Raw genomic sequence first — 48,299 nt, forward strand, 5'->3', positions numbered from 1 at the left:
GGGGGCGGGCGAGGAGTGGTTCCCCGAGGGCGAGCAGGCGGGCGAGCGGCCCGAGCGGGCCGACCTGGCGATCATCGCGGTGCCGCCGGCGCACGTCGCCACCGAGCTGCTCGCGCTGCAGCGGATCGGCGCAGCCCGCTTCTACACCGACGTCGCGAGCGTGAAGGCCGAGCCCATCCACCGGGCCGCGCAGCTCGGCTGTGACCTGACGTCCTACGTCGCCTCCCACCCGCTGGCCGGGCGTGAGAAGTCCGGGCCGGGGGCCGCGCGCGAAGACCTGTTCCTCGGCCGGCCGTGGGCGCTGTGCCCCACCGACGAGTCCGACCCGGAGGCCAGGGCGGCCGTCCTGCGGATGATCGAGCTGTGCGGGGCCAACCCGGTCGAGGTGACCGCGGTCGACCACGACCGCGCCGTCGCCGTGGTCTCCCACGCGCCGCACGTCGCGGCCTCCGCCGTCGCCGCCCGCCTCGCCGACGCGACCGACGTGGCGCTCGGGCTGGCCGGTCAGGGCGTACGCGACGTCACGCGCATCGCGGGCAGCGACCCCGGCCTGTGGCTGGGCATCCTGCAGGGCAACGCCTCCCCGGTCGCCGAGGTCCTGGAGGCCGTGGCCAGCGACCTGGCCGACGCGGCGAACGCGCTGCGCGCCCTGGCCGAGGGCGACGGCACCGCCACCGACGAGATCACCCAGTTGCTCAAGCGCGGCGTCGCCGGTCACGACCGCATCCCCGGCAAGCACGGCGGCCCGGCGCCCGCGTACGCCGTGGTGCAGGTCTTCGTCGGCGACCGTCCCGGGCAGCTGGCCCGCCTGTTCCAGGTGTGCGACGAGGTCGGCGTCAACGTCGAGGACGTCCGGCTGGAGCACGCCCCCGGTCTGCCCTTGGGCATCGCCGAGGTGTCGGTCGAGCCCGACGCCGCCGTCACGCTCACGAAGGCGCTGCACGAGCGGGGCTGGCAGGTTCCCTGACGCTCGGGCACGACGGCGGGCGGAGCCGGTGGCCCCGCCCGCCGCGTTCCCGTGACGTCAGCGTTTCGTGACCGCTTCGCTGACGGCGTTCGGGCCGTCGTACTCGCGGTCGGGCATGGCCTCCAGGGCTTGGACGATGTCGTTGCTCGCGTTGTGGTCGCGGGCTGCCTGGACGAGGTCTTCCTTGCTCGCCGGGTAGTCGACGCCGCCGAGGTGTTTCTGCAGGTCTATGGGATTCGGTGCAGTGCTCATGCCTCCCTCGCTGCCCACGTCAGCAGGAGCGTAACGACCTGCGGGTTCGCGCCCGGCCCGCTCCAGGACGCGCCGGGCCCGTTCCACGGCGTCCGGAAGGACGCGGCGCCGCGCCAGCGCCCTGTGCAGCCGCGGCACGGCCGTGCGCAGGCCCTCCCAGCCCGCCGGGCCCTGACGCAGCGCGTCGAGCGCGCGGCGCGCCACGACCGGCCACGGGCGGCGCAGCACGGCCGTGAGCACGGCGTTGCGCGCGGCCAGCACCTGGCGGCCGCGCGGGTCCCGAGGGGGCGAGGGGTGGTGGTGGGCGACGACGTCGTCCACGTACGCCAGCCCCCAGCCGCCGGCGGCCAGGTCGACGGCGAGACGCTCCTCCTCGCCGAAAAAGAAGATCACGTCGTCGAAGCCGCCGGCCTCCAGGAACGCGTCCCTGCGCACCACCGCGCCGCACGCCAGGAACCCCAGCACGCCGGGCCCCGGCAGGCCGGGCCGCACGCCGAGCGGTGAGTCGCGCATCTGTGCCGAGACCGCGTCCAGTCGCTGCTCCGGGCCCACCAGGACGCGCGCGCCGAGCAGCGCCAGCCGGGGGTGGGCGTCGAGCAGGTCCGCGGCCCGGTCCAGCGCGCCATCGGCCCACCAGGAGTCGTCGTCGGCGAAGGCGACGTAGGGCGTCCGCGCCATCGAGACGCCGATGTTGCGGGCGGGCGCGCCCAGGTTCTCGCCCGCCTCCACGACCTCGATGCCGGGGAAGTGGCGGCGGACGAACGCGGGAGTGCCGTCCGTCGAGCCGTTGTCGACGAGGATCGCCGGGCGTGGGTGCCGGGGCAGGGTGCGGGCGAGCGTCCGCCGCCTGTCCCTGGTGGCGACCACGACGGTGACCCGGGGCTCATTTTTCACGGTCTGCCCCTTACCGCGCGGGGGCCCCTTAGTCCTCAGGTGTGCGTTGACGGCCTGCCGGGGACCGGTGTAGAAGAGTGGGTAACAGTGTTTCCGGATAGAAACGGCGTTACCGCATGAGTGTGTCCGCGTACCGGCAAGCCCGCCTCGAAGGGCAGGACGTCGTCAGGACGGCCGTCCTCGACGCCGCCAAGCGACTGCTCGTCGAGGACGGTCCCGCGGCGCTCACCGTGCGTTCCATCGCCGCCGCGGCGGGCTGCTCGACGAAGGTCATCTACACGCTCTTCGGCGGGAAGGAAGGGCTCGGCGAGGCCCTCTGGACGGAGGGGTTCGCCCGGTTCGAGCGGCGGCTGCGCGGCATTCCGCAGCACGACGACCCCCTCGTCGTGCTGCGCGCCGGGATCGAGGCCTACCGTGACTACGCGCTGGCCGAGCCCGAGTTCTACCGGGTCATGTTCATGGGGGCGCTGCCCGCGTACCGGCCGGGGCCGCAGGCGGCGCGGGCGGCCAAGCGGACGTTCGACATCCTGGTGGACGGGGTGCGGGCCGGTATGGAGGCGGGGGTCCTGCGAGGGCCCGGCGCCGGAGAGATCGCCGACGTGCTGTGGATGGGGATCCACGGCGCGGTAAGTCTGGAAATTTCCTGTTATTTCGAGGGCGACGTGGCCGCGCAGCGTTACCGGCTGCTCTGCTCGTCGCTGCTCGCGCCGTTCCTGACCACCGACGAGAGGACGACGTCATGACCGGCTCCACCCCGTACCGAGGGGGCTTCGCCCCGGTGGCCGATGAGGTCACCGCCTTCGACCTCGCGGTCACCGGCCGCGTCCCGGCCGAGCTCAACGGCCGCTACCTGCGCATCGGCCCCAACCCGCTGAGCCTCGACGATCCGTCCGCGGGTCACCTGTTCCTCGGCGAGGGCATGGTGCACGGGGTGCGGCTGCGCGACGGCCGCGCCGAGTGGTACCGCAACCGCTGGATCCGCAACGCCGCCGTCGCCCGGCGGCTCGGCGAAGAGCCCCGACCAGGGCCCGTGCACGCGGGCATGGACTTCGCGGCCAACACGCACGTCATCGGGCACGCCGGGCGCACGTTCGCGACCGTCGAGGCGGGTGCGCTGCCGTACGAGCTGGGGTACGAGCTCGACACCGTCGGCTCGTGCGACTTCGGCGGCGGCCTGCCGGGCGGGTTCGCCGCGCACACCCACACCGATCCCGCCACCGGGGAGCTGCACGCGCTGGCGTACTTCTTCGGGTGGGACCACCACCAGCACATCGTGATCGACCCCAAGGGCACGGTGACGCAGGTGCGCGACATCCCCGTCGCGGACAAGCCGATGGCGCACGACTTCGCCCTCACCGAGCGGTACGTCGTGATCTACGACCTGCCGGTCACGTTCAGCATGGCCCACGCCGAGAAGGGGGTGTCGCTCCCGTACGCGTGGAACGACGACCACCCGCCGCGGCTCGGCCTCCTGTCGCGGGTGACCGGGCAGGTGCGGTGGGTGGAGGCGCCGTCGTGCTGGGTCTTCCACACCCTCAACGCCTACGACGACGGCGACGAGGTGGTCGTGGACGTCGTCAGCTACCCCAAGCGGTTCGTGGACGCCCGCCTCGATCTCGGCGGCCTGCCCACGCTCGACCGGTGGCGGGTGCACCCGGCGACCGGCAGGCTCCGGTCCACGCGCCTCGACGACCGGCCGCAGGAGTTCCCGCGCATGGACGAGCGCCGCACCGGACGCCCGTACCGTTACGGCTACACCGCGATCACCCGTGACCTCACCGACATCGTGTTCCCCGGCGGCGCAGAACTGGAGGACCTGCCCGACGGCGCCTTCGACAACACCCTGGTCAAGCACGACCTGGAGCGCGGAGCCCAGGAGCAGCGGCGGTTCGGGCGCGGCGCGTACGTGGGAGAGCCGGTGTTCGTCCCCTCGGGCGAGGCCGAGGACGACGGCTACGTGCTCGCGTACGTCAACGACCCGGCCAGGGGCGCGGCCGACCTGGTGATCCTGTCCGCCCGCGACTTCACCGGCGAGCCCGTCGCCGTCGTGCACCTGCCCGCCCGCGTGCCGCTCGGTTTCCACGGCAGCTGGATCGCCGACTGAGCCGGACACGGTAGCCTCTTCGCGTCGGACAAAACGTGAAGAGGGAGAGGCCGTGACCGGTCTGGTCGTCGCCATGGACGGCCCTTCGGGGTCGGGTAAGTCGAGCGTGTCGCGCGGAGTCGCCCGAGCGCTGGGCCTGCGTTACCTCGACACCGGGGCGATGTACCGCGCGATGACCTGGTGGATGCTGCGTGAGGGCGTCGACCTCGGCGACCCCGCGGCCGTCGCCGCCAGGTGCCCCGCGCCGGTGATCGTCTCCGGCACCGACCCCGACGGCCCCACGATCCACGTCGACGGCGTCGACGTGGCCGAACCGATCAGAGGGGCCGACGTCACCGGAGCCGTCTCCGTCGTCGCCGCCGTGCCCGAGGTGCGGGCCCGGCTCGTCGACCTGCAGCGCGAGGTCATCGGCGAGGGCGGCATCGTGGTCGAGGGCCGTGACATCGGCACGGTCGTCTGCCCCGAGGCTCCCGTCAAGGTCTACCTGACGGCCAGCCCCGAGGCCCGCGCCCGCCGGCGCAGCGCCGAGGTGGCCGGTTCGACGGTGGAGGCGCAGCAGGAGGCCATGGCCAAGCGCGACACGCTCGACTCGACACGCAAGACCGACCCCTTGTCGATGGCGGCAGGCGCCGTCGAACTCGACACCACCGAGCTGACTCTCGACGAGGTCGTCACGGCGGTGCTGAGGCTGGTCGCCGAGCGCGGCGGACACACGTCCGCGGGCGTCGGCGACCCGATACACGAGCGCACCTGACCCGATCGGGTGCGGGACTCACATTAAGGACGAAGAACTGTGTCTACGGGGGACTGGGTCGAGGCCGACCTCGACGATTTCGAGATCACCGAGCACGGCGACCAGACGCCGCTGCCCGTCGTCGCCATTGTGGGGCGGCCCAACGTCGGCAAGTCCACGCTGGTCAACCGCATCATCGGCCGCCGTGAAGCGGTCGTGGAGGACGTCCCTGGCGTCACCCGCGACCGCGTCACCTACGAGGCCAACTGGCGCGGCCGCCGCTTCACGGTGGTCGACACCGGCGGCTGGGACCCCGACGCCACCGGGATGAACCTGCGCATCGCCGAGCAGGCCCAGGTCGCCGTCGAACTGGCCGACGTCATCGTGTTCGTCGTCGACGCCACCGTGGGCGCGACCGACGCCGACGAGATCGTGGGCTCGGTGCTGCGGCAGTCGGGCAAGCCCGTCATCCTGGCCGCCAACAAGGTCGACAACCAGCAGCTCGAACTCGAGGCCGCCGGGCTGTGGGGGCTCGGGCTGGGGGAGCCGTACCCGGTGTCGGCGCTGCACGGCCGGTCGAGCGGCGACCTGCTCGACGTGGTGCTCCAGGCGCTGCCCGAGACGCCCGCGGTCACCTTCGAGACCGAACGCGGGCCCTCCCGCGTCGCGCTGCTGGGCAAGCCCAACGTCGGCAAGTCCTCCCTGCTCAACAAGCTGGCGGGGGAAGAGCGCGTGCTGGTCGACCCGATGGCCGGCACCACCCGCGACCCCGTCGACGAGCTCGTCGAGCTGGGCGGGCGCACCTGGCGCTTCGTCGACACGGCCGGCATCCGGCGGCGCGACCGCGAGCTCCAGGGCGCCGACTTCTACGCCGCCATGCGGACGCGCGCCGCGCTGGAGCGCACCGAGGTGGCGGTCGTGCTGATCGACGCCAGCGAGCCGCTCACCGAGCAGGACCTCCGCATCATCGGCCTGGTGATCGAGTCGGGCCGGGCCATGGTGGTGGCCTTCAACAAGTGGGACCTCGTCGACGAGGACCGCCGCTACTACCTGGAGAAGGAGATCGACCGGCAGCTCGTCCGCACCCCGTGGGCGCTGCGCGTCAACATCTCCGCCAAGACCGGCAGGCACGTCGACCGGCTGGTCCCGGCACTGGAGAAGGCGCTCGACTCCTGGTCCACCCGGGTGCCGACGTCCCGGCTCAACGCGTTCCTCACCGAGCTGGTGCAGCAGACGCCGCCGCCGGTGCGGGGCGGCAAGCAACCGAAGATCCTCTTCGCCACGCAGGCGTCCGTCGAGCCGCCGAAGTTCGTGCTGTTCACCTCCGGCTGGCTGGAGGACACGTACCGGCGCTTCATCGAGCGGCGCATCCGTGAGGAGTTCGGCTTCGCGGGCTCGCCGATCGAGGTCACGATGAAGATCCGCGAGAAGCGCCAGAAGAAGGACAAGTAAAGCGCGTTGCCGCCGGTCCCATGTGCTCGTAGGATCGGCGGCAACGCGTTGACGGAGACGAGTAACCAGCGGACCGCGCAGGTCCAGAGAGCCGCCGGAAGCTGTGAAGGCGGCCCCGCGCCCCGCTGGTGAAGACACTCCCGAGTGCGGGGAGGCAATGCCCCGCCGGCCTGACCCCCGTCACAGGGTCGATCAAGGCCGCTTCCACGAGGCGGCGAAAGTGCGGTGGCACCGGGAGCTCCCTTCTCCCCCGCACTCCCAAGGGGTCATGCACTTCCGTGAGGAGCTGTAATGATCTCTCGTGTCATGTCGGCGGAGCTCGCTGAGCACGCCGGACAACGAGTGACGATCGCCGGTTGGGTCCATCGCCGCCGGCGGCTGAAATCCGTGTCCTTCCTCGTCGTCAGAGACCGTACCGGGCTGGCCCAGACCGTCACGGCCGCCGGTGACCTGCCTCCGGAGGAGAGCGTCGTCGCGGTCACCGGCACGGTGACCGCGGGCCCGCAGGCGCCCGGGGGCTTCGAACTGGTCTCACCCGAGATCGAGGTGCTGGCGGAGCCGTGCGCGCCGCCGCCGTTCGACCTCTACCGGCCCGTCGTCGGGGCCGGGCTGCCGACGATTCTCGACCACGCGCCGGTCGCGCTGCGCCATCCGCTCCTGCGGGCGCCCCTGGAGATCTCCGCCGCGAGCGTGGCGGGTTTCCGTGAGACGCTCGACCGGCTCGGGTTCACCGAGATCCACACGCCGAAGATCGTCGGCTCGGCGACCGAGTCCGGCGCGAACGTCTTCGGCATCGACTACTTCGGCAGGCCCGCGTACCTGGCGCAGTCACCGCAGTTCTACAAGCAGGCCATGGTGGGGGTGTTCGAGCGGGTGTACGAGGTCGGCCCGGTGTTCCGCGCCGAGCCGCACGACACCGTACGCCACCTGGCCCAGTACACGAGCCTCGACGCCGAGCTGGGCTTCGTACGCGACCATCGCGACGTGATGGCGGTGCTGCGGGAGGCCGTGGCCGGCATGCTGGAGTCGGTACGCCACCGCGCCCCCGAGGCCCTCACCCTGCTCGGCGTCACACTGCCGGACGCGCCCGCCGAGATCCCGGCCGTGCACTTCACCGAGGCGCAGCGGATGACGTCGTCCGACGAGCCCGACCTGTCGCCCGAGCAGGAGCGGTGGCTGTCGGAGTGGGCGCTGCGGGAGCACGGCTCGGAGTTCCTCTTCGTCACCGGCTATCCGATGTCCAAGCGGCCTTTCTACACCCATCCCGACCCGGACCTTCCGGGGTACTCCAACGGCTTCGACCTGCTGTTCCGCGGGCTGGAGCTGGTGACGGGCGGGCAACGCCTGCACCGCCACGACGACTACGTGCGCGCCCTGGCCGACCGGGGTGAGGGCACGGAGGCGTACGAGGGGTATCTGCAGGCGTTCCGGTACGGGATGCCGCCGCACGGCGGGTTCGCGCTCGGTCTGGAACGGTGGACGGCACGGCTGACGGGCGCCACCAACATCCGCCAGACCACCGCCTTCCCCCGCGACCTCCACCGCCTCACCCCGTAGGCCCGGGGGGCGCGGCGCGTCCCGTCTCTCATCGTGGGTCGGTGTCGCGCCGCTCTCGCCTGGCACGCTCGCGTTCGCGCGCGTGCCAGGCGGGTTCGGGCTGTGCCTTCTCTCGTCGGCACGCCGGAGGTCAGCGCCCGGTCAGCTCGCGGCGGACGCGCTGCTCGCGGCGCGGCACGAGCAGCGCGACCGCCGCGCCCACCACACAGACCACGGACGTGACGAGGAACATCTCGGTGTACTCGGTGTGCAGCGCCGCCCGCACCTGCGCGGTGTAGTCGGCGAGCCGCCGCTGGAAGGTGTCCGGGTCGACGCCGAACGGCAGCGGCGTGTCGAGGTCGGCCGTCAGCGACTGGAACCGGTGGAAGCCCCACGCGGACACGGCGGCGATGCCGATCAGCATGCCCATCATCCGGGCCACCACGACGGCCGCCGAGGCCACGCCGTGCTGCGCGGCCGTGCTCGCCCGCAGCACGGCGGCGGAGACCGGCGCGATCACCAGGCCGAGCCCGAGCCCGGCGACGATCAGGTCACGGTCGAGGGTCGTGCCCGCGCCGGCCAGATCGAGCGGCCAGCGGCTCATCAGCGTGTAACCGGCCGCCGCCACGACCATGCCCGCCACGGCCACGTACCGGTCGCCCAGCCGGCGGGCCAGCACGCCGCCCAGCAGTGCGCTCACCGTCAGAGCGGCGAGGAAACGCGCGAGGAACAGCGCCGCGTCGAGCTCGTCCAGGCCGAGCAGGGTCTGGGCGGTGAGCGGGACGAACACCATGGTGACGAGCAGCGCCGCGCCGGTCAGGAAGCTCACGGCGAGGGTGGCGAGCAGCGGGATCTTGGGAAGGCCGGTGAGGTCGAGGAGCCGTACCGGGGAGCGGATCTCCCACCGGACGAACCCACCCGCCGCCACCAGGCCCGCCGCGATGAGCGGCATCCCCCATGGCGGCAGAACCGCGTGCGCCGGGTCGGGGTTGTACAACCCGACCACCAGCAACCCGAGCGCCACCGCCAACAACACCCCACCCACCACATCAACCCGCCGCGGCCCGCCCCGCACCTCGTCGCCGGGACGCCGATCGGCAGCACGGACCTCTCCGGACGTGCGGGTGTCTTCCGCGGTGGGAGTGGGGACGTTCTCCGCTCCTGCCACGGCCTCTGTGGGGATCGCGGTGGGGACGGTGTTCTTCAGCGTGGGGCCGCCCTCTGTGGTGGCCGCGGCATCTGCTGGAACTGTTGTGGAGGTGGCCGCTTTCGTGGGGAGGGCGGGGCTGGTCGGGGTGGTGGGACGCGGGTCGCCCTCAGATGGTCGGGGGGTGGGGCGGAGGCGGGGTGGTGGGGGGAGGGTGAGGTGGATGGCGACGGCGGTCAGGGCGGTCAGGGGGAGGTTGATCCAGAAGATGGTGTGCCAGCCGCCGAGCTCCACCCCTGCCACCACCGTGCTCGGTGTCAGCGCCAGCAGGCCGCCGTACAGGGGGCCGAGGGCGCTGCCGAGTTCCTGGGCCGCGCCCACCGCGCCGAGCGCCACCGGGCGGTCCGTCTCGTCCCACAGGTCGCCGATGAGCGCCATCGTGATCGGCAGCAGCGCGCCTCCGGCGACCCCCTGCACGGTACGCCCGGCCACCACCATCAGCTCACCGGCGGCCAGCGCCGTCAGCACCGAGCCGAGCGCGAACACCGCCAGGCAGGCGTGGATGAGCGGACGCCGGCCGTACCGGTCGGACAGCTGGCCGAGCAGCGGCATCGCGGCGACGTACCCGAGCAGGAAACCCGTGACGATCGGGGTGGCCCGCTCGAGGCGGTTGAGCGGGATGCCGACGTCGGCGGCGACGGCGGCGAGGACGGTCACCACCACGTACGCGTCGAGCGCGGCGAGCAGCACCACGGCGCCGCCCGCGGCGAGCACGACGCGGCGGGCGCGCCTCATCCGGCGGCGGGCGGCGTGATCGTGATCGGCGCGTCGTAGTCGCTGAAGGACACCGTCACCGTGCCGCCCTGCAGCGGGACGCCGGCCTTGCTGAGCCGGCTGGTGGCCCGGTCGATCCAGACCGTGCCGGTGACGCCCTGCGTGACGCCGGGGACGATCTGGCCGAGCACCTGGCCGGAGAAGGTGGCGGCGACCCGGTAGGCGTCACCGTCGACGGCCTCGACCTTCGGATCGGTGGCCGAGGCGAGCAGCTGCGCGATGCCCTTGGTCGGCTTGAGGATCACCGAGGGGTCGTAGAGCTGCGCGAGCTGCTCACGGGTCATCTTCTGGTAGCCGCCGGTCGGGCCCTTGAAGTGGACGGTGTCGCCGACCAGGGTGAAGGAGACCTCCTGCAGCGTGCCCAGCACGTCGAGGGTGATGGTGCCGTCGGCGTCGCCCGCGGCGGTGAGCCTGCCGTCGGCCGTACGGACGGGAACGTTCGGCTTGCCTTCGGTCGTGATCGAGAAACCGGCGGTCTTGACGGTCTTCATGGCCTCGGCGGCCTTGGTCATCAGCTCAGGCCCCGAGGGCAGCTCAGCCCCGGCGCCGCCGCCGGACGAGCACGCCGCCGTCAGCGCGAGAACTGCCACGATCATGAGCTTTCTGAGCATGAGCGGATCGTAGCGACCACCACCGACCGTCCGCGCGGCGTGGACGATATCGGTTGGGTGTCAGCGCAGCTTCTTCAGGTGGTCGACGATCGGCGCGTACCAGGTCTCGATGGCGGCGAGCTGCTCGTCGGTCAGCCGGTCGACGAAGTGCTCGCGGACGCTGAGCACGTGGGACGGCGCCACCCGCTGGATCGTCTCCCAGCCCTCGTCGGTCAGCACCGCGAAGGTGCCGCGCCGGTCGTCGCGGCAGTCCTCGCGCCGCACCAGCCCCTTGGCCTCCATCCGGGAGATCTGGTGGGACAGGCGGCTGCGCGACTGGATGGTGGCGTCGGCCAGGTCGCTCATCCGCATGCGGCGATCGGGGCTCTCTGACAGGTTGACGAGGATTTCGTAGTCGTTCAGCGACAGAGAGTATTCCTGCAGCTCGCGGTCGAGCCGATGGAGCAGCAGTTTGTTCAGCGCCAGATGCGTACGCCAGGCACGCTGCTCGGCGGGAGATAGCCAGTGAGGCGCGCTCATGATCCCCAATCTAGCGCACGTAGAGTGATGCGCTATGGAGGGCAAGTCGGGAGAAAGCCTGGCCACCGTGCTCGTGGCCGGTGCGGCGAACCTCGTCATCGCCCTCGCCAAACTCTTCGCGGGCCTCGTCAGCGGCTCGGCGGCGATGCTGTCGGAGGCGGCCCACTCGGCCGCCGACACGGTGACCGAGCTCCTCCTGCTCGTGGCGGTACGCCGCGCGGCCCGGCCCGCCGACCGCCGCCACCCGTTCGGCCACGGCAAGGCGGGGTTCGTCTGGGCGCTGCTGGCGGCGTTCGCGACCTTGGTCGGCGGTGCGGGGTTCTCGATCACGCACGGCCTGCACGAGATGAGCCACGGCGAGGAGCTGGGCAACCTCACGCCGTCGTACGTCGTGCTGGCCGTCGCCTTCGTCATGGAGGGCCTGTCGTTCGTCAAGGGGTTCACGCAGCTGCGCCGGCAGGCCGCGCGCCACGGGATCCACCCGGTGCGCCTGGTGCGGCGCACGTCCGACACGGCGCTCAAGGCGGTGCTGTTCGAGGACGCCGCCGCCCTCGCCGGGCTGCTGATCGCGGCCGCCGGACTGGTCGCCGCGCAGCTCACCGGCTCGGCCGTCTGGGACGGCGTCGCGTCGGTCGGGATCGGCGTCCTCCTGCTCGTCGTCGCGCTCACGCTCATCCAGACGAACCTGTCGCTGCTCGTCGGCCAGGCCGCGCCGCGCCGGGTGGAGGACGGCATCCGGGTCGTGCTGGCGGACCAGCCCGAGGTGGTGGAGGTCGTGGAACTGCTGACGATGATCATCGGCCCGGGCGACGTCCTGGTCGCCGCGAAGATCGACTTCAGGGACGAGGCCAGCGCGGCCGGGGTGGAGATCGCCTGCGACGAGCTCGACCGGCGGCTGCGGGAGCGCTTCCCCGGGATCTCGCAGGTCTTCCTCGACCCGACCCCGACCCGCCACCGCGGCGCGCCCAGATGAGGCTCACCACGACAGGGGGATGACGGCCCTTCGCGCGGGGACGTCGGTGACGACCGCCACCCTGATGTCCGGGCCGGCGCTCCACTCCAGCAGGTGACGGCCGGTGAGGTCGTCGCCGCCGGAGCCGAGCGTGCCGAGCGTCAGCTCGCCCCGCTTGATCAGCGCCTCTTTCCGGGTGAAGCGCCTGATGAGCTCGTCGTTCCCGGTCACCGCCGCCCGCTCGCGCGGGGTGAGCACGCTGTCGGCCAGATCGGCGTGCAACGGCCCCGCCGGGACGCGCTCGGCGTCGATGCCGACCTTGCCGGGCCCGGCCGCCGCGCACACGTAGCCGCGGGTGTGGCTGAGGCTGACCCCGAGCTCGGGAGCCTCCTCGATGTACGGCCTGCCGTGGCCGTGACCGTGCAGGTCGCAGTACTGCCGCAGCGTCAGCTTCTCCGGCTCGACGCCGAGGACGGCCGCCGCGCAGAGCCGTACGAGGAGGTGGGCGGCCACGAAGCTGTCGCGGTCGGCCTCGAACATGAAGCGCGCGCCGCGGTCGCGCTCCACCTCGGTGAGCCAGTCGTCAGGGGCGGGCACCTCGTCGGGACGCCCGCCCATCGCCAGGGCGGCTATCGTCGTCCTCCCGTCGCTCGCGGTCGCGGAGGCCGGCGCGCGGCCTCCGCCGGCACCCTGATCCCAGGACCGGCGGCGGGCCGTCACAGCAGCGCCGACATCCACGACTCGATCTCGTCCGGGTGACGGGGAAGCGCGGACGACATCAGCCGGGCGCCGTCGGAGGTGATCGCCAGGTCGTCCTCGATACGGATGCCGATGCCGCGCAGTTCCTCTGGCAGCGTCAGGTCGTCGGGCTGGAAGTACAGGCCCGGTTCGACGGTGAGCACCTGACCCTCCTCCAGCACGCCGTCGAGGTAGACCTCCGCGCGGGCCCTGGCGCAGTCGTGCACGTCCAGGCCGAGCATGTGGCCGCTGCTGCACAGCGTGTAGCGGCGGTACAGGCCCGACTCCATCAGCGCGTCCGTCGACTCCTTGAACAATCCCCACTCGCGCAGGCCGTCGCAGATGACGCGCATGGCCGCCAGGTGGAACTCGCGGAAGCGGGCGCCCGGCCGCAGCGTGGCGATCGCCGCCTGCTGCGCCTCGTACACGAGCTCGTACGCCTGCCGCTGCACGCCGCTGAAGCGTCCCGACATCGGGATCGTGCGGGTGATGTCGGCCGTGTAGAGGGTGTCGGTCTCGACGCCCGCGTCGACGAGCAGCAGGTCGTCGGGGTTGAGGGCGCCGTCGTTGCGGATCCAGTGCAGCACGCAGGCGTGCGAGCCGGAGGCGACGATGCTGTCGTAGCCCGTCGCGTTGCCCTCCAGCCGCGCCCGCAGCCCGAACACGCCCTCCAGGTAGCGCTCGCCGCGCGCGTGGCCGAACGCCCGGGGCAGCGCGCCGACGATGTCCTCGAAGCCGCGCGCGGTCGAGTCGACGGCCTTCTGCAGCTCGCCGACCTCCCACTCGTCCTTGATCAGCCGCATCTCCGCCAGGTACGACGTGAGCTCGGCGTCGCCGTCGCCCGGCCGCACCCGCGCGTCGACCGAGGCGTCCACGCCGCGCAGCACCCGGGCGGGCCCCCTCAGGTCGAGGTCGCGGATGTGGGCGCACTCGATCTGGTACAGCTCCGCGGCCTCGGCCAGGTCGGGGCGCGGTCCGACCCAGAACTCGCCGTAGCGGCGGTCGCGGTAGAACTCCTGGCCCTCCGCGCGGGCCGCGGGCGGCCGCAGGTACAGGACCGCCTCGCCGGAGGGCTCGACCACCAGCACGTCGTCGGGCTCGCTCGCCCCCGTCAGGTAGGAGTACGCGCTGTGCGGACGGAACACGTAGTCGGCGTCGTTGCTGCGCACCTTCAGCGTGCCGGAAGGGATGACCAGCCGCTCGCCGGGGAAGCGCTGCGCGAGGGCGGCACGGCGCTTGGCCGCCCACGGCGCGATCGGCCGCGCGCTCACCTCCGTCGCGCGCGAACCGGCCCAGCCCGTACGCATGAACACGGCGAGCTCGTCGGTGATGGGCAGGTCGTGGCTTCCGGTGTTGAGCTGCTCGGTCATGTGGCCGTTCCCTGGGGTGACATAGCTGTTTCTTACGGACGTTCTTTTCGGGACGAAGCCTACGGGACGCGCGCACGGCCCCTCAGCGGGTGTTTGCCCGTCTGCTCGGTTGGAACACTAAGGGGACTGAGGGCAAGAAGAAGGTGATGCGCATGCTCATCGGGACCATACTTCGCGCCAAGGGCAGTGACGTGACGACCGTCACGCCTGAGGCGACCGTACGGGAGTTGCTCGACAAGCTCGCCTCGCGCAACATCGGTGCCGTCGTGGTGTCGTCCGACGGGGTCACCATCCGTGGCATCGTCTCGGAGCGCGACGTCGTCCGCCGGCTGTGCGACCGCGGCGCGGCGCTGCTGGACGCACCGGTGTCGGAGATCATGACCACCGAGGTGCACACCGTCGAGCCGGGGGAGAACGTCGACTCCCTGCGGCAGACCATGACCACGCAGCGGTTCCGGCACATGCCGGTGGTCGAGGACGGCCGGCTGGTCGGCATCGTGAGCATCGGCGACGTGGTGAAGAGCACGATCGAGGAGCTGGAGACCGAGAAGGCGTCCTTGGTCGACTACCTGCACCGTTGACAGCACCGTTGACAGAGGTGGGACGCTTGGTCCCGTGATGTACGGGCCGACGCCTCACCAGTACCCGCCGGTGCCCGAGTACCCCAGGGCGACGAGCAGTCCGCCGATCATCCTGCTGGTGTCGGGGCTCGCGGCGTTACTCGGCTTCCTGCTGGGGCTGTTCGTCGGATTCGGCGCCGGAGCGGCGCCGGCCGATCCCGCGCCCCGCGTCACCGTGACGATCGAGGAGACGCCTCCCGCCCAACCGGACTCGGGCTCCGGCGCGCCCACCCAGAACCCGCTGCCTCAGGACACCGCGCCGCAGAACACGCTGCCCCAGGAAACCGCGCCGGGCGTCCCGACGCCGGGCCAGACCCCTTCCGGGACGTCGCCCGGCGGGACCGACCTCGGCGGCCTGATCAACCCGGCGTCCCTGCGCACGTACGTGGTGGGCCGGGACCTGCAGCCGGGTACGTACCACACGGCCGGACCCGAGTCCGGCTTCAGCATGTGCTTCTGGGCCAGGTTGCGCGGCGCCGGCGGCGGCGTGCTCGCCACCGGCATGCCGACGGGCCCGACCGGCGTGACCATCCAGGCCACGGACGGCGCCTTCCAGACGGGCGGCTGCAAGGAGTGGACCAGAACCTGACGGCCCCCGAGGGGTGTTGGCACGGCAGGGGCGGCCGTAGGAGGATGCGCACAGCCAACCGAGGAGGAAGAGATGTCGGTGTTGCAGAGCTTCGTGGCCAGCGTCCGCAGCGGGGCCATCGAGGTGATCGATCTGACCGCCCCGCTCACGTCGGAGACGCCGATCCTCCAGTTGCCCGAGCCGTTCGGCAACACGATCCCCTTCCGCCTCGAGGAGATCAGCCGCTACGACGACCGCGGACCGGCCTGGTACTGGAATGACATCCACACCGGAGAGCATTCCGGGACTCATTTCGACGCCCCCGTCCACTGGATCACCGGCCGCGACGGCGAGGACGTCGCGCAGGTGCCGCCGCGCAGCCTCATCGCGCCCGCCGTCGTGCTCGACTGCTCCGAGGAGGCCGCCAAGGACCCCGACTTCCTGCTCCAGATCGACCACGTCAAGGAGTGGGAGCGCGCCAACGGCCCGCTGCCCGAGGGCGGCTGGCTGCTGTACCGCACCGGCTGGGACGCCCGTTCCGCCGACCAGGCCGCCTTCCTCAACGCCGACGAAACCGGCCCGCACACGCCGGGCATCTCGGCGGAGTGCGCCTCGTGGCTGGCCTCCGAGACCCCGATCCTCGGCATCGGCGTCGAGACCGTCGGCACCGACGCGGGCGCCGCCCACTCGTTCGACCCGGCGTTCCCGTGCCACTCCTTCCTCCTGGGAGCCGGCAAGTACGGCCTCACGCAGCTGCGCAACATCGACCGGCTGCCGGTGACCGGCGCCGTCGTGGTCGCCCCGCCGCTGCCCATCGTGGGCGGCTCCGGCAGCCCGGTGCGCGTCCTCGCCCTGGTGGAACGTTGATCGTCGCCGAAGCCGTCGGCAGGGCCCTCGCCGCCTGCGGCACCGGGACGGTCTTCGGGGTCGTCGGCAGCGGCAACTTCCACGTCACCAACGCCCTCGTGGCCGCCGGCGCCCGGTTCGTCGCCGCCCGGCACGAGGGCGGGGCCGCCACGATGGCCGACGCCTACGCCCGCATGACCGGCGGGGTCGGCGTCGTGTCGGTGCACCAGGGGCCGGGGCTCACCAACGCGATGACCGGCCTGACCGAGGCGGCCAAGAGCCGTACGCCGCTGATCGTGCTGGCGGGGGAGGCCACCGAGGTCACCTCCAACTTCCACATCGACCAGGCGGCGCTCGCCACCGCGGTGGGCGCCGTGCCGATGCGGCTCACCTCCGCCCGCGACGCGGTGCAGGTGGCGGCCGAGGCGTACCGGGTGGCCCTGCAGGAGCGGCGCGCGGTGCTGCTGAACCTGCCGCTCGACGTGCAGGCCGCGCCGTACGAGGGGTCGCTCGACATGACGCGTCCGGCGGTCTCCAGGCAGGTGGAGGCCGGGCACGACGGTGAGCCGGCCGAGCTGGCGCGGCTGCTGGCGGCGGCGCGGCGGCCCGTGTTCATCGCCGGGAGGGGCGCGCGGGACGCGCGGCGCGAGCTGGAGCGGCTCGGCGACCTCACCGGCGCGCTGCTCGCCACCTCGGCCGTCGCCAAGGGGCTCTTCCGCGGGCTGCCGTGGGACCTCGACGTGTCCGGGGGGTTCGCCACGCCGCTGACCGCCGAGCTGATCCGCGGGGCCGACCTCGTGGTGGCCTGGGGCTGCGCCCTCAACATGTGGACCACCCGGCACGGCACGCTGGTCTCGCCGGACGCCACGGTGGTCAAGGTCGACCTCGACCCCGCCGCCTTCACCACGCACGTGCCCGCCGACCTCGGGGTGCCGGGCGACGTGGCGGCCGTGGCGACCCGGGTGGCCGCCGAGCTCGACGGCGGCTCCGAGGGCTACCGGTCGCCCGAGTTGGCCCGGCGCATCCAGGCCGAGGGGCGCTGGCGGGCGGTGCCGTACAAGGACGAGAGCGGTGACGGCCGGATCGACCCGCGGACCCTCACCACGGGCCTCGACGACCTGCTGCCCAAGGAGCGCATCGTCTCCGTCGATTCCGGAAATTTCATGGGATATCCGTCGATGTTCCTGGATGTCCCGGACGAGGGTGGGTTCTGCTTCACCCAGGCGTTCCAGTCGGTCGGGCTCGGCCTCGCGACGGCGATCGGCGCGGCGCTCGCCCGTCCCGACCGGATCCCGGTGGCCGCGCTCGGCGACGGCGGCGCCTTCATGGGCCTGTCCGAGCTGGAGACCGTCGTCCGTCTTGGCCTGCCCATGGTGATCGTGGTCTACGACGACGAGGCGTACGGCGCCGAGGTGCACCACTTCGGGCCGCACGGCTCCCCGCTCGACACCGTCACGTTCCCGCCCGCCGACCTGGCCGCCGTCGCCAGGGGACACGGCATCCCCGCCGTGACCGTCACCCATCCCGAGGACCTGTCCGCGGTGGCGGAGTGGGCGCGGGGGCCGAAGGACGGCCCCCTCCTGGTGCACGCCAAGGTGACGCGCGAGCGCGGCTCGTGGTGGCTGGAGGAGGCCTTCAAGGGCCACTGACCGCAGGGTCTGTTCACAGCTTGCGGAACGTACGGGCCTCCTCGGCGGCGGCCAGCACGTCGGAGAGCGGCATGCCCGCTCCCGCCGCCACCGCCGCCGAGATGGCCCCCTCCACGAACGGCACGTCGGCGATCACCACGCGCCCCTCCTCCTCCAGCAGCCGGGCGGTCAGCACCGAGCTGCCCAGGTCGGGGATGAGCACCACGCCGTCGCCCTGGTCGACGCTGCGCACCGCCGCCTCGATGAGGTCGCTGCTCGTGCCGAGACCACCGTCTTCCGTGCCGCCGGCCGCCGCCACCGGCGCGCCGGCTCCGGCGATGCCGCGGACCAGCGCCGCGGCCTCCGCCGCGAGCCCGGCGCTGTGGGAGACCAGCACCAGCCCCACCATCACGCCGCTCCCGCGCCGGCGCGGCGCACCACCGCGGCCAGCGCCTCCATGAACAGCGCGGACGACGACGCGCCCGGGTCCATGTGACCGATGCTGCGCTCACCGAGGTAGCTGGCGCGCCCCTTGCGGGCCTGCATGGGGATCGTCGCCTCGGCCCCCTCCTGGGCCGCGCGGGCGGCCTGCTCGACCGCCTGCAGCACGCCCACCCCGTCGCGTACGGCCAGCGACAGCGCCCGGGAGGCGGGGACGAGGGCGTCGATCATGGTCTTGTCGCCCAGGGCCGCCTTGCCCAGCCGCTCGACGGCCACGACGCCCTCGTCGAACGCCGACGCGAACGCCGCCAGCGTCGCGGGGGAGCCGAGCGTCCTGCCCATCTGGCGGAACAGCGACCCGTACAGGGGGCCCGAGGCGCCACCGACGCGGCGGATCAGCGTGGTCCCGACCGTGAGGAGCGTCTCGGCGGGGGAGCCCGGCGGCGACTCGGCCAGCGCCTTGCCGACCTCGGTGAGCCCGCGGTCGAGGTTGGCGCCGTGGTCGCCGTCGCCGATCGCCGCGTCGAGCGCGGTCAGCCGGTCACGGTCGCGGTGGACGAGGCGGGCCGCCTCCTCGAACCACGCCAGGCACAGGGCCGTGTCCATCAGCGCCCCCAGCGCAGCGCGGGCGTCTCGACGGGCGCGTCCCAGAGCCGGGTGAGCCGGTCGTCGAGCCGGCAGACCGACAGGGAGAAGCCCTGCATGTCGAGGCTCGTGACGTAGTTGCCGACGAGCGAGCGGGTCACCCGTGCCCCCTTGCCCCGCACGAACGCCGCCACCTCCGCGAACACCACGTACAGCTCCATGAGCGGGGTGCCGCCCATGCCGTTGACCATGACGAGCACGTCGTCGCGGAGCGGCAGGTCGCCGTGGACGGCCTCCGCCGCGAGCGCCGCCAACTCGCGGGCGGGGCGCATGGGCACGCGAGCCCTGCCCGGCTCGCCGTGGATGCCGATGCCCAGCTCGACGTCCGTCTCGGGCAGGTCGAACAGGGGCTTGCCGGCGGCCGGGGTCGTGCACGAGGTCAGTGCGATGCCGAACGAGCGGCTGCGCTCGTCCACCTCGCGCGCCACCGCGGCGACCTCGGCGAGCGGGGCGCCCTCCTCGGCCAGGGCGCCGGCGATCTTCTCCACGAACAGCGTCGCGCCGGTGCCGCGGCGGCCGGCGGTGTAGAGGGAGTCCTGGACGGCCACGTCGTCGTCGACGAGCACGCTCGCGACCTCGACGTCCTCGACGAGCTCGGCGGCCATCTCGAAGTTGAGCACGTCGCCGGTGTAGTTCTTGATGATGTGCAGGACGCCGGCGCCGCCGTCGACCGCCTGCGTCGCCTCCATGATCTGGTCGGGAACGGGTGAGGTGAAGATCTCGCCTGGACAGGCGGCGTCGAGCATCCCGTGGCCGACGAAGCCGGCGTGCAGCGGCTCGTGCCCCGAGCCGCCGCCCGAGACGACCCCGACCTTGCCCCGGCGTGGACCTTCGGCCCGGTAGACGACGCGGTCGCGCAGCCGCAGTGACGGGTGGGCGGCGACCATGCCGTTCAGCGCGTCCTCAACGACGGAATCTGCCGTGTTGATGAGCTTCTTCATGCTTGCAACATCTGCCCCTTTCGGCCGCCGCGCAAGCGTGCGCGAGGAGGGAGGGGCGGCCGCGCGGGCGCGCGCGACGAGGGAGGGGACTGTGCGAGGTGTGCGAATAGGCTACCTTCTGGACATGGCTGAGATCGTGTACCCGCCGGTGATCGCCGCCGTGCGGACCCTGTTTCGCGCGCTCGACGTGCGCCTCCATGTGGAAGGCGCCGATCACGTGCCGCGGTCAGGAGGGGCGGTGCTGGTGAGCAACCACATCAGCTACCTCGACTTCATCTTCGCCGGGTTCGCCGCGCTGCCTGCCAGGCGGCTGGTGCGGTTCATGGCCAAGGAAGATGTGTTCAAGCACTCGGTCTCCGGGCCGCTGATGCGCGGCATGCACCACATCCCCGTCGACCGGGGCGCGGGCGCCGGCTCGTACGCCACGGCGCTGCGCATGCTGAAGGCGGGCGAGGTGGTGGGCGTGTTCGCCGAGGCCACGATCAGCCGCTCGTTCACCGTGAAAGAGATCAAGAGCGGCGCCATCCGCATGGCCCAGGCCACGGGCACCCCGATCATCCCGGTCGGGCTCTGGGGCAGCCAGCGGCTGTGGACCAAGGGACGGCCGCGCAAGCTGCTGCAGCGCCACGTGCCGGTCACCATCCTGGTGGGCGAGCCGATGTACCCCAAGCGCGGCGAGAACGTCAACGACCACACGACCGACCTGCACACCCGCATCTCCGAACTGGTCGATCGCGCCCAGCGCACCTACCCCGAGCAGCCGTCCGGCGTCTGGTGGCAGCCCGCCCACCTCGGCGGCACGGCGCCCACGCCCGAGGAGGCCGCGGCGATGGACGAGGCCGAGGCCAGGGCGAAGAAAGACGCTGAGTGATCCGCTGCCGGCCCTGGCCGGCAGCAGATCAGATGGCCGCCTGGTACGCGCCGGCGCGCATCCCCGCGAGCAGCGTCGCCGTGTGCTCCGGCGTGAACCTGCGCACCGGGTCGTGGTAGAGCAGCCCCTCGATCAGCGGCCGTAGGATCCCGGCCCGCCGCGGCGGCGGGTACGGGCCGCTGCGCGCCATGGTGAGCACCGTCGCGGCGTCCTGTCCCGGATAGGGCGGCTGGCCCTCGATGGCGCTGTAGAGCGTCGCGCCGAACGACCACATGTCGGCCTCCTTGGAGGCCGGCCCGCCGTGCAGGCGCTCGGGCGCCATGAACGCCGGGGTGCCGCGCAGCCGTCGCGAGGTGGTCATCCGGATGTCGCCCTCGGCCGTCGCGATGCCGAAGTCGGTGAGCACCACCCGGTCGCCGGTCAGCATGACGTTGGCGGGCTTGACGTCCCTGTGCAGGACACCGGCCTGGTGGGCGGTGCGCAGTGCCGCGAGCAGGTGCTGACCGATGGCCGCCACCGACTGGGCGGGCAGTGTGCCCACCTGGGAGAGCAACTGGTGCAACGAGAGCCCGTCGAGGTACTCCATCACGATCCAGAGCTTGCCGCCCTCCTCGATCAGGTCGTGGACCGTGATGATGTTGGGATGCGTCAGCCCCGCGGCCATCCGCGCCTCGCGCAGCACCCGGCGGCGCACCATCTCGGCCTCACCGGCCAAGGTCAGCTCCTTCAGTGCCACCGTACGGTGGAGGAGCTGATCGAAGGCGCGCCAGACGACTCCCATACCCCCACGACCGGCCTCCTCGTTCAGGAGGTACCGTCCGCCGATCTTCCGCATACCATCCCCTCATTCTCGGGGATAATCATGACACTTCACCGCGTACTTGTGCCTGCCTAACGTGTTCTGGATATGTCGGAAAATGCGGGCTCGCTGGTCAAACGGCCGGAAATTTGATCAAACAGAGCGCGCCACGCCACGGGGATCGCCGCCAGGCACAGCGCCGTGGCCCCCACCAGGACGGTCGCGATCCCGGCCGCCTCGGCCACGACGCCGCCGAGCAGCGCGCCGACCGGCATCCCGCCCATCCCCAGCAACCGGTACGCCGAGTTGACCCGGCCGAGCAGCGCGGCCGGGATGAGCCGCTGCCTGGTGGAGATCACCAGGACGTTCGCCCCGGCCCCGAGCAGGCCCCAGAGGACGGCGGTCGGGTAGAGCGCCACGGGCGACGGCACGGCCACCGGCACGAGGAGCAGCAGGCTGACGGTCAGCCACGAGCCGAGCAGGGTCCGCGTCTCGCCGAACAGCGCGGCGGCCCGCTCCGACAGCAACGACCCGAGCACCGCGCCGGCCGCGAAGGCCGTCATCATCAGGCCGTACTGGCCCGGCGTCAGCCCCACCCGCGACCCGTCGCCGACGGCCCACAGCACGAAGACGGCGAAGTACGCGGCGTTGGCCAGGTTGAGCAGGCCGGCCGTGATCGCCAGGCCGCGCAGCACGCGGTGGCCCCACAGATAGCGCAGCGCCTCGGCGATCTCCTGGCGCGGCGGTCGCCGTCCGTCCGCCGGGGCGGCCGGGCGGTACGCGCCGCGCATGCCGAGCAGCAGCAGGGCGGCGGCGCCGTAGAGGAGGGCGGGGGCGCCGAGGACGGCGGCGGGCAGGATCGCGACGAGCAGGCCCGTCACGGGAGCGCCGAGGAAGTCGTTGCCGATCAGCTGGGCGGCGGACACGCGGCTGTTCGCCCGCGTCAGGTCCGTGGCGGCGACGGTCATGGGCAGGACGGACTGCGCCGTCAGGTCGGCGAAGACCTCGCAGGCCCCGGCGAGCAGCACGGCGGCCACCAGCACCCAGAGGTTCATCAGGCCGGAGACGGCGAGCAGCGCGGCGACGGCCAGGACCCCGGCGCGGGCGACGTTGGCCGCCACCATGACGCGGCGGCGGTCGGCGCGGTCGGCCAGCGCGCCCGCGTGCAGGGCGAGGGCCAGCCAGGGCAGCGTGCCGGCGGCGGCGACCAGGGACACGAGGGTGGGGGAGCGGGTCAGCGACACGGCGAGCAGGGGAGCGCCGACCTTCACGAACCCGTCCGCCAGGTTGGACAACCCCGTGGACCCCCACAGGTAACCGAACGATCGTCCCAGGCCGGCCATGGCTCACTCCGCTATTGTGTAAGGGAAAGTGTGCATAGATTCCTTTGCAAAGATAGGCTTGCACAGCATGCCGCACAAGAGCCACTCCGCCCGGACGCTCGACGCGAACGCCCTCAAGTCGTTCGCCCACCCGCTGCGCCTGCGGATCTACGAACTGCTCGACGAGCACGGTCCCTCGACGTCCACCCGGCTCGCCGGCCTGCTCGGCCAGAACACCGGCGCGACGAGCTATCACCTGCGGGAGCTGTCCCGGCACGGCATGATCGAGGTCGTGCCCGGCATGGGGCGGGGCAAGGAGAAGTACTGGCGCATCCGTCCCGGCGGCTTCAGCTACGGCGACCCGCCGGACGACCTCGAGACGGCCGGCGCGATGGACGTCCTGCTGGACGACCTCGTCCGCCAGCGAGGCGCCGAGCTGGCCCGCTGGCGGAAGGCGGCACACGAGGCGCCGGCCGAGTGGGGCGCGGCCGGCGCCTTCGGGCGGCGGTCGCTGCGCCTCAGCGCGGAGGAGACCGCGCGCATGCGCGACGAGGTGTTCGAGGTGCTGGAACGCTACCGTGCGCTCTCCGACGGCCGGGCGGACTCATCGCCGGAGGAGGGCACGGGCCGCGTCGTCGTGCACTTCGACGTCCTGCCGCTCGGCGCGCTCCCGGAGGAGCCCGGTGACTGATCAGGTGATGATCGCGAGGGCGCGCTCGACCAGGCCCTCGGGTGCGGTCCGCGGCGAACCGCACGTGAACGGCGGCTGCGGGTCGTACTCGATGGCGAGCTGCACGCTCTGCGCGGTCGTCGCGTCGGACGCCCGCGCCAGCAGCGTCAGCGCCATGTCGATGCCCGCCGACACCCCGGCGGCCGTCACGATCCTGCCGTGCTCGACCACGCGCTCGGCGACCGGTTCTGCCCCGACGTTCCCGAGGAAGTCGAGCAGGGCCCAGTGGGTGGTGGCCCGCGCGCCCTCGAGCAGGCCGGCCGCGCCGAGCAGCAGCGAGCCGCTGCAGACGGAGGTGGTCCAGCGGGTGTGCTCGTGCGCCTGGCGGATCCAGCCCAGCAGGGCCTCGTCCTCCAGGACGTCCAGCGTGCCAGGGCCGCCAGGGACCACGACGACGTCCGGTGCAGGCACGTCCGCGTACGACGCCGTGGCCGTGAGCGTGAGCGAGCCCCGGTCGTCGGTCACCGGCCCGGGCCGCTCGGCGGCGAACGTGACGGTGAAGCCCGGCGCGAAGGCCAGCACCGTGTACGGCCCCACGGCGTCGAGGGCGGTGAAGCGGGGATAGAGGGGGATGACGACGTGCATGGTTCTACCTCTCCTTCGATCGGAAACGGCGACGGTGCTCGCCCGGGGTGATCCGCCAGTGCCGCCGGAAGACGCGGTAGAGCGTCTCCGGCGACCCGAGCCCCGCCTGCCTGGCCACGGTGTCCATCGGCAGGCCGGTCACCTCCAGCAGCCGCCTGGCCGACTCGCCCCGGCTGCGCTCGACGTACCGGCCGGGTGACACGCCGGTCTGCTCGGTGAACACGCGGGAGAAGTGGCGTTCGCTCATCCCCGCCCGCGCGGCGAGCGTGGGCACGCTGAGGTCGGCGCAGGGGTTGGAGTCGATGTACGCCTGCAGCTCCCTGAGCGGCTCGCTGCGGGGCGTCATGGCGCGCATGGGCGTGCTGAACTGGCTCTGGCCGCCCGCGCGGTGCAGGTACACCACGAGCCCGCGGGCGACCATCGCGGCGAGCGCGTGACCGTGGTCCCTGGCCACCAGCGCCAGCGCCAGGTCGACGCCCGACAGGACGCCGGCGGCGGTCCAGACGTCGCCGTCCTCGATGTAGAGGGGGTCGGCGTCCACCTCGACGCCGGAGTAGCGGCGTCGCATGTCCTCGGCGGCCACCCAGTGCGTGGTGGCGCGCCGTCCCTCCAGCAGACCGGCCTGGGCGAGCAGGAACGCGCCGTTGCAGACGGACGCGACCCTGCGGGCGCGCCGGGCCAGCGCGGTGATGCCCGCGACGAGCTCCTCGTCCTCCACGTGGTCCGGCACCGACCACCCGCCCGCCACCAGGACCGTGTCGATCGGGCCCGCGACCTCACCGAGCGCCGAGGCGGTGACCGTGACGCCGTTGCTCGCGGTCACCTCGCCCGCCCGTACGGCCACGACCTCCACCTGGTAGCAGTCCTCGGGGGAGAGCACCGCCACCGTCCCGAACACGTCGGCCGGTCCGGCGAGGTCGAGAAGTTGGAAGCCGGGGAAGATCACGATCAGCACCCGTCGCATGTCTCCATGCTGGTGGCGGGCCGTTCATGGCGTCAACGACACAGGACTTGCACATTACGCCACGCCCGCCTCGCACTGCCCGGGGCAGCGGTGGCGGGCAGAGCCGGACGGGCTCCTGGGGCATCAGGCGGCGGTGGGAGGGCCGCTCTGGCTTGGGTGGTGGTGGCGGGCCGGTCGGGCCTTGGTGGTGTCGTGCGGCCACGCCACGCCCCCGCGACGGTGGCGTGGCCGCACGACGAGCGACGCCCGGGTCATGTGATCCATGACCCGGGCGTCGTGATCAGAGCGGCCGAGAGATCTCAGCCCATGTGCGGGTAACGGTGGTCGGTCGGCGGGACGAACGTCTCCTTGATCGCGCGGGCGCTCACCCACCGCGTCAGGTTGAAGATCGAGCCGGCCTTGTCGTTGGTGCCGGACGCGCGCCCGCCGCCGAACGGCTGCTGGCCGACGACCGCGCCGGTCGGCTTGTCGTTGACGTAGAAGTTGCCCGCCGCGAAGCGCAGCCGCTCGGACGCCGACGCGACCGCGTAGCGGTCCTGGGCGATGATCGACCCGGTCAGCGCGTACGGGGCGATGCCCTCCATCTGGTCGAGCACCGCGTCGAACTGGCCGTCCTCGTAGACGTGCACGCCGAGGATCGGACCGAAGTACTCCTTGACGAAGATCTCGTCCGTCGGGTCGGCGCACTCGAGGATCGTCGGCTTGACGAAGTAGCCGGCGGAGTCGTCGTAGGAGCCGGTGAGGACGTCGATGTTCGCCGCCGCGCGGGCCCGGTCGATCGCCTCCTTGTGCTTGGCGAACGCCCGGTGGTCGATGACCGCGCCCATGAAGGTCGACAGGTCGGCGGTCACGTCGCCCACGGTCAGCGACTCGGCGACGGCCACGAGGTCGTCACGCACGCGGTTCCAGACCGAGCGCGGGACGTACGCGCGCGAGGCGGCCGAGCACTTCTGGCCCTGGTACTCGAACGCGCCCCTGACCAGGGCCGTGGTCAGCACGGCCGGGTCGGCGGACGGGTGCGCCAGCACGAAGTCCTTGCCGCCGGTCTCGCCGACCAGGCGCGGGTAGGTGCGGTAGGAGGCGATGTTGCCGCCCACCGTGGCCCACAGGTGCTGGAACGTCGCGGTCGAGCCGGTGAAGTGGATGCCGGCCAGAGCGGGGTGGGTCAGCGCGACCTCGGAGACGGCCTGCCCGTTGCCGGTGACGAGGTTGATGACGCCCGGCGGGAGCCCCGCCTCCTCCAGCAGTCGCATCGTGAAGTGCGCGGCGAACTGCTGCGTGGGGGACGGCTTCCAGACGACGACATTCCCCATCAAAGCCGCAGAAGTCGGCAGATTTCCGGCGATGGCGGTGAAGTTGAACGGCGTGATCGCGAGCACGAAGCCCTCGAGCGGCCGGTACTCCATCCGGTTCCACACGCCGGCCGACGAGATCGGCTGCTCGGCGTACAGCTGACGGGCGTAGGACACGTTGAAGCGCAGGAAGTCGATCAGCTCGCAGGCCGCGTCGATCTCCGCCTGCTGCACCGACTTCGACTGGCCCAGCATGGTCGCCGCGTTCAGCGTCGCCCGCCACGGGCCGGCGAGCAGGTCGGCCGCCCTGAGGAAGACGGCCGCCCGCTCGTCGAACGACAGCGCCCGCCAGGCGGGAGCCGCCCGCAGCGCGCTGTCGATGGCGTCCTGCACGTCCTGGGCCGAAGCGTCGTTGGTCCGGCCCAGGACGGAGGCATGGTTGTGCGGCTGCACCACGTCGATCGCGGCGCCGCCGCCGAGGCGCTGCTCCCCGCCGATGGTCATGGTCAGGTCGACCGAGGCCCCGGCCAGTTCCTTGATGCGGTTCTCCAGCGCGGCCCGCTCGGGGCTGCCGGGAGCGTAGCCGTACACGCGCTCGTTCGCGGGCACGGGGACGTTGCTGATGGCATCCATTTACTTACCCCCAAGGGCACGAAGGAAGAAGGCGACGTTGGCCGGGCGCTCCGCGAGGCGGCGCATGAAGTAGCCGTACCAGTCGTCGCCGTAGGGGACGTAGACACGGACCGTGTGGCCGGCCCCGGCGAGGGACTCCTGCAGGTCGGTCCTGATTCCGTAGAGCATCTGGAACTCGTGGTCGCCGATCGACCGCCCGAACCGGTCGGCGAGCAGCTCCGTGATCGAGATCATGCGGTCGTCGTGCGTCGCCACCATGGGGTAGCCCTTCCCTGCCATGAGGATCCGCAGGCACCGCACGTACGCCTTGTCCACCGCGCTCTTGCCCTGGTGCGCGACGGAGGCGGGCTCGCGGTAGGCGCCCTTGACCAGCCGGACGCGGGAGCCCTCGGCGGACAGGTCGCGGCAGTCCTCCTCGCTGCGGAACAGGTACGCCTGGATCGCCACACCCGTCGAGGGATGGTCCTCGCGCAGCTTGCGCAGGATGGCGAGGGTGGAGTCGACCGTGGTGTGGTCCTCCATGTCGAGCGTGACGGAGGCGCCCACGGACGCGGCGGCGGCGCAGATGGCGCGGGCGTTCTCCAGGGCCATGGCGTCGTCGATGCGCTGCCCGACGGCCGACAGCTTCACCGAGACCTCGCCGCGGTCGCCGAGCCGCAGCGGGCGCAGCGACTCCAGCAGCGTCACGTAGGCGTTCGCGGTCTTCTCGGCGTCGCGCGCGTCGCGCGTCTCCTCGCCGAGGTGGTCGACGGTCACGGCGAGCTTGGCGTCACGCAGCCGTTCGACGGCGTTGCGGGCCTCCTCGGTGCTCTCGCCCGCCACGAAGCGCTCCACGACCTTCTTGGTGAGTGGAAAACCCGACACGGTACGGCGTACGAGACCGCTCTGAGAAGCGGCAAGGAGCAGTTGACCCAGCATGCTTCAAGTCTAAAAAGCCAGGTCAGAGGGGGCCATCGACGTGCGTAACGCCCGATGTGGGACGCTGTCATACAAATGCACAACTCCGGTGACCTACAAGAGATCGTCGACGAGCTCGCCGCCCGGCTGGGGGCGTCCACGACGCTGGAGGACCGTTCGTTCCGGCTGCTGGCCTACGGCGCCCAGCACGGCGACATCGACACGGTCCGCCAGGAGTCCATCCTGCGCCGGCGCGCCACGGGCGAGGTGCGCGACTACTTCGAGCGCTACGGCATCGCGCGGGCGAGCGGCCCGGTGCGCATCCCCGCCGACGACGAGCTCAAGGTCCTCGCCCGGGTCTGCTGGCCCCTGCGGCACGCCGACGTCACGTACGGCTATGTCTGGCTGCTCGACTCGGGAGAGTTGACCGACGAGCGGCTGCGCGCGGCCGCGCCGCTCGTCGCGCGGGCCGCCGCGGCCCTCGCCCAGGAGGCCAGGAGCCGCCAGGACCTCGGCCGCGAGCTGCGCGCGCTGCTGTCGGCCGACCCAGAGGAGCGCGCGGACGCCGCCGCCGAGGTGGCCGTCGAGGTGTCCGGGCCCGTCACCGCCATCGCCGTACGCGAGTCGGCCGAACGCCTGGCCGCCCTCTGGGCGCTCCCGCGCGGCGTCCTCGCCCGCCCCGGCTCCCCGGTCGCCCTGCTCAGCCCCGCCCACCTCGCGGACGAGGTGGCACAGGCCATGCAGAGCGCGTACGGCACCGCGGCCGGCGTCGGCGGGCCGAGGAGCGACCCGGCGGACGCCTGGCTGAGCTGGCGGGAGGCCCGGCAGGCCCTGCGCATCGCCGAGCACTTCCCCCAGCACGCGCCCGTCGCGCACTGGCAGGACCTCGGCGTGCACCGCCTGCTGGCCCGGCTGGGTCAGGGCGACCTGCGTGAGCTGGCCGCCGAGACCGCGGCGCTCGACACCGAGCTGGCGCAGACCCTGGAGGTCTACCTCGACCAGGGCGGCCACGCCCAGAAGGCGGCCACCGAGCTGGGCATCCACCGCCAGACGCTCTACTACCGGCTGGGGAAGGCCGAGCGCCTGACCCACCGCGACCTCGCGGACGGCGACGACCGGCTGACGCTGCACCTCGGCCTCAAGGCCGCCAGGCTGGTCACGCGCGACGCACGGTGAACGGGCCCGCGCCACCGGGCCCGTTCTGAAGAGCTGTCGTCAGGCGCAGGCCGCCTCGTACACGCGGATGAGTTCCTGGCTGACCCGCTCCCAGGAGTAGCGCGAGCGCGCCCGGTCGGCGCCGGCGTACCCGAGTGCGGTGCGCAGCGTCGGGTCGTACAGCAGCTCGCGGGCCAGCCGCGCCGTGCGGGCCGGCCGGTCCGGCGGCACCAGCAGACCGGTGACGCCGTCGATGATGGAGTCGAGGTGCGCGCCCACGGCCGAGGCGATCACCGGCACGCCGCACGCCATGGCCTCGAGGGCGACGATCCCCGTCACGGCCTCGCGCGGCAGCGAGACCACGGCGTCCGCGCTGCGCATCAGCTTCGGCACCGCCGTACGCTTCACCTGGCCCAGCAGCGTCACCCGGTCGGCCACCCCCAGCTGCTCGGCCAGCGCGCGCAGGCGCCGCACGTCGCGGTCCTGCTCGAGGTCCTCCGGCTCGGGGCCGCCCGCGATGACCAGCTCGACGTCGCCGAGTCCCTGCAGCGCCCGCACGATCGTGTGGGCCCCGCGCTCGATCGACAGCGGCCCGACGTGCACCAGCCGCTTGCGGCTGCCGCGCGAGGCCACCGCGCCGCGCCGCTGGAAGCGCTCGGTGTCGACGCCGTACGGCACCACCGCGATGTTGTTGCGCGGCACCCCCAGGCGGATGAGGGCGGACACCTCGTCGCCCGAGCCCGCGATCACGGCGTTGGCCCGGCGGCCGAGCGCCCGCTCGACCTCCAGGTGCGTGCTGTCAACGGTGTGGAACGTCTGGGTGACCGGCACCCCCAGGTCGCGCGCGCCCGCCACGGCGGCCAGGCCGCCGGTCCACGAGTGCGCGTGGATCACGTCCGGCCGGTTCTGGTTCCACCGCCGCATCAGATGATCGCCGACATCGTTGAGGTACGGCGCCACGTCGTCGGGCGTCAGCTCCTTGGCCGGACCCACGTCGATGTGCTCGAGCGTGACCCCCGGGGCCACCCGCGTCCTGGGCTTGTCCTCGGCGTTGTCACGGCGGGAGTAGATGGTGACGTGGTGCTCACGGCCCAGCTCACGCGCGACCGACAGGATGCGCTGGCGCTGCTTGCCGTTGGTGGAAGCGACGATCGCGATATTCATGGCACACCTCTTGCAGCGTGGAAAGCCTGAAAGGGTGTGCCTGCGTCTTAGGCACGACGTACTTCGCCTTTGACCATACCCAGGTTCCGCTGATTAGCAAACCCCGCAGTCAGATACCTCTGAGGGCGAACACCACAATCTCATCCCAAACCTGGCCGCCCGAGAACGCGTGCCGGTCGGCCTCCACCGCCTTGACCACGGTCGACGGGGACTGGCCCGCGCATCGGCTCAGCACGTCAGCCAGCCGCTCCTCGCCGTACGTCTCGCCGCGCTCGTTCCTGGAGGAGACGAGCCCTTCCGAGTAGAGCATCAGCGTCTCGCCCGGCGCGACCGTCAGCGTCTCCGCGCAGGTCTCCGCCTCGGCGGAGATGCCGAGCGGCACGCCGCCGCCCGCGGCGAAGCGCACCCGGCCGTCGGGCTGCAGCAGCGCGGCCGGGTGGTGCCCGGCCGACGACAGCAGGATGCGGCGGCCCTGGACGAACCCGGCCACCGCCATCACGAACATCCCGCTGCCCTGCGCCACCAGAGCCTCGTTGACCTTGCGCATCACCAGGTCGGGGTCGGTCTCCCAGACGCTGAGCACCCGCAGCCCGCCGCGCACCATGGCGCTGACGGAGGCCGCCTCCTCGCCCTTGCCCGCCGCGCCGCCGAGGGCGAACCCCCACCCGTCCGCGAGCGGGAACACGTCGTAGAACTCGGCGCCCACCGACGAGCCCGGAGACGAGCCCGGATGGTAGACCGCCGCGGCCTCGTAGCCGGGCACGTCGGGCAGGTTGCGCGGCGCGACGCTCGCTGACAGCGCGTCCGCCGCACGCGAGCGGCTCTGGAAGCTCGTCTGCGCCCGTACCGCGAGCCCGACCTGCAGGCCCACCTCCTGCATGACCGCGAGGTCGGCCAGCGCGTACGGCTGCTTGTCGTGCGCGCGGACGAGCGTCAGCACGCCGTCGCCGCGCCCGATCGGCACGCTCACCAGCGAGCCGGCCCCCATCACGGTCAGCACCGGACCGTCGGCGCAGAAGCCGAGCAGCGTCTCGTCGTCCACCATCTCCAGCACCACACCGGAACGGCGTTCCAGCACCTGGGTCACGATCTGGCTGCCCGCCGGCTCGGCGGACTCCACCTGCCGGAGGAGGTCGCCCAGCGGGTGGTCCTTGGGCGCCAGCACGACAGAACGGCGCGGCACCCCGTCGCGGACGAGGTCGGCGATCACCCAGTCGGCCCACTCGGCGGCGAGCAGCCGGGTGGCGCGGTGCAGCGCGACCGGACGCAACAAGGCTTCCTCGTCCAGCAGGAGCGCGCCTATCTTGGCCAGCAGGTCCTGCCGCCGGGCCGCGGCCAGCAGCAGCTCGCCGTCGGACTGCTCGGGCCGGCGCGCGCCAGGCTCGGGCAGCTGCACCTCGGTCGGGAGCGCCACCGCGGCGACCATCTGCTGCGGCTCGCCGGGCATGGTCAGCCGGGTCAGCGCGAGCTGCACCACGTGCGTGCGCCCCTGGTGTGCCAGCCGCGTCTCGAACGCCGCGGGCTGCCCGGTCTGCAGCACCGACGTGAGATGCGAACGGAACGCCGCGCGCCGCGACACGTCCACCAGGAGCGGGAACGACCGGCCCACGAGGTAGCCGTCCGGGCTGCCCAGCACGCGGGAGGTCTCGGGGTTGATGCGCCGGACGACTCCGCCGCCGTCGAGCACGATGACGGGCACGGGGAAGGCGCGGAACACCTGGCGCAGCAGTTTCAGCTCGCGCTGCGCGCCGTCCTTCTTGCCGTTGGCCCTTTTGGGCGCCTTGCGCAGCGCCTCACGCGCCTCGGCCAGCAGCTCGGCGGCCGTGTCGAGCTCCGCCAGCGTGGCGTCCAGAATGGGTGCCAGGTCACCCGGGTAGGCGATCCGCGCCTCGCGCAAAGACGACACGCGCCCGGCAAGTGCGTCCAGGGCGTGCTCGAGGTCCGGCATCGTCATGGTCTGACGCTACGCCACGCGGGATAATGCTAGCCATAAGGGGTAGAAGCTTCTTGCTATGGAATCCATCGCTATGATCACCCCCGGTCTGGCGCGTGACCTGGCCGCCATCGGCCGGCTCGGCGAGGACACCTCGACAGAAAGCGTGCTCCGCCGTCTGACCACGGCGCTGACCGCGGGCGTGCCGGGGTGTTCCGGAGCCTCCGCCGAGCACTGGCACGACCACCGGGTGCTGGTCTCCGGATCTCACAGCCAGCTCATCATGCTCGTCGAGGGCGAACGCGAACTCGGCGAAGGCCCCTCCATCGAGGCCCGGCAGAGCGGCGGCCGCGCGGCCGTGACCGACGTGCTCAAGGAGACCCGCTGGCCCCGCTACGACGCCCTGGCCAGCCGCTGGGGCGTGCGCTCGGTGCTCGTCGTGCCGGTCGAGGTGGCGCCCGCCATGCTGCTGATCGGCCTGTATTCCGTACGTCCCGGCGCGTTCTCCCCGCAGGGCGCCCACGCGCTCGCCGACACGCTGGCCGAGCAGGTCGGCGTCGCCATGTCGAACATATGGGAGTTCGAGGAGGTGCGTACGGGCGCCGCCCAGCTGCAGGAGGCCCTCGCCGGCCGGTCGGTGATCGACCAGGCCAAGGGGATCATCATGCAGACCAGCGGCTGCACCGCCGAGGCCGCCTTCGAGGAGCTGCGCCGCGTCTCCCAGCACCACCAGGTCAAGGTCGCCGACCTCGCCCGGCTGCTGGTGGAGGAGCACCAGCAGAAGTCGGCGAAGCGCGCCACCTGAGGGCCGCCTACCTGAGGGCCGCCTACTTGAGGGCCGCCACGGCGTCGTCCAGCGTCTCGTAGATCGGCAGGCGCTGGGCGAGCCCCGTGATCCACATGACCTTCGACTTCGTGTACTCGACCCCGATCAGCGCGAACTTCGACCCCGAGGCCAGGCTCGTCTGCCAGTGGTGGACGATGAGCCCGAGCGCGCGCGAATCCATGAACGTCACACCGGCGAGGTCAAGGATGAGGTCGGAGCCGGCCATCGCCAGGTAGTCGGCGAACTGCTCCCGAGTCGTGGCGTCGAGCACGCCGTCGATGCGGATCACAGTGATCGCGTCAACAGTCGACGACGTGAGGCTCAGGGCGGCCACGGGCCCCTCGCCGTTCTCCGGCATTGTCACGGAGCAACCCTACTGTCACCGCGCGACGGAGGAATACTTCCCGCGGGAGGGGGGACACTGGACCCGAGGTCCAGCAGAGGGCTTTGGTCTCGAGAGTAGAGCGAGGCGTGCTTCTGCGTGGGCTTTTTCTGCCTCGGGGAGCCGCCTGCGAATCCATATGAGGAGCAGCGATGGCTGTGCAGCAACACCTCCTCGAGGACATGACCGCGGAAGAACTCCTGGCCGAGACGGCCGGGGAGCACACGCCCGACAGCGTGAAGGAACGCCTGCGGGAACGCATCGTCGAGATGCACCGTCCGCTCGCCATGGAGATCGCCCGCCGCTACCGCTACCGTGGCGAACCGTTGGAGGATCTCCTCCAGGCCGCGTATGTTGGCCTGATGAAAGCCGTCAACGGCTTCGACCCCACCCTCGGGCACGCGTTCAGAGGCTACGCCGTCGTCACCATGACCGGCGAGGTCAAACGGCACTTCCGCGACCGCACCTGGGCCATCCGGGTGCCCCGCCTCTACCAGGAACGCCGCTCCGAGCTCAACCGGCTGGTCGCCGACCTCAGTCAGGACCTCGGCAGGTCCCCGACCGTGGCCGAGCTGGCCGCCAAGATGAACATCAGCGAGGAGGACGTCCTGCTCACCCTCGACGCCTCCGCCGCCTACAGCACCCTGTCGCTCGACGCGCCGCTCGGCACCGACGACGACGCGGCCTCGCTCGGCGACGTCATCCCTGAGGACGACGACACCCTGAGCACCATGGTCGACCGCGAAGCCGTCAAGCCGCTCATCGACGCGCTCCCGTCCCGCGAGAAGCACATCCTCCTGCTGCGGTTCTTCGGCAACATGACACAGGCCGAGATCGCAGCCGAGTTCGGAATCTCACAGATGCATGTCTCACGAATCCTCCGCAAAGTACTCGACCAGCTACGCGCCGAGCTGGTCGGCTGACGAGGGCGGTCGCCGGGTGAACGAGGACGTCGAGCCTCAGGCGGGCTTCGCGAGCCCGCCGCCCGGCGCGCCCGTGAAACAGCTCCACTTCGAGCTGAAGGACCTGCCGCGCGTGCGGCTGTTCGCCGAGGACCAGGCCCGCGACGCGGGCATGCCGGAAGAGTCCATCGGCGACTTCATCATCGCCGTGAACGAGGTGGCGACCAACGCCGTCACCCACGGCGCCGACACCGCGTACATCCGCACCTGGATGCTCGGCGGCGACCTCGTCGTCGAGATCCACGACGGGGGAGCCTGGAAACCCGGGCCGACGCCGGGAGCCGTGGGCGGCATGGGGCTGTGGGTGGCCCGTCTGCTGTCGTCCGACCTCGCGCTGCGCGTCGGCGACACGGGCAGCACGGTCACCATGCGCTTTCCCGGCAAGACCTGAGTGCGCAAAAGGCGAGGCCGCACGCATCCCGCGTGCGGCCTCACCGTGCGTCACCCGATCAACGGCGCGCTCGGGCGCGCCAGCCGCCGCCGGTGCGGACGCCGGCCGTGCCGACGCCCGCCTGGTGCAGGGCCAGCAGCGTCAGCCCCAGCAGGACGAACGTCATCCCGGAGATCCCGCCGGGGATCGAAGCACCCACGAGATCGAGCAGGAAGCCCAACCCGAAAATGATCGCTGCGACGATCGCGAGCATGTCAGGTCACCTCATTTCCTGGTCTGGGACTGACTGGGGGAACTGCCGGAGAGGGCGAGCAGACGTTCCAGGACGTCGCGGTACTCGCGCAGCGCCTGGCGCATCTCCTCGGTGCCGGAGTCGCCGGTGCTCTTCCACCGGTCGCGCAGGGCGGCGGTGCGGCTGTTCAGCGTGCTGGTGAGCGACTCCACGACCTCACCCACCAGTCCGTCGGCCCGCTGGACGGCCTCGCCGGGGTCGTCCACGAACGACGCCTGCAGGTCGCGCCACCGGGCCTGCACCTCGGCCGGGTCCCGCTCGAACAGGACCACCTCGCCGGGCGCGGCATGTGCCGCTGCCGCCTCACCCGGCCGCGCCTGCTCCGGCCCGCCACCCTCGGCGTACGAACCGTCCCGGAAGGCCGGCTCGCGGTCCGCCCCGCCGCCGGGCAGCGTGGCGTCGTCGTGGCCTGGCTCCCGTACGGGGGAGTGGCCGGGAGCCGGGGACGTGTGGGCGGGGTCCGCGGTGATCGGGTCCCCGTTCGTTACGGCCCGGTCGTCGCCGGGCCGATCCGCCCGCTCAGCCTCGGCCCTTCGGACGTCGTTACGGACGTCGTTCTTGCGGACGTCGTTCTTACGGGCGCCCGCGTCGCGGGCTTCGGTCTTGCGGACTTCGGCTTCGCGGGTGTCCGATCGCTCGGCGTCGAGTCGTTCGGCGTCCGATCGTTCGGTGGCGTTTCGACCCATGTCGTTCGAGTCGGGGTCGTTGCGACCCAGGCCGCTGCTGGCCCTGCCGGCCGGGTCGCGGTCAGTCGGGGGCGTGTCGAGAGGGTCCGTGTCGGCGGGGACCTTGCCGGCCACGTATCGGCCGGTCAGGTCGTGGTCGCGTCCGTCACGGGTGCCGTCGTTGCGTTGCGACGGAACTTTCAGCTCGTCGCCTGCCATATCGTCTCACCGTCCTCGGGGGGTCTCTTCGAGCAGTTCCTCGAACAGCGCGCGGTAGTGCACCATGGCCTGCCGGAGCTCCTCCGTGGAGGACTCCTTCCTGGCCGCCCGTCCGCTGATCTCGTGAGCCGCCCGGTAGTGGTCGAGCGTCGCCGCGTGCTCCACCGACAGGTGCGACACGCGCTGCTCGAAATCGTCGGTCGGGTAGCCGCGGTCCGCCATGACGGCCGTGACCAGCTGGTCCGCCTCCGTCACCGCGAACGCGGGCGCGTCCACGAACCGTTCCTGAACCTCGGTCCAGCGAGCGGCGTACGAGTCGCGGGAGTCCTGCGGAAGGGGGCGGATGTCCAGCTCGGCGAACCGCTGCTCGCGGTCGAGCAGCTCCTGTTCTGCCATGCGGCGGTTGTCGCGTTCGGCGACCACGCGCTCGTACTCGGGGCCGAAGCGTTGGCGCAGGTGCGAGCGGCGCTTCTGCTGCAGCATGAAGAAACCCACTGCGGCGAGCGCCACCACCGCGACCACGACGACGGCCACCCATGCCCAGGTGGTCATGTTGTGCCTCCGGTCTCTGTGTTGAGACCAGCGACTGCCCGAGAAGTGCTACGTCGAAACGCCGCAGTCAGCGGCCTTCCAGTGCTTTCCTGGCCGCGTCCAGCACTTTCGCGATGTGTGAGCCCTCTGGGGAGGCGGGGACCTCACCGAACCCCTCCGCCGGGTCGTACCGGACGTCGAGCCCGGAGTCGACGAGCCGTTGCGCCCACCGCAGGGCGGTGTTCAGCCGCTCGGAGGCCGGCGGCCTGCCCTGGGCCGCGGCCGACAGGTTGCGCAGGTTCGTGGCAGGCCCGGACTGGCTGTGGGCGCGCGACAGCTTCCAGGGGATGGCCGCGCTGTGGTCGAGCATCGGCTTGGCCAGCCCGGCGGCCCGCTTCGCCTGCAGCACCCCGGACTCGCTGACCCCGAAATGATCGGCCAACTCCTGAACGCTCCTGCCCTCGGCGACAAGCCTGGCCAACTCCGCACGATCGATGGTCGCCTTCCGAGCCACCCGGCCGCCTCCGCTCCGCTCACGCGTGTACGCGTGCACCTCCGATGTGCGCTAAGGTTATGACGTCCCGCCCCGCAGGGGGCGGCCGACACAACCGGGACGTAGCGCAGCTTGGTAGCGCACTTGACTGGGGGTCAAGGGGTCGCAGGTTCAAATCCTGTCGTCCCGACCAGATCGACACTGGTCGGCAAGGGTGTCACCCGCTAGGGTGGCACCCTTTCGCATTGGTGAGTGACTAACACCGAAAGAGACTGTTTATCGCGGCCGCTCCTTGCAAGAGGACGGGGTGGATCTGCTTGCGGTGGACGGCTTCGGTGACGGCCGTGCCGCTGTGGCCGACCAGCCGGGCGATGTCCTCTAACGGGACGCCTGAGTCGGAGAGCAACGAGACGAAGCTGTGCCGCATCTCCGGAGGGGTCCAGTGGTACGCGGGCAGCCCGACATCGTCTTCTGGACAGCTCGTCTGACGTTGTGGGCATCGAGGACGCGGCCTATAGGCCGACTCGTCGTGCAGGTGAGGCAGACTGAGCGCTATGGATCATGGGTTGCGTAACTATCCAGTACTTCGAGAGTCGGCGGATGGGCCGTATGCGTGCCCATGCTGCGGATACGTGACCTTGTCCGAGAGGGGCGGGTTCGAGATCTGCCCAGTGTGCTTCTGGGAGGACGACGGCCAGGACGACCCGGATGCCGATGTCGTGCTGGGCGGTCCCAACGGTTACCTGAGCTTGACTCAGGCGCGCCGCAACTTCCTTGCGTTTGGTGCGTGCGAGGGAGCTATCCGTCAACGTGTCCGGCCGCCGCTTCCCGAGGAAAATCCGCCCGCTTGAGGGTTTCGCCGTAGTGCGGCCCCCGAGTGCATCTCCTGTTCCGTTCCAGTTCCGTCCGAAGTCGTAAACCGCCGGAAGCCAACGGGAGACGTTATGAGCCGTATCACCTGGTTAGAGCACTACTCGACGTGATCGGCGCGGGTCGCACCCATGGCAGATGAGAGTTCGAGCTGTACTACTACATGGTCTGTCGCTCGGCGTATGGCCTGAGTGACATCCAAAGCGCATTGCCTCGTTCGTTAGGGCATTGCTTGTGGCCATGTGCTGATATTTCGGGGTTCGCCGGATATTCGGGTGTGGCGCGGTACGAAGATCGGTACTGTCGGTCACAGGTTCACGAGGCCCAGAAAAGGTGCGGGTTGAATGGGTGTCGGTTGTCGCTTTTGGCAAGGTGCGATCCGATACACGCATCTGCGCCTTTTGTGGGACGTGTGAGCTGGTCAGGTCTGGTGCTGGCGCGGGTCGAAGCGTGTCGGTTATCCACTGTTAATGGGGTGGTTGCGGGTTCGAGCCCCGCCGCAGGCTTCGGTCTGTGTAGCTCAATTGGCAGAGCACCAAATCGCCGGCGTGCATCCCATATCCGCGCCAGTTCCCGACCTGATCGTTCGTCAGTCTCGCCAGTGGTACGGGTCGAATCTCTATCGGTTACCGACTCGAATTCGGGTGACGCAGGTTCAAATCCTGCCGGGCCGGCCAGCGCCGGCCTGTCGTCCAGCGGCCCAGGACGCCTCCGGTAGGTCCGCCACATCCGTACCGCTGGCAGGGCTGACGAACGCAGGCAGGGGAGCGGGTCGAAGCTCATCGGTTATCGGAACAGTGTGTCGCAGGTTCGAGTCCTGCCCACCCGCCCGGGTGGTAGCTCAGTCGGCAGAGCGTCTGTCATCACCGCTGGGCATCACCACATCCGCTCCCCTTCGCATATCCGCCTTCGGGCGGGTCGAACGCAAGGAGCGCACCATGGCACGTGATCCCCTCGCCGCGGTCTCGGCGTTGGCGACCCCGCAGAACCAGCCGATCCCCGGCCGTACCGACCAGGTGCGGAACCCCGCCGGCGGATACGTCTTCGGCAAGGACCTGTGGACGAAGCTGGAGGACTTCCTGATCCTCGGCACCACGGGCGGCACCTACTACGTGGGTGAGGACAAGCTCACCGCCGACAACGCCGCGGTGCTGTTCCAGGCCATCGCCGAGGACGGCCCGCGGGTCGTTCGCATGCTCACGGACATCTCGACCGCTCGGCCGCCTCGCGCCCCGAAGCAGCGTCCCGCCTTGTTCGCCCTCGCCGCGGCGTACGCCAAGGGAGACGCCGACACTCGCCAGGCCGCCAAGCTCGCGCTGGCCAAGGTGGCGCGCACCACCGACCACCTCGCCGCGTTCTTCGGCTACTACAAGAACCTCGGCGGCAAGCCGACCGCGCGAGGCACGGCGCCCACGGTCGGCCGGTCCCTGCGGACCGCGCTCGGCTCGTGGTTCCTGACCGGCGCGCCGGACGACGTGGCGTTCAAGGCCTGCAAGGCGCGTCAGCGCAAGACGCCGCAGGGTGAGGCGTTCGACCTGCGGGACGTGCTCCGCATCGCCCACCCCGTCGCGGACGACGAGCAGCGGAAGATGCTGTTCGGGTGGATCGCCGGGAACGTCTCCGACGACGAGGCGCGCGACAAGCTGCCCACCGTGGACCGGTTCCTGACGGCCAAGGCCGTCACCAGTCCGGCTCAGGCGGTGGACGTCGTCACGACGGCGAAGGTGCCGTGGGAGTTCCTGCCCGACGCGGTACTGAAGGACCCGTCCGTGTGGGAGGCGCTGATCGAGACGGTCGGCATGACCGCGCTCATCCGCAACCTCGCCAGGATGACCCGGCTCGGCACGCTCACGCCCATGGCGCAGGCAACCTCGCGGGCCGTGCGGCGCCTCACCGACCGGGAGGCGATCCTTCGGGCCCGCATCCATCCGATGGACGCTTGGCTCGCCATGCGCGTCTACGCGTCCGGGCAGGCGCAGCAGAACCGGCGCGCTGACCGGCAGACCTGGCGCCCGGTGCCGGCCATCCTGGATGCGCTGGAAGAGACGTACGAGGCGGCGTTCGGCACGGTCGAGCCGTCCGGGAAGCGGCTGCTCGTCGCCGTGGACTCGTCGGGGTCGATGAGTGGCCAGTGGCACGGCGGGGTGGTCACGGTGGGTGGATCGCCGATCGGCGCCGCATACGAGGTCGCCAACGCCATGGCGGTCATGCTCGCCCGCATCGAGCAGGGCAACGTCCACGTGATCGACGTGGACACGAGCGTGCACGCGTCGAAGGTGACGCCGCGTACCAACCTGCGCGAGATCGCATCCTGGCGTCCCTCGGGCGGCGGGACGGACCTGTCGCTGCCGTTCACGTGGGCGGCCCACGAGCAGATGGGGGTGGACGGGATCGTCGTGTTCACCGACAACGAGACGTGGGCCGGCCGTTCTCACCCGACGCAGGCTCTCGCGGCTTACCGCCGTACGGTCAACCCGGACGTGCGTGTCGTGGTCGCGGCGATGACGGCGGTCGGGCACACGATCGGCGACCCGCAGGATGACGGTGTCCTCAACGTCGCCGGCCTCGACGCGTCGCTTCCCCTCATCGTCAACGGATTCGTCCGGTCCTGAAATGAAGGCTCGCAGATTTTGGGGACGTGTGCCCCGGTCGGGAGGAGATTCCCGGCCGGGGCAGCGACGGTTCAGGGGTGGAGGAGGAGTAGGGGGTCGCAGGTGTTGGTGCCTGCCAGTTGGTGGTTGTTGGGGTCGCGGAGCTGGGTTTCGCTGTTCACGATGAAGTAGCCGCCGGACGTGCGGGGGATGACGATCAACGTCTGGAAGCGCATCTGCTCCTGGGCATCGGCTACCGTCGCGCCCTGGCCTAGTGCGTGGACGAGCATGGTTCTGAGCATGTCGAAGAGGTTGTCGTGGCTGAAGCCGGGCCAGATCAGCACCCGGTAGACGTGCGGCAGGACGCCGAGCTGCTCGCTGAACCCGCGGACCGAGACGCGGGTGTGCGCCCAGTCCGGGATGTTGCGGGCGGCGATGCTCTGTTGCGCCTCGAGGTCGTTGCGTGACACCGGGCGGGCGGTGGCCATGTGGATGTGGAGCTGGTTGAAGGTCCGGGCGCGCTGCGAGTTGATGCCGAGCCCCACCGGCGTCCGCACCACGGTCGGCGGTCGCGTGGCGAAGTAGGCGGCGGCGTCCCAGTAGTTCGGCGCGTGGCTGTTGCAGATCCAGGGACACTCGATCCCGTTGATCCGCTGGGTGGGGACGAGGATGAAGTTCGTGTACCCGGAGGTGTTGTTGTTGCCGGGCATCACGACGTAGTCGTCGCCGTTCTGCAGGCAGCTGTTGTTGCCGTGGCAGCGCTGCATCGAGACCCACAGGCGGTCCATGCTGTTCGGGCTTCCGCACACCGTCGGGTCGGGGCCTCCGGCGGTGGGAGGCGGTGGCGGCGTGTCGGACGCCAGCGCCGGGATCTGGCAGGCGGTCGACAGGACGACGCCCGCGCCGGTCAGACCGGAGGCGCGGACGAAATGGCGGCGGCTCAGGCCGTCCGCCGCGGTTTCCGGCACGCCGTTCTCCCCCATGGACAACCCCCGATGATCTTTGCGAGCGTCCGCCACGCGGCCTGAAGCGCTCGCGCCCCGAATGGCGCCTGTCGCGGGTTCCGCCACCCGCGAATCAGGATGCTCCCCATCGCGATCATCCGGTGAAACCGGGGGGAGCGAGGCTTGGGGCTTCGCTGGTCAGAACGGGACACTCCTGGCGGGCGGCGAAGGCTCGCGTGCTGGAATGGGGGGCATGTCTCTGGACGAGCTTCGTGAGCTGCTGCGACGGCATGCGCGGCCCGGCCTGACCACTGCCATCGACGGCGTCCGGGTCTGCATGGCCGATCATGCCGTCGCGCCGGTGTCCTCGATGTCCGGCACGGTGCTGGCGATCGTCGCCCAGGGCGGCAAGCGCCTCGCGCTGGGGGACCGCGTCTACGAGTACGGCGCCGGCCAGTACCTCGTCGCCTCGGTCGACCTGCCGGTGACAGGGCATTTCGTCGACACCGCGCGCCCCTCGCTGGGCTTCGGGATGACGCTGGAACCAGCCGTTATCGCTGAGTTGCTGCTGCAGGCCGGGCCGGGGGAGCTGCCGCGGTCCACCGCAGCCGCACCGCCGGGCATCGCGGTCAGTGACGCCCCGGACGAGTTGCTCGACGCCGTCGTACGGCTGCTGCGCCTGCTCGATCGTCCAGGCGACAGGAAGATGCTCGCCCCGCTGGTCAAGCGGGAGATCCTGTGGCGGTTGCTGACAGGGGAGCAGGGCGAGGCCGTGCGTCAGCTCGGCCTGGCGGACAGCAGCCTGAGCCACATCGACCGGGCCGTGCGGTGGATCCGGGAGCACTACACGCAGCCGTTCCGGGTCGAGGAGCTCGCGCGGCTCTCGGGGATGAGCGTGTCCGCTTTCCACCGGAACTTCCTGGTGGTGACGGGGATGAGCCCGATCCGCTTTCAGAAGCAGATCCGGTTGCAGGCGGCGCGGTTGCTGCTGGCGAACCGTCCGCACGATGTCACCGGCGTCGGGCAGCGCGTCGGGTACGACAACCCGTCACAGTTCAGCCGGGAGTACCGGCGCCAGTTCGGCGTTCCGCCCAGCGTCGACGCGGCCCGGTTGCGGGACGGCGCAGGTCCCGCCGTGGCGCTGCCGTGACGTCCACCCCAAGAGGATTGTGCAACCACCCGAAAGGATCGTGAAGGCCGGGCGCTCGCCGCGTTGCTTGCATGGATGTGACCGATCCGGTGGCGCGTGCTCGACGAGGAGCGCTTGCGGGCCCGACTGAGCCGCGTCCCCGCCGGAGCCACTCACTCACTGGTCGATTCCTTGGGGGCAATCATGAAATATCGTACGTTGGGGCGGACTGGGATGCAGGTCAGCCCGTACTGCCTGGGCACCATGATGTTCGGGGCGATGGGCAACCCCGACCACGACGCATCCATCCGGATCATCCACAGGGCGCTGGACGCGGGGATCAACTTCGTCGACACCGCCGACGTGTACTCCGCCGGCGAATCCGAGGTGATCGTCGGCAAGGCGCTCAAAGGCCGCCGCGACGACGTCGTCCTGGCGAGCAAGGTGCACTATCCGATGGGCGACGATCCGAACCACCGGGGCAACTCGCGGCGCTGGATCATGACCGCCGTCGAGAACTCCCTGCGCCGCCTGCGGACCGACCACCTCGACCTCTACCAGATCCACCGTCCCGACCCGACGGTCGACGTGGAGGAGACGCTGTCGGCCCTGTCCGACCTGGTCCGCAGCGGCAAGGTACGCGCGATCGGGACGTCCACCTTCCCTGCCTCGGAGATCGTCGAGGCGCAGTGGGTCGCCGAGCGGCGCGGCCTCGAGCGTTTCCGTACCGAGCAGCCGCCGTACTCGATCGTCAACCGGAGCATCGAACGCGAGGTCCTGCCGGTCGCCCAGCGCTACGGGATGGGCACCCTGGTCTGGAGCCCGCTCGGCCAGGGCCTGCTCACCGGCCGCTACCGCAGGGGCGTCCGTACCGACACCCATCGATCCGGTTACACGCCGCAGCACTTCAGCGACGAGCGCAAGCTCGAAGCGGTCGAGCAGCTCGTCCCGCTCGCCGAGAAGGCCGGACTGCCGATGACCCACCTCGCGATGGCGTTCGCGATCGCCCACCCTGGCGTCACCTCGGCGATCATCGGGCCGCGCACCATGGAGCAGCTGGACGACCTGCTCGCCGGCGCGGACGTCACCCTGGACGACGAGATCCTCGACCGGATCGACGAGATCACCCCGCCCGGCACCGACGCCGGCCCCAACCGGACCGCCTACACCCCGCCCGCCGTCACGACCGTGAGCCTGCGGCGCCGCCCGGTCACCGAGCGCTCCGCCGCCTGAGCCCTGCTCGGACGGCGCCGACGCGAGATGGGCGGGCGGCCTCTCCCGGCCGCCCGCCATCCACGCCGGATGGGCGGCCGGGAGAAGTCCGCCCGCCCATCCGGGGCACGGCGATCAGCCGTTCAGGCTGCGGCGCTGGTGCATGCGTCCGTCCTCGTCGAGCTCGAGGACGGTGTCGACGCCGATCCGTTCGAGGAACGCGAGGTCGTGACTGACGACGAGCAGCGCGCCGCGGTAGGCGTCGAGTGCCTCGGCCAGCTGCTCGACGCTGGCGATGTCGAGATTGTTCGTCGGCTCGTCCAGCACCAGCAGCTGCGCGGGCGGCTCTGCCAGCAGCAGGCGGGCGAGCGCGACCCGGAAGCGTTCCCCACCCGACAGCGTGCGGACGGGACGGTCCACGCTGTCGCCGCGAAGGAGCAGCCGGGCGAGCTGGTTGCGGATGGTGCCGGAGGGAGTCCCCGGGGCCACCGCCCGCACGTTGGCCATCGCGCCGGCCTCGTCGTCGAGCCCGTCGAGCCGTTGCGGAAGGTATCCGACGAGCTCGGTGAACAGGCGGCCGTGCGGTCGCCCGGGAACCGGAGGCCCACCGTGGAGGAGCCGCTTGATCAGGGTCGACTTGCCGCTGCCGTTGGCGCCGATCAGCGCCACCCGCTCCGGGCCCTGGATGACGACGGTGCGGTTCTCGTCCTGGAGTTCCGCGATGCGCCGTCCGCGAGGGACGTCCGGATCGGGCAGGACGAGACTGATGTGCTGCTCCTCGCGGACGCGCGCGTCCGCGGCGTCGACGGCGGCCTGCGCCGCCTGGACCTTGTCGTCGAGCGTCGAGCGCAGCGCTCCCGCCGACGCCTGTGCCTTGCTGGCGCGATTGCCCGCGAGGATCTTCGGGATGCCGCCGTCCTTCTGGGTCTTCTTCGCGGTCCGCTCGCGGCGGGCCAGCTTCGTCTCGGCCTCCACGCGCTGCCGTTTCTCGACCTTGAGCGCCTGCTGGGCCGAGCGGGCGGCCTGCACCGCGGCCAGCTGCTCCTGCTCCTGGTGCTCCTTCCACGCGCTGTACGGGCCGCCGAACGTGTCGAGCGTGCCGCCGTGCAGCTCGGTGGTCGCGTCCATGCGCTCCAGGAGTTCGAGGTCGTGGCTCACCACGATGAGCGTGCCGGGCCACTGGTCGACGAACTCCGCCAGCCTGGCCCGCGTGGGGCGGTCGAGGTTGTTGGTGGGTTCGTCGAGCAGGGTGATCGGCGTGCGACGGAGGCGGAGCCCGGTGATCGCGATGAGCATGGCCTCCCCGCCGGAGACCTCCGCCACGCGGCGGCCGAGGTCTCCGGCGGAGAACCCGATCTGGTGCAGCGCCTCGTCGGCTCGGGACTCGATGTCCCAGTCGTCGCCGATGGCGTCGAAGTGGCGCTGGTCGACGTCTCCGGCTTCGATGGCCCGCATCGAGTCGAGGATTCCCTGGATGCCGAGCAGTTCGGCGACGGTGGTCTCCTGCCGCAGCGTGAGGTTCTGCGCCAGGTAGCCGACCTCGCCGACGGTGTCGATCTGGCCCTTGCTCGGCCGCAGTTCGCCCGCGACGAGGCGGAGCAGGGTCGACTTTCCTGCGCCGTTGCGGCCGATCAGCCCGGTCCTGCCGGTGGTGAAGGTGCCGTTGACGTCGGCGAGCGCGACGGTGCCGTCCGCCCACTCGAAGGTCAGGTCACGGAGCGTGACGGCGGATTTGGTAGACATGAGCGGTCCTTGAAGATCTGAAGGGGAACGTGAAGGGACCACGGGGTCGGGTGCCGACGCGGCGAGAGATCGACGGAGAACTGCCGCGGCGCCCTCGTACTGGGCGTGGTGGCAGGCAGGCGCGCTCGCGCACCCGGGACCGGGGTCGGTGCGATGCGAACGTGCCGGTGAGCGGTCAACGCCCGGAACGGGCGGACACCTGGGAAAAACAGTCGTTCACCGGTGCGGGTGATGCCCGCACGAAGTGAAAGCCACCGGCGGTTCGGTGGCTAGGCTCTGTCCACCTCGATCAGCTCCACGCGTGCACCCTACCAGCCGTGTGCTCGTGCTCTGTCTTGTCGTCCGTACGCCGACCGGTGGCGAACCTTTGATCGTGTGGCGGCGTCCAACAAGATCGCAGCATCGGAAGGGACTCATGTGATCACCTGGTTACGCGGCACCCCTGGCTCAGACACGACGATGTCCCCGCGGCCGAGGGGAGGACGATCCCGGCATGGTGATCCGCAAGCGTAAGGCCCGCTCAGCGTGGCGCGCGGCCCGTGAGGCGCAGCAGGCCGCCCGCGAGAAGCAGCGCGCCGCCGGTGAGGCGCACCGCGCCGCACGTCCGGAGCCGCGCGACGCCCGCCCCGCCCAGCGCGTCGACGTGGCGCGCCTGCCCGACGACGTCGTGGCGCTCATCGACGCCCTCGAACCCGGCGAGAACCTGATCCTCACGCGTGACGGCGCCTCGATCGCGACGGTCACCAGCACCGTCGCCGTGGTCCATGGCGCCGTCGTCCGTCGTGACGGGTCGGACGAGGCCGGCGACCCGCCACCGGCCGACTACGACGGCGTGACCGTCGTGGCCACCGCGATGCAGCTGTCGACCGCGGCCCGGGTCGCGCTCGCCACCCAGCTCGGATGTTCCCGAAGGCTCGCGTCGTCGTCACCGAGATCGACGACGACGAGCTCGGGGTCCAGTACCACGGCCCGGTGCGGCGGCTGCTCGACGCCGGCGCGGACGCGTACCTTCCTCCGGCGTCTCTCCCGCTCCTCGCGCGACAGCTCGACCACACGCTGAACCAGGGGCGCGAACTCACCGGAGGGGTGGCCGCGCCGCTGCAGATCGCGCGGGGTCCACAACTGCTGCGCAATGAATCAGTCATCCTCAGCATTTCTCATTTGTTATCTTGAGCGCGTGAAGCTTTCCGAGTGGGCGGCACGCAACGGCGTGCACGACCAGACCGCGTGGGCGTGGGCGAAAGAGGGCCGTATGCCGGTCCCGGTGCGCCAGACGCCGTCCGGAACGTGGCTGGTCGACGAGCCCGCCCCGGAGGCGTCCGGCCGGGTGGTGGCGTACTGCCGTGTCTCCTCCGCGGACCAGAAACCGGATCTTGACCGGCAGGTCGCGCGCGTGGTCCAGGGGGCCACCGGTCTTGGTCTGCCGGTCGCCGAGGTCGTGACCGAGGTCGGCTCGGGAGTGAACGGGCGGCGGTGCAAGCTGCATCGCCTGCTGTCCGACCCGCGGGCGGCGGTGATCGTGGTCGAGCACCGCGACCGGCTGGCCCGGTTCGGCGTCGAGCACCTCGAAGCGGTTCTGTCGGCGTCCGGGCGGCGTCTGGTCGTCCTGGACCCCGCCGAGACCACCGACGACCTGGTCCGGGACATCACCGAGGTACTGACATCGATGTGCGCCCGCCTGTACGGGCGGGCGGCGAAGAACCGGGCCGCCCGCGCGGTGGCCGCCGCGACCGGCGAGGACGCCGGGTGAAAAAGTTCCAGCCGCAGCCCGGTTACGTGGTGCAGGCGTTCCGGTTCGCTCTGGACCCGAACGCCGCTCAGGAGCACGCGCTGCGCTCGCACTGCGGCGCCGCCCGTGCCGCGTACAACTGGGCGGTCGCCTGGGTCGAGGCTTCGTGGTGGCAGCGCCGCGCGGAGGAGTCCTACGGCGTGCCCGAGGCGCAGCTGACCGAGTGGCGGCCGTGGTCGCTGCCGTCGCTGCGGAAGGCGTTCAACGAGGCCAAGCACACCGACCCGCACTTCGCCGGGTGGTGGGAGGAGAACTCCAAAGAGGCGTACTCCACCGGCCTGGCGAACGCGGCCGCGGCGTTCGACAACTACGCGAAGTCCAAGCGCGGGCAGCGCCAGGGCAAGCGAGTTGGTATGCCCCGTTTCAAGTCGAAGCGGAAGGCGCGGCTGTCCTGCCGGTTCACCACCGGCACGATCCGCGTCGACGCCGACGGCCGGCACGTCACGCTGCCCCGGCTCGGCACACTGCGCACCCACGAACCCACGGTGAAGCTCCTGCAGCGCGTCCAGAACGGGACGGCCCGAATCCTGTCCGCCACGGTGCGGCACGAACGCGGCCGCTGGTTCGTGTCCTTCCAGGTCGAGGTCAAGCGCGACCCGGAACGCGTGGCACGGCCGGACGTGGCTGTCGGGATCGACCTCGGGATCAAGGTCCTCGCGGTGATGGCGGACAGCGCCGGCGAGATCCGCACCGCGCCCAATCCCGGGCACTACGAGCGGGCGCGTAAGCTGCTGCGCCGCGTGTCCCGGATCGTGTCCCGCCGTCAGGGCCCCGACCGCGGGACCGGCCGCAAGCCGTCCCGCCGGTGGGAGAAAGCCAACGCCCAGCGGAACAAGATCCACCACCGGGTGGCGAACCTCCGCCAAGACGCTCTGCACAAGCTCACCACCGCCGTGGCCGCCGAGTACGGCACCATCGCGATTGAAGACCTCAACGTCGCCGGCATGCTCCGTAACCGGCGCCTCGCCCGCAAGATCGCCGACGCTGGATTCGGCGAGATCCGCCGCCGGCTCACCTACAAGACCGCCTGGGCGGGTGGCCGGATCGTCGCGGCCGACCGCTGGTACCCCTCCTCCAAAACCTGTTCCGGGTGCGGCGCGGTGAAAGCCAAGCTGCC

Annotated in this window: 48 protein-coding genes and 1 tRNA gene (1 of these 49 only partly in view); 25 read left to right on the forward strand and 24 right to left on the reverse strand. The window is 71.4% G+C overall.

Translation table 11 applies throughout. The features are described 5' to 3' along the window. Nucleotides 1–967 carry the 3' portion of a prephenate dehydrogenase gene (locus BLR04_RS24030; protein ID WP_090769279.1) on the forward strand. Its footprint begins 134 nt before the window's first position, so 967 of the gene's 1,101 nt are visible here — the last part of the coding sequence; its start codon lies off the left edge, out of view; the stop codon is at nt 965–967. A 57-nt stretch (nt 968–1,024) separates the two neighbouring features. Here BLR04_RS24030 and BLR04_RS24035 read toward each other — a convergent pair whose 3' ends face one another. Beyond that, nucleotides 1,025–2,113, reverse strand: a complete 1,089-nt coding sequence (locus BLR04_RS24035; RefSeq protein ID WP_143022168.1) for a DUF2795 domain-containing protein — start codon at nt 2,111–2,113, stop codon at nt 1,025–1,027. Between the two features lie 116 nt (nt 2,114–2,229). Here BLR04_RS24035 and BLR04_RS24040 point away from each other — a divergent pair, with 116 nt between their 5' ends. The 5 genes from BLR04_RS24040 to aspS all read left to right on the forward strand — a co-directional run bounded on the left by BLR04_RS24040 (nt 2,230) and on the right by aspS (nt 7,959). Beyond that, a complete protein-coding gene (locus tag BLR04_RS24040; RefSeq protein ID WP_090769283.1) occupies nt 2,230–2,856 on the forward strand; it encodes a TetR/AcrR family transcriptional regulator in 627 nt (208 codons plus the stop codon). Then, nucleotides 2,853–4,217, forward strand: coding sequence for a carotenoid oxygenase family protein (locus tag BLR04_RS24045; protein ID WP_090769286.1), 1,365 nt, complete (start codon nt 2,853–2,855; stop codon nt 4,215–4,217). Before BLR04_RS24040 ends, BLR04_RS24045 begins: the two co-directional genes overlap by 4 nt. A gap of 73 nt (nt 4,218–4,290) precedes the next feature. Further along, nucleotides 4,291–4,971 (forward strand): (d)CMP kinase, encoded by a 681-nt coding sequence (gene cmk / locus BLR04_RS24050; RefSeq protein WP_090769380.1) that lies wholly within the window; start codon nt 4,291–4,293, stop codon nt 4,969–4,971. Nucleotides 4,972–5,010: 39 nt separating this feature from the next. Next, nucleotides 5,011–6,402, forward strand: coding sequence for a ribosome biogenesis GTPase Der (gene der, locus BLR04_RS24055; protein ID WP_090769288.1), 1,392 nt, complete (start codon nt 5,011–5,013; stop codon nt 6,400–6,402). Between the two features lie 291 nt (nt 6,403–6,693). Then, complete coding sequence (gene aspS / locus BLR04_RS24060) at nt 6,694–7,959, forward strand: aspartate--tRNA(Asn) ligase (protein ID WP_090769290.1); 1,266 nt, start codon at nt 6,694–6,696, stop codon at nt 7,957–7,959. 130 nt (nt 7,960–8,089) lie between these two features. On the opposite strand, the gene BLR04_RS41895 is transcribed toward aspS, so the two are convergent. Genes BLR04_RS41895 through BLR04_RS24080 form a run of 3 tightly spaced genes read right to left on the reverse strand, consistent with a single transcriptional unit; the run spans nt 8,090 to nt 11,049 of the window. Then, a complete protein-coding gene (locus BLR04_RS41895) occupies nt 8,090–9,880 on the reverse strand; it encodes an MFS transporter (RefSeq protein WP_245740448.1) in 1,791 nt (596 codons plus the stop codon). Then, nucleotides 9,877–10,530: an LppX_LprAFG lipoprotein gene (locus tag BLR04_RS24075; RefSeq protein WP_090769292.1), complete on the reverse strand. Its 654-nt coding sequence runs from the start codon at nt 10,528–10,530 to the stop codon at nt 9,877–9,879. Before BLR04_RS24075 ends, BLR04_RS41895 begins: the two co-directional genes overlap by 4 nt. 60 nt (nt 10,531–10,590) lie before the next feature. Beyond that, nucleotides 10,591–11,049 (reverse strand): MarR family winged helix-turn-helix transcriptional regulator, encoded by a 459-nt coding sequence (locus BLR04_RS24080; RefSeq protein ID WP_090769294.1) that lies wholly within the window; start codon nt 11,047–11,049, stop codon nt 10,591–10,593. A gap of 34 nt (nt 11,050–11,083) precedes the next feature. On the opposite strand from BLR04_RS24080, the gene BLR04_RS24085 reads away from it, so the two are divergent. Then, entirely contained in the window at nt 11,084–12,022 is a 939-nt protein-coding gene (locus BLR04_RS24085; protein ID WP_090769296.1) for a cation diffusion facilitator family transporter, read from the forward strand. A 3-nt stretch (nt 12,023–12,025) separates the two neighbouring features. On the opposite strand, the gene BLR04_RS24090 is transcribed toward BLR04_RS24085, so the two are convergent. Together BLR04_RS24090 and BLR04_RS24095 are read right to left on the reverse strand one after the other, a co-directional pair. Continuing rightward, the gene (locus BLR04_RS24090) at nt 12,026–12,619 is read right to left on the reverse strand and encodes a 4'-phosphopantetheinyl transferase family protein (RefSeq protein WP_090769297.1); all 594 of its coding nucleotides are present in this window, start codon (nt 12,617–12,619) and stop codon (nt 12,026–12,028) included. Between the two features lie 98 nt (nt 12,620–12,717). Beyond that, nucleotides 12,718–14,109, reverse strand: a complete 1,392-nt coding sequence (locus BLR04_RS24095) for an aminopeptidase P family protein (protein WP_090769298.1) — start codon at nt 14,107–14,109, stop codon at nt 12,718–12,720. 152 nt (nt 14,110–14,261) lie between these two features. On the opposite strand from BLR04_RS24095, the gene BLR04_RS24100 reads away from it, so the two are divergent. The 4 genes from BLR04_RS24100 to BLR04_RS24115 all read left to right on the forward strand — a co-directional run bounded on the left by BLR04_RS24100 (nt 14,262) and on the right by BLR04_RS24115 (nt 17,792). After that, nucleotides 14,262–14,690: a CBS domain-containing protein gene (locus tag BLR04_RS24100; protein ID WP_090769382.1), complete on the forward strand. Its 429-nt coding sequence runs from the start codon at nt 14,262–14,264 to the stop codon at nt 14,688–14,690. Between the two features lie 37 nt (nt 14,691–14,727). Beyond that, on the forward strand, nt 14,728–15,318 hold the full coding sequence (locus BLR04_RS24105) for an Rv1352/Rv1906c domain-containing protein (protein WP_090769300.1): 591 nt from the start codon (nt 14,728–14,730) through the stop codon (nt 15,316–15,318). Nucleotides 15,319–15,390: 72 nt separating this feature from the next. After that, entirely contained in the window at nt 15,391–16,164 is a 774-nt protein-coding gene (locus BLR04_RS24110) for a cyclase family protein (protein WP_090769303.1), read from the forward strand. Next, nucleotides 16,161–17,792 carry a thiamine pyrophosphate-binding protein gene (locus BLR04_RS24115; RefSeq protein WP_090769304.1) on the forward strand — a complete coding sequence of 544 codons (1,632 nt, stop codon included), beginning with the start codon at nt 16,161–16,163 and terminating at the stop codon, nt 17,790–17,792. Before BLR04_RS24110 ends, BLR04_RS24115 begins: the two co-directional genes overlap by 4 nt. A 13-nt stretch (nt 17,793–17,805) precedes the next feature. Here the strand turns inward: BLR04_RS24115 and BLR04_RS24120 are convergent, their stop codons facing one another. From BLR04_RS24120 to dhaK, 3 genes are read right to left on the reverse strand one after another with little or no spacing between them, the layout of a single operon-like run. Continuing rightward, the gene (locus BLR04_RS24120) at nt 17,806–18,180 is read right to left on the reverse strand and encodes a PTS-dependent dihydroxyacetone kinase phosphotransferase subunit DhaM (protein WP_090769305.1); all 375 of its coding nucleotides are present in this window, start codon (nt 18,178–18,180) and stop codon (nt 17,806–17,808) included. Beyond that, on the reverse strand, nt 18,180–18,818 hold the full coding sequence (gene dhaL / locus BLR04_RS24125; protein WP_090769306.1) for a dihydroxyacetone kinase subunit DhaL: 639 nt from the start codon (nt 18,816–18,818) through the stop codon (nt 18,180–18,182). The genes BLR04_RS24120 and dhaL overlap by 1 nt, the downstream gene beginning before the upstream one ends. After that, a complete protein-coding gene (dhaK, locus tag BLR04_RS24130) occupies nt 18,818–19,798 on the reverse strand; it encodes a dihydroxyacetone kinase subunit DhaK (protein ID WP_090769307.1) in 981 nt (326 codons plus the stop codon). The genes dhaL and dhaK overlap by 1 nt, the downstream gene beginning before the upstream one ends. Before the next feature lie 124 nt (nt 19,799–19,922). On the opposite strand from dhaK, the gene BLR04_RS24135 reads away from it, so the two are divergent. Beyond that, nucleotides 19,923–20,669: a lysophospholipid acyltransferase family protein gene (locus tag BLR04_RS24135; protein ID WP_090769309.1), complete on the forward strand. Its 747-nt coding sequence runs from the start codon at nt 19,923–19,925 to the stop codon at nt 20,667–20,669. Nucleotides 20,670–20,697: 28 nt separating this feature from the next. Here the strand turns inward: BLR04_RS24135 and BLR04_RS24140 are convergent, their stop codons facing one another. Beyond that, the gene (locus tag BLR04_RS24140; protein WP_090769311.1) at nt 20,698–21,504 is read right to left on the reverse strand and encodes a serine/threonine-protein kinase; all 807 of its coding nucleotides are present in this window, start codon (nt 21,502–21,504) and stop codon (nt 20,698–20,700) included. A gap of 56 nt (nt 21,505–21,560) precedes the next feature. Next, nucleotides 21,561–22,811: an MFS transporter gene (locus BLR04_RS24145; protein WP_090769312.1), complete on the reverse strand. Its 1,251-nt coding sequence runs from the start codon at nt 22,809–22,811 to the stop codon at nt 21,561–21,563. Between the two features lie 67 nt (nt 22,812–22,878). Here BLR04_RS24145 and BLR04_RS24150 point away from each other — a divergent pair, with 67 nt between their 5' ends. Beyond that, the gene (locus BLR04_RS24150; RefSeq protein ID WP_143022170.1) at nt 22,879–23,481 is read left to right on the forward strand and encodes an ArsR/SmtB family transcription factor; all 603 of its coding nucleotides are present in this window, start codon (nt 22,879–22,881) and stop codon (nt 23,479–23,481) included. Here BLR04_RS24150 and BLR04_RS24155 read toward each other — a convergent pair whose 3' ends face one another. The 4 genes from BLR04_RS24155 to BLR04_RS24170 all read right to left on the reverse strand — a co-directional run bounded on the left by BLR04_RS24155 (nt 23,482) and on the right by BLR04_RS24170 (nt 27,912). After that, a complete protein-coding gene (locus tag BLR04_RS24155; protein ID WP_090769314.1) occupies nt 23,482–24,105 on the reverse strand; it encodes a DJ-1/PfpI family protein in 624 nt (207 codons plus the stop codon). It abuts the gene before it with no gap. A gap of 4 nt (nt 24,106–24,109) precedes the next feature. Continuing rightward, nucleotides 24,110–25,069 carry a GlxA family transcriptional regulator gene (locus tag BLR04_RS24160; RefSeq protein ID WP_090769315.1) on the reverse strand — a complete coding sequence of 320 codons (960 nt, stop codon included), beginning with the start codon at nt 25,067–25,069 and terminating at the stop codon, nt 24,110–24,112. 299 nt (nt 25,070–25,368) lie between these two features. Next, nucleotides 25,369–26,994: an L-glutamate gamma-semialdehyde dehydrogenase gene (pruA, locus tag BLR04_RS24165; protein ID WP_090769316.1), complete on the reverse strand. Its 1,626-nt coding sequence runs from the start codon at nt 26,992–26,994 to the stop codon at nt 25,369–25,371. Then, nucleotides 26,995–27,912, reverse strand: a complete 918-nt coding sequence (locus BLR04_RS24170; protein ID WP_090769317.1) for a proline dehydrogenase family protein — start codon at nt 27,910–27,912, stop codon at nt 26,995–26,997. 75 nt (nt 27,913–27,987) lie between these two features. On the opposite strand from BLR04_RS24170, the gene BLR04_RS42430 reads away from it, so the two are divergent. Further along, the gene (locus BLR04_RS42430; RefSeq protein WP_090769321.1) at nt 27,988–29,067 is read left to right on the forward strand and encodes a PucR family transcriptional regulator; all 1,080 of its coding nucleotides are present in this window, start codon (nt 27,988–27,990) and stop codon (nt 29,065–29,067) included. Nucleotides 29,068–29,106: 39 nt separating this feature from the next. Here BLR04_RS42430 and BLR04_RS24180 read toward each other — a convergent pair whose 3' ends face one another. Together BLR04_RS24180 and BLR04_RS24185 are read right to left on the reverse strand one after the other, a co-directional pair. Beyond that, nucleotides 29,107–30,210 (reverse strand): glycosyltransferase, encoded by a 1,104-nt coding sequence (locus tag BLR04_RS24180; RefSeq protein WP_090769325.1) that lies wholly within the window; start codon nt 30,208–30,210, stop codon nt 29,107–29,109. A 109-nt stretch (nt 30,211–30,319) separates the two neighbouring features. Further along, the gene (locus BLR04_RS24185; protein WP_245740450.1) at nt 30,320–32,164 is read right to left on the reverse strand and encodes a SpoIIE family protein phosphatase; all 1,845 of its coding nucleotides are present in this window, start codon (nt 32,162–32,164) and stop codon (nt 30,320–30,322) included. A gap of 58 nt (nt 32,165–32,222) precedes the next feature. On the opposite strand from BLR04_RS24185, the gene BLR04_RS24190 reads away from it, so the two are divergent. Next, nucleotides 32,223–32,948, forward strand: a complete 726-nt coding sequence (locus tag BLR04_RS24190) for a GAF and ANTAR domain-containing protein (RefSeq protein ID WP_090769327.1) — start codon at nt 32,223–32,225, stop codon at nt 32,946–32,948. A 22-nt stretch (nt 32,949–32,970) separates the two neighbouring features. Here BLR04_RS24190 and BLR04_RS24195 read toward each other — a convergent pair whose 3' ends face one another. Further along, a complete protein-coding gene (locus BLR04_RS24195; RefSeq protein ID WP_090769328.1) occupies nt 32,971–33,327 on the reverse strand; it encodes an STAS domain-containing protein in 357 nt (118 codons plus the stop codon). A 176-nt stretch (nt 33,328–33,503) separates the two neighbouring features. Here BLR04_RS24195 and BLR04_RS24200 point away from each other — a divergent pair, with 176 nt between their 5' ends. Both BLR04_RS24200 and BLR04_RS24205 read left to right on the forward strand, forming a co-directional pair. Further along, complete coding sequence (locus BLR04_RS24200) at nt 33,504–34,274, forward strand: SigB/SigF/SigG family RNA polymerase sigma factor (RefSeq protein WP_090769329.1); 771 nt, start codon at nt 33,504–33,506, stop codon at nt 34,272–34,274. A 16-nt stretch (nt 34,275–34,290) separates the two neighbouring features. Then, nucleotides 34,291–34,704 (forward strand): ATP-binding protein, encoded by a 414-nt coding sequence (locus tag BLR04_RS24205; RefSeq protein WP_090769332.1) that lies wholly within the window; start codon nt 34,291–34,293, stop codon nt 34,702–34,704. A 58-nt stretch (nt 34,705–34,762) separates the two neighbouring features. Here BLR04_RS24205 and BLR04_RS24210 read toward each other — a convergent pair whose 3' ends face one another. The 4 genes from BLR04_RS24210 to BLR04_RS24225 form a co-directional block, all read right to left on the reverse strand. Continuing rightward, nucleotides 34,763–34,957 (reverse strand): hypothetical protein, encoded by a 195-nt coding sequence (locus tag BLR04_RS24210; RefSeq protein WP_090769334.1) that lies wholly within the window; start codon nt 34,955–34,957, stop codon nt 34,763–34,765. Nucleotides 34,958–34,968: 11 nt separating this feature from the next. Further along, nucleotides 34,969–35,880, reverse strand: coding sequence for a hypothetical protein (locus tag BLR04_RS24215; protein WP_090769336.1), 912 nt, complete (start codon nt 35,878–35,880; stop codon nt 34,969–34,971). 6 nt (nt 35,881–35,886) lie between these two features. Then, nucleotides 35,887–36,432 carry a hypothetical protein gene (locus tag BLR04_RS24220; RefSeq protein WP_245740452.1) on the reverse strand — a complete coding sequence of 182 codons (546 nt, stop codon included), beginning with the start codon at nt 36,430–36,432 and terminating at the stop codon, nt 35,887–35,889. A 67-nt stretch (nt 36,433–36,499) separates the two neighbouring features. After that, on the reverse strand, nt 36,500–36,892 hold the full coding sequence (locus BLR04_RS24225; RefSeq protein ID WP_245740453.1) for a hypothetical protein: 393 nt from the start codon (nt 36,890–36,892) through the stop codon (nt 36,500–36,502). Between the two features lie 128 nt (nt 36,893–37,020). On the opposite strand from BLR04_RS24225, the gene BLR04_RS24230 reads away from it, so the two are divergent. The 3 genes from BLR04_RS24230 (at nt 37,021) to BLR04_RS24240 (ending at nt 40,386) form a co-directional block, all read left to right on the forward strand. Further along, a tRNA-Pro gene (locus BLR04_RS24230) sits at nt 37,021–37,097 on the forward strand. A gap of 361 nt (nt 37,098–37,458) precedes the next feature. Then, nucleotides 37,459–37,755 (forward strand): CPCC family cysteine-rich protein, encoded by a 297-nt coding sequence (locus tag BLR04_RS24235; protein ID WP_090769340.1) that lies wholly within the window; start codon nt 37,459–37,461, stop codon nt 37,753–37,755. A 957-nt stretch (nt 37,756–38,712) separates the two neighbouring features. Continuing rightward, nucleotides 38,713–40,386 carry a TROVE domain-containing protein gene (locus tag BLR04_RS24240; protein ID WP_176903260.1) on the forward strand — a complete coding sequence of 558 codons (1,674 nt, stop codon included), beginning with the start codon at nt 38,713–38,715 and terminating at the stop codon, nt 40,384–40,386. 71 nt (nt 40,387–40,457) lie between these two features. Here BLR04_RS24240 and BLR04_RS24245 read toward each other — a convergent pair whose 3' ends face one another. Then, on the reverse strand, nt 40,458–41,333 hold the full coding sequence (locus tag BLR04_RS24245) for a CDP-diacylglycerol diphosphatase (protein ID WP_176903261.1): 876 nt from the start codon (nt 41,331–41,333) through the stop codon (nt 40,458–40,460). 229 nt (nt 41,334–41,562) lie between these two features. On the opposite strand from BLR04_RS24245, the gene BLR04_RS24250 reads away from it, so the two are divergent. Both BLR04_RS24250 and BLR04_RS24255 read left to right on the forward strand, forming a co-directional pair. Then, on the forward strand, nt 41,563–42,459 hold the full coding sequence (locus tag BLR04_RS24250) for an AraC family transcriptional regulator (protein WP_090769344.1): 897 nt from the start codon (nt 41,563–41,565) through the stop codon (nt 42,457–42,459). A 183-nt stretch (nt 42,460–42,642) separates the two neighbouring features. Beyond that, nucleotides 42,643–43,671 (forward strand): aldo/keto reductase, encoded by a 1,029-nt coding sequence (locus tag BLR04_RS24255; RefSeq protein WP_090769346.1) that lies wholly within the window; start codon nt 42,643–42,645, stop codon nt 43,669–43,671. 114 nt (nt 43,672–43,785) lie between these two features. Here the strand turns inward: BLR04_RS24255 and BLR04_RS24260 are convergent, their stop codons facing one another. Further along, nucleotides 43,786–45,393: an ABC-F family ATP-binding cassette domain-containing protein gene (locus BLR04_RS24260; protein WP_090769348.1), complete on the reverse strand. Its 1,608-nt coding sequence runs from the start codon at nt 45,391–45,393 to the stop codon at nt 43,786–43,788. 493 nt (nt 45,394–45,886) lie between these two features. Between BLR04_RS24260 and BLR04_RS24265 the strand changes: the two genes are divergently transcribed. From BLR04_RS24265 to tnpB, 3 genes are all read left to right on the forward strand, one after another. After that, nucleotides 45,887–46,453: a hypothetical protein gene (locus BLR04_RS24265; protein WP_218129131.1), complete on the forward strand. Its 567-nt coding sequence runs from the start codon at nt 45,887–45,889 to the stop codon at nt 46,451–46,453. Between the two features lie 117 nt (nt 46,454–46,570). Continuing rightward, nucleotides 46,571–47,143, forward strand: coding sequence for an IS607 family transposase (locus tag BLR04_RS24270; protein WP_090769350.1), 573 nt, complete (start codon nt 46,571–46,573; stop codon nt 47,141–47,143). Beyond that, a partial coding sequence (tnpB, locus tag BLR04_RS24275; RefSeq protein ID WP_090769352.1) for an IS607 family element RNA-guided endonuclease TnpB occupies nt 47,140–48,299 on the forward strand: 1,160 nt, incomplete at its 3' end. The genes BLR04_RS24270 and tnpB, both read left to right, overlap by 4 nt.

This window comes from Nonomuraea maritima (assembly GCF_900100395.1).
Lineage (GTDB): Bacteria > Actinomycetota > Actinomycetes > Streptosporangiales > Streptosporangiaceae > Nonomuraea > Nonomuraea maritima.

What these genes read in the sequence shown, in the direction of transcription:
- BLR04_RS24110 (WP_090769303.1), top strand. Translation starts at nt 15,391, where the DNA reads ATGTCGGTGTTGCAGAGCTTCGTGGCCAGCGTCCGCAGCGGGGCCATC.
- dhaL (WP_090769306.1), bottom strand. Translation starts at nt 18,818, where the DNA reads ATGGACACGGCCCTGTGCCTGGCGTGGTTCGAGGAGGCGGCCCGCCTC.
- BLR04_RS24185 (WP_245740450.1), bottom strand. Translation starts at nt 32,164, where the DNA reads ATGACGATGCCGGACCTCGAGCACGCCCTGGACGCACTTGCCGGGCGC.
- BLR04_RS24085 (WP_090769296.1), top strand. Translation starts at nt 11,084, where the DNA reads ATGGAGGGCAAGTCGGGAGAAAGCCTGGCCACCGTGCTCGTGGCCGGT.
- cmk (WP_090769380.1), top strand. Translation starts at nt 4,291, where the DNA reads ATGGACGGCCCTTCGGGGTCGGGTAAGTCGAGCGTGTCGCGCGGAGTC.
- BLR04_RS24045 (WP_090769286.1), top strand. Translation starts at nt 2,853, where the DNA reads ATGACCGGCTCCACCCCGTACCGAGGGGGCTTCGCCCCGGTGGCCGAT.
- BLR04_RS24090 (WP_090769297.1), bottom strand. Translation starts at nt 12,619, where the DNA reads ATGGGCGGGCGTCCCGACGAGGTGCCCGCCCCTGACGACTGGCTCACC.
- BLR04_RS24255 (WP_090769346.1), top strand. Translation starts at nt 42,643, where the DNA reads ATGAAATATCGTACGTTGGGGCGGACTGGGATGCAGGTCAGCCCGTAC.
- BLR04_RS24240 (WP_176903260.1), top strand. Translation starts at nt 38,713, where the DNA reads ATGGCACGTGATCCCCTCGCCGCGGTCTCGGCGTTGGCGACCCCGCAG.
- BLR04_RS42430 (WP_090769321.1), top strand. Translation starts at nt 27,988, where the DNA reads ATGCACAACTCCGGTGACCTACAAGAGATCGTCGACGAGCTCGCCGCC.
- BLR04_RS24200 (WP_090769329.1), top strand. Translation starts at nt 33,504, where the DNA reads ATGGCTGTGCAGCAACACCTCCTCGAGGACATGACCGCGGAAGAACTC.
- BLR04_RS24235 (WP_090769340.1), top strand. Translation starts at nt 37,459, where the DNA reads ATGGATCATGGGTTGCGTAACTATCCAGTACTTCGAGAGTCGGCGGAT.
- BLR04_RS24265 (WP_218129131.1), top strand. Translation starts at nt 45,887, where the DNA reads ATGGTGATCCGCAAGCGTAAGGCCCGCTCAGCGTGGCGCGCGGCCCGT.
- BLR04_RS24135 (WP_090769309.1), top strand. Translation starts at nt 19,923, where the DNA reads ATGGCTGAGATCGTGTACCCGCCGGTGATCGCCGCCGTGCGGACCCTG.
- BLR04_RS24145 (WP_090769312.1), bottom strand. Translation starts at nt 22,811, where the DNA reads ATGGCCGGCCTGGGACGATCGTTCGGTTACCTGTGGGGGTCCACGGGG.
- dhaK (WP_090769307.1), bottom strand. Translation starts at nt 19,798, where the DNA reads ATGAAGAAGCTCATCAACACGGCAGATTCCGTCGTTGAGGACGCGCTG.
- BLR04_RS24250 (WP_090769344.1), top strand. Translation starts at nt 41,563, where the DNA reads ATGTCTCTGGACGAGCTTCGTGAGCTGCTGCGACGGCATGCGCGGCCC.
- BLR04_RS24215 (WP_090769336.1), bottom strand. Translation starts at nt 35,880, where the DNA reads ATGGCAGGCGACGAGCTGAAAGTTCCGTCGCAACGCAACGACGGCACC.
- BLR04_RS24180 (WP_090769325.1), bottom strand. Translation starts at nt 30,210, where the DNA reads ATGAATATCGCGATCGTCGCTTCCACCAACGGCAAGCAGCGCCAGCGC.
- BLR04_RS24210 (WP_090769334.1), bottom strand. Translation starts at nt 34,957, where the DNA reads ATGCTCGCGATCGTCGCAGCGATCATTTTCGGGTTGGGCTTCCTGCTC.
- BLR04_RS24080 (WP_090769294.1), bottom strand. Translation starts at nt 11,049, where the DNA reads ATGAGCGCGCCTCACTGGCTATCTCCCGCCGAGCAGCGTGCCTGGCGT.
- BLR04_RS24160 (WP_090769315.1), bottom strand. Translation starts at nt 25,069, where the DNA reads ATGCGACGGGTGCTGATCGTGATCTTCCCCGGCTTCCAACTTCTCGAC.
- BLR04_RS24040 (WP_090769283.1), top strand. Translation starts at nt 2,230, where the DNA reads ATGAGTGTGTCCGCGTACCGGCAAGCCCGCCTCGAAGGGCAGGACGTC.
- BLR04_RS24220 (WP_245740452.1), bottom strand. Translation starts at nt 36,432, where the DNA reads ATGACCACCTGGGCATGGGTGGCCGTCGTCGTGGTCGCGGTGGTGGCG.
- BLR04_RS24105 (WP_090769300.1), top strand. Translation starts at nt 14,728, where the DNA reads ATGTACGGGCCGACGCCTCACCAGTACCCGCCGGTGCCCGAGTACCCC.
- BLR04_RS41895 (WP_245740448.1), bottom strand. Translation starts at nt 9,880, where the DNA reads ATGAGGCGCGCCCGCCGCGTCGTGCTCGCCGCGGGCGGCGCCGTGGTG.
- BLR04_RS24170 (WP_090769317.1), bottom strand. Translation starts at nt 27,912, where the DNA reads ATGCTGGGTCAACTGCTCCTTGCCGCTTCTCAGAGCGGTCTCGTACGC.
- BLR04_RS24100 (WP_090769382.1), top strand. Translation starts at nt 14,262, where the DNA reads ATGCTCATCGGGACCATACTTCGCGCCAAGGGCAGTGACGTGACGACC.
- BLR04_RS24195 (WP_090769328.1), bottom strand. Translation starts at nt 33,327, where the DNA reads ATGCCGGAGAACGGCGAGGGGCCCGTGGCCGCCCTGAGCCTCACGTCG.
- BLR04_RS24075 (WP_090769292.1), bottom strand. Translation starts at nt 10,530, where the DNA reads ATGCTCAGAAAGCTCATGATCGTGGCAGTTCTCGCGCTGACGGCGGCG.
- BLR04_RS24120 (WP_090769305.1), bottom strand. Translation starts at nt 18,180, where the DNA reads ATGGTGGGGCTGGTGCTGGTCTCCCACAGCGCCGGGCTCGCGGCGGAG.
- BLR04_RS24150 (WP_143022170.1), top strand. Translation starts at nt 22,879, where the DNA reads ATGCCGCACAAGAGCCACTCCGCCCGGACGCTCGACGCGAACGCCCTC.
- BLR04_RS24260 (WP_090769348.1), bottom strand. Translation starts at nt 45,393, where the DNA reads ATGTCTACCAAATCCGCCGTCACGCTCCGTGACCTGACCTTCGAGTGG.
- BLR04_RS24140 (WP_090769311.1), bottom strand. Translation starts at nt 21,504, where the DNA reads ATGCGGAAGATCGGCGGACGGTACCTCCTGAACGAGGAGGCCGGTCGT.
- BLR04_RS24190 (WP_090769327.1), top strand. Translation starts at nt 32,223, where the DNA reads ATGGAATCCATCGCTATGATCACCCCCGGTCTGGCGCGTGACCTGGCC.
- BLR04_RS24155 (WP_090769314.1), bottom strand. Translation starts at nt 24,105, where the DNA reads ATGCACGTCGTCATCCCCCTCTATCCCCGCTTCACCGCCCTCGACGCC.
- aspS (WP_090769290.1), top strand. Translation starts at nt 6,694, where the DNA reads ATGATCTCTCGTGTCATGTCGGCGGAGCTCGCTGAGCACGCCGGACAA.
- pruA (WP_090769316.1), bottom strand. Translation starts at nt 26,994, where the DNA reads ATGGATGCCATCAGCAACGTCCCCGTGCCCGCGAACGAGCGCGTGTAC.
- BLR04_RS24095 (WP_090769298.1), bottom strand. Translation starts at nt 14,109, where the DNA reads ATGACCGAGCAGCTCAACACCGGAAGCCACGACCTGCCCATCACCGAC.